The 42,691-nt window shown below is 70.6% G+C and carries 39 protein-coding genes, 1 tRNA gene and 1 pseudogene; 13 read left to right on the top strand and 28 right to left on the bottom strand.

Annotated elements, in window-relative coordinates; all coding sequences use genetic code 11:
* Positions 1–40: 40 nt before the first annotated feature.
* The 8 genes from BKH32_RS10045 to BKH32_RS10005 all read right to left on the bottom strand — a co-directional run bounded on the left by BKH32_RS10045 (position 41) and on the right by BKH32_RS10005 (position 7,925).
* The gene (locus BKH32_RS10045; protein WP_075249901.1) at positions 41–931 is read right to left on the bottom strand and encodes a carbohydrate ABC transporter permease; all 891 of its coding nucleotides are present in this window, start codon (positions 929–931) and stop codon (positions 41–43) included.
* Entirely contained in the window at positions 928–1,773 is an 846-nt protein-coding gene (locus BKH32_RS10040; protein ID WP_075249900.1) for a carbohydrate ABC transporter permease, read from the bottom strand. Before BKH32_RS10040 ends, BKH32_RS10045 begins: the two co-directional genes overlap by 4 nt.
* A gap of 191 nt (positions 1,774–1,964) precedes the next feature.
* Positions 1,965–3,308: an ABC transporter substrate-binding protein gene (locus BKH32_RS10035; protein ID WP_075249899.1), complete on the bottom strand. Its 1,344-nt coding sequence runs from the start codon at positions 3,306–3,308 to the stop codon at positions 1,965–1,967.
* Between the two features lie 410 nt (positions 3,309–3,718).
* Positions 3,719–4,768 (bottom strand): class II fructose-bisphosphate aldolase, encoded by a 1,050-nt coding sequence (gene fbaA / locus BKH32_RS10025; RefSeq protein ID WP_075249897.1) that lies wholly within the window; start codon positions 4,766–4,768, stop codon positions 3,719–3,721.
* Between the two features lie 185 nt (positions 4,769–4,953).
* Positions 4,954–5,652, bottom strand: coding sequence for a TrmH family RNA methyltransferase (locus BKH32_RS10020; RefSeq protein ID WP_075249908.1), 699 nt, complete (start codon positions 5,650–5,652; stop codon positions 4,954–4,956).
* Positions 5,653–5,705: 53 nt separating this feature from the next.
* Positions 5,706–6,275 (bottom strand): orotate phosphoribosyltransferase, encoded by a 570-nt coding sequence (gene pyrE / locus BKH32_RS10015; protein WP_075249896.1) that lies wholly within the window; start codon positions 6,273–6,275, stop codon positions 5,706–5,708.
* Between the two features lie 124 nt (positions 6,276–6,399).
* Positions 6,400–6,897, bottom strand: a complete 498-nt coding sequence (gene tpx / locus BKH32_RS10010; RefSeq protein WP_075249907.1) for a thiol peroxidase — start codon at positions 6,895–6,897, stop codon at positions 6,400–6,402.
* A 254-nt stretch (positions 6,898–7,151) separates the two neighbouring features.
* Positions 7,152–7,925: an SDR family NAD(P)-dependent oxidoreductase gene (locus tag BKH32_RS10005; protein WP_075249895.1), complete on the bottom strand. Its 774-nt coding sequence runs from the start codon at positions 7,923–7,925 to the stop codon at positions 7,152–7,154.
* Positions 7,926–7,989: 64 nt separating this feature from the next.
* Here BKH32_RS10005 and BKH32_RS10000 point away from each other — a divergent pair, with 64 nt between their 5' ends.
* Positions 7,990–8,799 (top strand): exodeoxyribonuclease III, encoded by an 810-nt coding sequence (locus tag BKH32_RS10000; protein ID WP_075249894.1) that lies wholly within the window; start codon positions 7,990–7,992, stop codon positions 8,797–8,799.
* A gap of 58 nt (positions 8,800–8,857) precedes the next feature.
* Here the strand turns inward: BKH32_RS10000 and BKH32_RS09995 are convergent, their stop codons facing one another.
* Positions 8,858–9,709: a serine hydrolase domain-containing protein gene (locus BKH32_RS09995; protein ID WP_075249893.1), complete on the bottom strand. Its 852-nt coding sequence runs from the start codon at positions 9,707–9,709 to the stop codon at positions 8,858–8,860.
* A 214-nt stretch (positions 9,710–9,923) separates the two neighbouring features.
* Between BKH32_RS09995 and BKH32_RS09990 the strand changes: the two genes are divergently transcribed.
* On the top strand, positions 9,924–10,724 hold the full coding sequence (locus tag BKH32_RS09990) for a 3'-5' exonuclease (RefSeq protein WP_075249892.1): 801 nt from the start codon (positions 9,924–9,926) through the stop codon (positions 10,722–10,724).
* A gap of 642 nt (positions 10,725–11,366) precedes the next feature.
* On the opposite strand, the gene BKH32_RS09985 is transcribed toward BKH32_RS09990, so the two are convergent.
* The 3 genes from BKH32_RS09985 to BKH32_RS14485 form a co-directional block, all read right to left on the bottom strand.
* Positions 11,367–12,494: a hypothetical protein gene (locus BKH32_RS09985; RefSeq protein ID WP_075249891.1), complete on the bottom strand. Its 1,128-nt coding sequence runs from the start codon at positions 12,492–12,494 to the stop codon at positions 11,367–11,369.
* Positions 12,491–13,126, bottom strand: a complete 636-nt coding sequence (dcd, locus tag BKH32_RS09980; protein ID WP_075249890.1) for a dCTP deaminase — start codon at positions 13,124–13,126, stop codon at positions 12,491–12,493. The genes BKH32_RS09985 and dcd overlap by 4 nt, the downstream gene beginning before the upstream one ends.
* Positions 13,127–13,203: 77 nt before the next feature.
* The gene (locus tag BKH32_RS14485; RefSeq protein ID WP_256691585.1) at positions 13,204–13,740 is read right to left on the bottom strand and encodes a TM2 domain-containing protein; all 537 of its coding nucleotides are present in this window, start codon (positions 13,738–13,740) and stop codon (positions 13,204–13,206) included.
* A gap of 166 nt (positions 13,741–13,906) precedes the next feature.
* Between BKH32_RS14485 and BKH32_RS09970 the strand changes: the two genes are divergently transcribed.
* Positions 13,907–13,980 (top strand) — tRNA-Gly (locus BKH32_RS09970).
* 159 nt (positions 13,981–14,139) lie between these two features.
* On the opposite strand, the gene BKH32_RS09965 is transcribed toward BKH32_RS09970, so the two are convergent.
* The 14 genes from BKH32_RS09965 to BKH32_RS09900 all read right to left on the bottom strand — a co-directional run bounded on the left by BKH32_RS09965 (position 14,140) and on the right by BKH32_RS09900 (position 28,032).
* Positions 14,140–15,357, bottom strand: coding sequence for a sugar ABC transporter substrate-binding protein (locus BKH32_RS09965; RefSeq protein WP_075249889.1), 1,218 nt, complete (start codon positions 15,355–15,357; stop codon positions 14,140–14,142).
* A gap of 190 nt (positions 15,358–15,547) precedes the next feature.
* Positions 15,548–16,255, bottom strand: a complete 708-nt coding sequence (locus tag BKH32_RS09960; RefSeq protein WP_075249888.1) for a M50 family metallopeptidase — start codon at positions 16,253–16,255, stop codon at positions 15,548–15,550.
* Between the two features lie 54 nt (positions 16,256–16,309).
* Positions 16,310–17,002 carry a TetR/AcrR family transcriptional regulator gene (locus BKH32_RS09955; protein WP_075249887.1) on the bottom strand — a complete coding sequence of 231 codons (693 nt, stop codon included), beginning with the start codon at positions 17,000–17,002 and terminating at the stop codon, positions 16,310–16,312.
* Positions 17,003–17,150: 148 nt separating this feature from the next.
* On the bottom strand, positions 17,151–17,648 hold the full coding sequence (locus BKH32_RS09950) for an NUDIX domain-containing protein (protein ID WP_075249886.1): 498 nt from the start codon (positions 17,646–17,648) through the stop codon (positions 17,151–17,153).
* Complete coding sequence (locus tag BKH32_RS09945; protein ID WP_430383798.1) at positions 17,645–18,631, bottom strand: tetratricopeptide repeat protein; 987 nt, start codon at positions 18,629–18,631, stop codon at positions 17,645–17,647. Before BKH32_RS09945 ends, BKH32_RS09950 begins: the two co-directional genes overlap by 4 nt.
* Positions 18,631–19,734 carry a VWA domain-containing protein gene (locus BKH32_RS09940; RefSeq protein WP_075249884.1) on the bottom strand — a complete coding sequence of 368 codons (1,104 nt, stop codon included), beginning with the start codon at positions 19,732–19,734 and terminating at the stop codon, positions 18,631–18,633. Before BKH32_RS09940 ends, BKH32_RS09945 begins: the two co-directional genes overlap by 1 nt.
* Complete coding sequence (locus BKH32_RS09935) at positions 19,731–20,843, bottom strand: vWA domain-containing protein (protein WP_075249883.1); 1,113 nt, start codon at positions 20,841–20,843, stop codon at positions 19,731–19,733. The genes BKH32_RS09940 and BKH32_RS09935 overlap by 4 nt, the downstream gene beginning before the upstream one ends.
* Positions 20,837–21,358, bottom strand: a complete 522-nt coding sequence (locus BKH32_RS09930; RefSeq protein ID WP_075249882.1) for an alpha-amylase — start codon at positions 21,356–21,358, stop codon at positions 20,837–20,839. The genes BKH32_RS09935 and BKH32_RS09930 overlap by 7 nt, the downstream gene beginning before the upstream one ends.
* 3 nt (positions 21,359–21,361) lie before the next feature.
* Positions 21,362–22,360 (bottom strand): DUF58 domain-containing protein, encoded by a 999-nt coding sequence (locus tag BKH32_RS09925; protein WP_075249881.1) that lies wholly within the window; start codon positions 22,358–22,360, stop codon positions 21,362–21,364.
* A 23-nt stretch (positions 22,361–22,383) separates the two neighbouring features.
* Entirely contained in the window at positions 22,384–23,724 is a 1,341-nt protein-coding gene (locus BKH32_RS09920) for an AAA family ATPase (protein ID WP_430383799.1), read from the bottom strand.
* 219 nt (positions 23,725–23,943) lie between these two features.
* Positions 23,944–24,894 carry an LmeA family phospholipid-binding protein gene (locus BKH32_RS09915; protein ID WP_256691578.1) on the bottom strand — a complete coding sequence of 317 codons (951 nt, stop codon included), beginning with the start codon at positions 24,892–24,894 and terminating at the stop codon, positions 23,944–23,946.
* Between the two features lies 1 nt (position 24,895).
* Positions 24,896–25,729, bottom strand: a complete 834-nt coding sequence (locus BKH32_RS09910) for a hypothetical protein (RefSeq protein WP_075249878.1) — start codon at positions 25,727–25,729, stop codon at positions 24,896–24,898.
* A gap of 102 nt (positions 25,730–25,831) precedes the next feature.
* Positions 25,832–27,169 (bottom strand): hypothetical protein, encoded by a 1,338-nt coding sequence (locus tag BKH32_RS09905; protein ID WP_075249877.1) that lies wholly within the window; start codon positions 27,167–27,169, stop codon positions 25,832–25,834.
* A complete protein-coding gene (locus tag BKH32_RS09900) occupies positions 27,166–28,032 on the bottom strand; it encodes a PP2C family protein-serine/threonine phosphatase (RefSeq protein ID WP_075249876.1) in 867 nt (288 codons plus the stop codon). Before BKH32_RS09900 ends, BKH32_RS09905 begins: the two co-directional genes overlap by 4 nt.
* A 411-nt stretch (positions 28,033–28,443) precedes the next feature.
* On the opposite strand from BKH32_RS09900, the gene BKH32_RS09895 reads away from it, so the two are divergent.
* The 6 genes and pseudogenes from BKH32_RS09895 to BKH32_RS09870 all read left to right on the top strand — a co-directional run bounded on the left by BKH32_RS09895 (position 28,444) and on the right by BKH32_RS09870 (position 34,950).
* Positions 28,444–29,739 (top strand): hypothetical protein, encoded by a 1,296-nt coding sequence (locus BKH32_RS09895; protein WP_075249875.1) that lies wholly within the window; start codon positions 28,444–28,446, stop codon positions 29,737–29,739.
* Between the two features lie 93 nt (positions 29,740–29,832).
* Positions 29,833–31,087, top strand: a pseudogene (locus BKH32_RS09890) (MFS transporter).
* A 60-nt stretch (positions 31,088–31,147) separates the two neighbouring features.
* Entirely contained in the window at positions 31,148–32,506 is a 1,359-nt protein-coding gene (locus BKH32_RS09885) for a glycosyltransferase 87 family protein (protein ID WP_256691575.1), read from the top strand.
* Between the two features lie 152 nt (positions 32,507–32,658).
* Entirely contained in the window at positions 32,659–33,921 is a 1,263-nt protein-coding gene (locus BKH32_RS09880) for an App1 family protein (RefSeq protein WP_075249874.1), read from the top strand.
* A gap of 240 nt (positions 33,922–34,161) precedes the next feature.
* Positions 34,162–34,473, top strand: a complete 312-nt coding sequence (locus BKH32_RS09875; RefSeq protein ID WP_075249873.1) for a hypothetical protein — start codon at positions 34,162–34,164, stop codon at positions 34,471–34,473.
* A 159-nt stretch (positions 34,474–34,632) separates the two neighbouring features.
* Entirely contained in the window at positions 34,633–34,950 is a 318-nt protein-coding gene (locus BKH32_RS09870; protein WP_075249872.1) for a protoporphyrinogen oxidase, read from the top strand.
* 33 nt (positions 34,951–34,983) lie between these two features.
* Here BKH32_RS09870 and BKH32_RS09865 read toward each other — a convergent pair whose 3' ends face one another.
* On the bottom strand, positions 34,984–35,763 hold the full coding sequence (locus BKH32_RS09865; RefSeq protein ID WP_075249904.1) for a trimeric intracellular cation channel family protein: 780 nt from the start codon (positions 35,761–35,763) through the stop codon (positions 34,984–34,986).
* A gap of 227 nt (positions 35,764–35,990) precedes the next feature.
* Here BKH32_RS09865 and BKH32_RS09860 point away from each other — a divergent pair, with 227 nt between their 5' ends.
* From BKH32_RS09860 to BKH32_RS09850, 3 genes are all read left to right on the top strand, one after another.
* The gene (locus BKH32_RS09860) at positions 35,991–36,905 is read left to right on the top strand and encodes a cation diffusion facilitator family transporter (RefSeq protein WP_075249871.1); all 915 of its coding nucleotides are present in this window, start codon (positions 35,991–35,993) and stop codon (positions 36,903–36,905) included.
* Positions 36,906–36,971: 66 nt separating this feature from the next.
* The gene (locus BKH32_RS09855; protein WP_178384611.1) at positions 36,972–37,883 is read left to right on the top strand and encodes a copper homeostasis protein CutC; all 912 of its coding nucleotides are present in this window, start codon (positions 36,972–36,974) and stop codon (positions 37,881–37,883) included.
* 276 nt (positions 37,884–38,159) lie between these two features.
* Positions 38,160–38,981 (top strand): alpha/beta hydrolase family protein, encoded by an 822-nt coding sequence (locus BKH32_RS09850; RefSeq protein WP_075249870.1) that lies wholly within the window; start codon positions 38,160–38,162, stop codon positions 38,979–38,981.
* 73 nt (positions 38,982–39,054) lie between these two features.
* On the opposite strand, the gene BKH32_RS09845 is transcribed toward BKH32_RS09850, so the two are convergent.
* Entirely contained in the window at positions 39,055–40,431 is a 1,377-nt protein-coding gene (locus BKH32_RS09845; protein ID WP_256691571.1) for a hypothetical protein, read from the bottom strand.
* Positions 40,432–40,719: 288 nt separating this feature from the next.
* Between BKH32_RS09845 and BKH32_RS09840 the strand changes: the two genes are divergently transcribed.
* The coding region (locus BKH32_RS09840; protein WP_143222788.1) for a helicase-related protein at positions 40,720–42,691 on the top strand (1,972 nt) is incomplete at its 3' end.

Here is a 42,691-nt window from a genome sequence, read left to right as displayed (position 1 = left end):
CTTGAGAACCGCCCGTATCAGGACTCGTGTGGTGCGGGCATCAGCCCTTGACCGCCCCCGCGGCCACACCCTCGATGATGTGCTTCTGACCGAAGAGGTAGAAGGCGACGATCGGGACGATGGCGAAGACGATCATGGCCATCTGGGCACCGAGGTCCTTGTTCCCGTTGGATCCCGTCAGGGCCTGGATGACGATCGGGACTGTCTTGTAGCGCTCGTCCTGGCCGATCACGAGGTTGGGCAGGAGGAAGTCGTTCCATACCCACATGGCGTTGAGGATCGCCACCGTGACCGCCGTCGGCTTGAGCAGCGGCATGACCACCTTGAAGTAGGTCTGCAGCGGCGAGCAGCCGTCCATGTAGGCGGCCTCCTCGATCTCCATGGGGATCGACTTGATGAAGCCGGCGAACAGGAACACCGACAGCCCCCCGCCGAATCCGAGGTAGAGGACGATCATGCCCCAGGGCGTGGCCAGGCCGAGCATGTCGGCCACCTTGACGGTGGGGAACATGACCATCTGGAAGGGAGCGATCATGGAGAAGGCGAAGGCGTAGTAGATCATGGAGGTCCACCACGTCTTGATGCGGGTGATGTAGTAGGCGGTCATCGCCGTCAGGAACACGATGACGATGACGGAGCCCACGGTGATGAACAGCGACCAGCCCATGGCGCGGGCAAAGTGCGAGAGGGCCAGACCGGTGGCGTAGTTGTCCAGGCCGACCGAGCTCTTCGACGTCGGCAGGCTGAAGGGCTCGGTCGAGATGAAGATGTTTCCCTTGAAAGAGTTGACAAGAACAAAGACGAGGGGAATCACCCACACAAGGACGAAGACAATCAGCAGACCGAACAGGATGTTCTGGCCGACGGTGCGCCGAGGAGCCTCTCGCTCGAGAGCAGTTTCAGATACTTTTGTCTGGACGGCGGCGCTCATGCGTCGACCTCCTTGGAACGAGTGGCGCGCAGCTGGATGAGCGCGATGGCAGCGACAATGAGGAAGAAGATGACGGCCTCGGCCTGGGCAACACCGGCTTGATGGTTCTTCACATACATCGTGTTGACGATATTGAGAGCCGCCATTTCGGTCTGCTTGGCAGGATAACCGTTGGTCAGAGCGAGGTTCTGGTCGTACATCTTGAAGGTGTTGGCCAGAGTGAGGAACAGGCAGATGGTGATCGAGGGCATGATCATCGGCAGCGTCACGTTGCGCAGCGTCTGCCACCTGCTGGCGCCGTCGATCTGCGAGGCCTCGATGAGCTCGGGCGGCACGTTCTGCAGACCGGCGATGTAGATGACCATCATGTAGCCCATGAGCTGCCAGTTGACGAGCATGACCAGGCCGGCGAGTCCCAGTCGCCAGTCATTGACGATCGTCTGACCCCAGTGCTGGAGAATCGCATTGAGCATCACCTGCCAGGTGAAACCCAGGACGATGCCGCCAATGAGGTTGGGCATGAAGAAGACGGCACGGAAGAAGTTGGTGCCGCGCAGCTTGCGGGTCAGAATGTAGGCCAGGGCGAAGGCCCCCAGGTTCACCGTGATGATCGAGATGATCGACACGAGCGCAGTGAATCCCAGCGCAGGAAGGAAATGACTCCTCTCGCTGAACGCCCTGACGTAGTTATCAGTGCCCACGAATCGAACATTGGTGAGGGTACTGAACTTGGTGAAGGAGAGATAGAGCCCCATGAAGAAGGGGACGATGAACGCGATCATGAAGGCCAACAGAGTTGGCCCCGCAAAAACTGGGAAGAACTTTTTCAGTGCCTTGGTCATATCTACCTCGAGGTGCGACCGGCACCCGCCGGACCGGCCGGGTACCAGAGGGCTCCCACCGGGGCGGCAGCGCGCGAGACGAACAGCTCGAACGTGCCGCCCCGAAAGGAGGGGATGGGGAGATGAGTCGTCGTCATGCCGTCGTCGACAGGCTCAGGCGGGCCCGGACCGGCTGAAGCGACTCGACGGCGTCAGCCCTCCTTGGCCTCCTTCTTCTCCGTAGCCCAGTCGGTGACGAAGAAGTCCTTGACCTTCGACCAGTCCTCCTTGCCGGTGGCGTACTGAGCCAGGTGCTGGCCGAGCTGGTTCTTGAAGTCCTGGCTCGGGAAGGTCGGGAAGACCCACTTGACGGGCGTGAGGTCCTTGTTGGTGATGGCCGCGGCGACCTCCTTGCCCAGCGGGTCGGCGGGGGTCAGCTCGCCGAAGGCCTTGTAGGGCGCAATGATGCTGAGCTTCTCGGCGGCGAGCTTGGAGCCCTCAGGATCAGTGAACAGCCAGGTGAGGAAGTCCTTGGTGGCCTTCTGGTCACCCTCTGCGGCCTCGGAGTTGACCGTCAGGTAGTTCTCGGTACCGATGGCGATATTGCTCTTCTCCTCGCCGGAGACACCGACATAGATCGGCAGGAAGTGGATGTCCTCCTTCTTGACGACGTTGCCCGACTCGTTCTCGACCTGCGACCATGCCCAGTTTCCGTTCTGGACCATGGCGGCCTTACCGACGGCGAACTCCGACATGGCGTCCTTGACGCTCTTGGCCCCGGTCTGCTCGGCCGGCACCGTGGAGTTCTTGAGGTAGAGGTCGAAGATCTGCTTGTAGTTGTCCGAGTAGGTCAGCTTGACCTCGTCGAGGTCGTCGACCTTGGCGTCGCGGTACTCGTAGTAGACCGGGTAGTTGGCCAGGTGGGTCTGCCAGCGCCAGTCCTCGCCGGGGGCGAAGGAAGTGGCCGCGAAGACGCCTTCGATACCGAGCTCGGCCTTCTTGGCCTGCATGTCCTCGACGACCTCCTTGAGCTTGGCGAAGCCCTTGATCTGGTCGACGGCGGTGGCCTTGGCGCCCTCCATGGCGAAGTACTTCTTGAGGATGGCGGCGTTGTAGACGATGCCGTAGCCCTCGATGGCCAGCGGCACGCCCACGACCTTGCCCTCATCGCCCTTGAGGGCCAGGGACTCATCCGTCAGCTGCTTGGTGAAATCGGCATCGGACAGGTCGGAGGCGTAGTCCTTCCAGTTGCCGTAACCTACGGGACCGTTGAGGTTGAACAGCGTGGGCGGGTTGGACTTGGCGACCTCGGACTTCAGGGTCTGCTCGTAGGTGCCGGAAGCAGCGGTGACGATCTTGACGTTCACACCGGTCTTCTTGGTGTAGGCGGCTGCGATGTCCTTGAACCCCTGCTCCGACTCGGGCTTGAAGTTGAGGAAGTAGACACCTCCGTCGCCGTCGGATCCGGACGAGCCCTTCGAGCAGGCCGCCAGGGTCGCGGCGACGGCGATCGCAGCAGTTCCACCGAGCACGGAACGGCGGGAGATGAGTCGCATTGGGGTCCTCCTTTGGACGCATGGGACAGGCGCGGACAGAGGCGTCCGCAAGGTGCGACTGCCGTGTCGCCGGCGGCGGACCCGTCGGCTCAACGGCGACGACCTATCATGGCACATTTCCGCCCGCATTGCTGCAAGGTTTGCAATCAGTGGCCCGGGTCTCAGTTCAGCATCTTTCGTGCGGCACACCGTTCGCCCCGGCAGATCGCGCATCCCACCTCTCCTCCAGGAGACGCCGACATCTCCCACCCTCCTTTGCAAGAATGCAACCGATCGATCGGTTCGCCGTCGGGAGCCTCCCCACCGCCTCCACCGCCCCCTGCTCGAACAGGACGTGGCCCCGGCACCGCAGGGGTGCCGGGGCCACGCGCAGCGATCAGTCGCCGCTCAACCCCGTACGGGGTGAGGACTCACTTGCGGGCGGAGCCGACGGAGCCGAGGCGCTCGCAGGCCTCGACGACGCGGGCGGCCATGCCCTTCTCGGCGGCCTTACCCCAGGCGCGCGGGTCGTAGGCCTTCTTGGAGCCGACCTCGCCGTCGATCTTGAGCACGCCGTCGTAGTTCTTGAACATGTGGTCCGCCACCGGGCGCGTGAAGGCGTACTGGGTGTCGGTGTCCACGTTCATCTTGATGACGCCGTTGCGCACCGCCGTGGCGATCTCCTCGGCGGTGGAGCCGGAGCCGCCGTGCATGACCAGGTCGAAGGGGGTCTTCTTGTCCCCGACCTTGGTGGCCAGGCGGTCGCCCAGGCGCTTGGCGACGTCGGCCTGGATCTCGCCCAGGAGCTCGGGGCGGAGCTTAACGTGGCCGGGCTTGTAGGCGCCGTGCACGTTGCCGAAGGTCAGCGCCGTGGTGTAGCGGCCGTTCTCGCCCAGGCCCAGGGCCTCGACGGCGGCCCAGGCGTCATCGGCTGTGGTGTAGAGGCTGGCGTTCTCCTCGCCCTTGATGCCGTCCTCCTCGCCGCCGACGGCGCCGATCTCGATCTCCAGGATGGTGTTGGCCTTCTTGCTCATGGCCAGCAGCTCGACGGCGAGCTTGATGTTGTCGTCGAGGGTCTCGGCGGAGCCGTCCCACATGTGGGACTGGAAGGCGGTGGGCTCGCCGCGCTTGGCCTGCTCGATCTCGATCTCGAGCAGCGGCCTGAGCCAGGTGTCGACCAGCTTGCGCGGGCAGTGGTCCGTGTGCAGCGCGAAGGTGATCGGGTACAGGTCGGCGATCGTGTAGGCGTAGGCGGACATGGCCAGGGAGCCCTTGACCCTGTCGGCGCGGGAGGAGCCGGACCAGTAGGCGGCGCCCCCGTTGGAGACCTGGACGATGCCGTCGGACTCGGCCTCGGTGAAGCCCTGGAGGGCGGCGGAGAGCGTCTGCGATGAGGTGACGTTGATCGCGGGGATGGCATACTTGCCGGCCTTCGCGCGGTCAAGCATGTCGGCGTAGGACTCCGGGGTTGCAATGGCCACTGGGTGCCTCCTGATTGTCTGTGTGAGTCAGTGGTTCGGGGCCGATTGTTCCACGAATTCGAGGCCGAGTGAACCGGATCATGGTCCCAGGTCGGGCAGCGGTCGGGCGCCATGCCCTGTTCAGGGGTGGTTTTCCCGCTGTCCACGAGGCGGGCCGTCGCAGCGGGCCGCGACGGTCCCCGGAATCAGTCCGGCGCCGGCCCCGCATGCTGGAGGATCCAGGTGTGCATAGCCACGGCCGCGGCGGCCGCCACGTTGATGGAGCGGGTGGAGCCGTACTGGCCGACGCGCAGCAGGCGGGAGCAGCCGGCGCTCAGCTCGGCGCTGATGCCCTCACCCTCGGAGCCGAAGACCATGAGGCAGCGCTCGGGCAGATCGGCGGACTCCAAGGGCTGGGCCCCGGGGCCGTTATCGATGCCGACGACCTCGTAGCCCTCGGCCCGCGCCCAGGCGAGCAGCTCGCCGGGCTCGGGGTGGTGGCGCACGTCCAGGTAGCGGTTGGTGACCATGGCGCCGCGCTTGTTCCAGCGGCGTCGACCGATGATGTGGACGCCGGCCACGTTGAAGGCGTTGGCGCTGCGCACGATGGAGCCGATGTTGAGGTCCTGGCTGACGTTCTCAATCGCGATGTGCAGCCGGTGGGCGCGGGCGGCCAGGTCGGCGCGGATCGCCGCGACGGTCCAGTAGCGGTAGCGGTCGACGACATTGCGCCGGTCGCCGGCGGCGAGCAGCCCTCGGTCGTAGTGGGAGTCGGCGGGCCAGGCCTCGGGGCCGCCGGGCCAGGGGCCGACACCGACCTGGCGGACGTCGGCCGGCCGGTCCTCCTCCGGGCTCGGCACAGAATCTGCGGCGGAGGCCGCGGGCAGGTGCTCCCCCTCAGGCAGGTCGGCGGGCGCCTCGGGGGCCGCCCCGCCCGGCTGCGGGCGTCGTCGAGTGCTCACTCCAGGCCGAGGTCGGCCAGGCCGAGCGCCGCGTAGTAGGGCAGGCCGGCGGCCTCGATGCGCTCGCGCGCCCCGGTGGCCCGGTCCACGATGACGGCCACGGCCCGCACGTCGGCGCCCGCCTCGCGCAGGGCCTCGACGGCCTCCAGGGGTGAGCCGCCGGTGGTGGAGGTGTCCTCCAGGACCACCACACAGCGCCCGGCGAGGTCGGGTCCCTCGATGCGGCGGCGCATCCCGTGGTCCTTGGCGGCCTTGCGCACGACGAAGGCGTCCAGGTCCAGGCCGCGCGAGGCCGCGGCGTGCAGCATGGCGGCCGCCACGGGGTCGGCCCCCATGGTCAGGCCACCGACGGCATCGATCTCGTCGGTGCCCAGGCCCGACTCCTCGAGCATGTCGAGCATGACATGGCCGATGAGGGGGGCGGCCTCATGGTGAAGGGTGGCGCGGCGCATGTCCACGTAGAAGTCGGACTCGAGGCCGGAGGCGAGGGTGACCTTGCCGCGGACGACGGACAGCTCGTTGACGAGCTCGGCCAGGCGGGTGATCTGGGAGTCGTTGGTGCTCACGGCTCCGATGGTAGTGGGACTCAGGGGCTGGGCGCCGGGTTGACACCCGCTGCGGACAGGAGCCCGCCCTCGTCCGCGCGGGGCGGAGGGGGCGGGCTCCTGGCAGCTCAGTGGAAGAGGGGAGTCAGGACAGGGCGGCCACGGCGGCGTCGTAGTCGGGCTCCTGACCGACCTCGGAGACCTGCTCGGTGTAGACGACCTTGCCGGACTCGTCGAGGACCACGACAGCGCGCGACAGCAGGCCGGCCAGCGGGCCGTCGGCCAGGGTGACGCCGTAGTCGGCGCCGAAGGTGGAGCGGAAGGTCGAGCCGGTGACCACGTTGGTGAGGCCCTCGGCGCCGCAGAAGCGGGAGCCGGCGAAGGGCAGGTCGGCGGAGACGCAGACCACGGTCGTGTTGTCCAGCTCGGAGGCCAGCTTGTTGAACTGGCGCACGGAGGCGGCGCACACCCCGGTGTCCACCGAGGGGAAGATGTTGAGGACCACGCGGCGGCCGGCCAGGGACTGGCTGGTGACCGGGGCGAGGTCGGCGCCCACAAGGTCGAAGGCGGGCGCGGCCGAGCCCACAGCGGGCAGCTCGCCGACAGTGCTGACAGGGTCTCCGTGGAAGGTAATGGAAGCCATGGTGTGATCGTTGCAGTTCACGGCTCCCCTGACCAGCGGGGGCGCTCAGCCCTGGGCGATTCCGCGGTGAGATCGGGCCGCAAGCCGGTGCGCGTACCCGGATCTGTCACGATTGGCGACTTTTAGGAGGCAGTCCCCACCGATCTTGCCGCATCTGTGCTGGTCAGCGCCTTGGGAAGGTCGGCAGCAATGGTGATCGCCCCCGAATAGTCGCCATCGGTGACACTGTGCGCCGCCGGCGAGCCCCGACGGCCTCAGTCGAGACCCCGGCCGGAGCGCTCGGGCCCGACCACCCGGCGCACGAACCAGCGGGGAGCCAGCCGCAGCACGGCGTTGGCGCTGCGGTAGCGCAGGCTCGGGGTGCAGATGACCTGGCCGCGCCGCACCGCCGCCAGGGCGTCGATGGCCACTCGCTCGGCGTCCAGCCACAGTGGCTCCTTCCACTGGGTCTCGTCGATGCCGGCCGCGGCGTGGAAGCCGGTGTGGACCAGCCCCGGGCACAGCGCCGTGGCGCTCACCCCGGTGCCGGCGAGCTCGGCGGCCAGCCCCTCGGTGAACCGCAGCACCCAGGCCTTGTGCGCCGCATAGGTGCCCATGGCGGTGTGCGCGGTCATGGAGGAGACGTTGAGGATGGCGCCGCGACCGCGCTCCACCATGGCGCCGGCCGCCGCGTGGGAAGCCACCATGACCGCTCGGACCATGACGTCGAGGGCGTGCTCCTCGCGGGTCGGGTCTCCCCCGACGAAGCGCTGCCCCAACCCGAAGCCTGCGTTGTTGACCAGGAGCCCCACGGGTTTGCTCTTCTCCCGCAGGCGCTCGGCGACGCGCTCGAGCTCATCGCGCTCGGACAGGTCGGCCCGCAGGGTCTCCACCTGGACGCCTGCGAACTGGCGCATCTCCTCGGCCACCTCCCGCAGCCGCTCGGGAGTGCGCGCCACGAGGACGAGGTCATGACGGGCCTGGGCGAGCTGCCAGGCGATCTCCAGGCCGAGGCCGCTCGTGGCCCCGGTGACAAGTGCTGTTCCCATGGCGGCAGACTAGGAGCGATTGGTGAGTGCTTGATGGGAGTCGGGCACCGGATAGTCTGCTGCCATGCGCCTGGCCACCTGGAACGTCAACTCCATCCGCACCCGCGTCGACCGCGTCCTGGCCTTCCTGGAGCGCGAGGACATCGACGCCCTGGCGATGCAGGAGATCAAGTGCCGCCCCGACCAGTTCCCGGTCGAGCCCTTCGAGGCCGCCGGCTACGAGCTCGCTGTCCACGGCCTCAACCAGTGGAACGGGGTGGCGATCGCCTCGCGCGTGGGGCTCGACGACGTCACCCCCTCCTTCCCTGGCCAGCCCGCCTGGGCGTCCAAGCCCGAGGCCGAGCCGGTCGTGGAGGCCCGGGCGCTGGGGGCGACGGTGGGGGCGGACTCGGACGCGACGCCGGTGCGCCTGTGGAGCCTGTACGTTCCCAACGGCCGCGAGCTCGCCCACCCGCACTACACGTACAAGCTCGACTGGCTGCGGGTGCTGCGCGAGGACGTCGCCGCCTGGCTCGAGGCCGAGCCCGACCTGCCGCTGGCGCTGGTGGGCGACTGGAACGTGGCGCCGCGGGATGAGGACGTGTGGGACATGAGCGTCTTCGAGGGCGCCACCCACGTCTCGGAGCCGGAGCGCGAGGCCTTCGCCGCCTTCGCGGCGGCGGGCATGAGCGAGGTCACGCGCGAGCGGGTCACCAACTACACGTACTGGGACTATCAGAAGCTGCGCTTCCCAAGGAACGAGGGCATGCGCATCGACTTCGTCTACGCCTCACCAGCCCTGGCGGGCCGCGTCACCGGCGCCGCCATCGACCGCGACGAGCGCAAGGGCAAGGGCGCCTCCGACCACGTCCCCGTCATCGTCGAGGTCGACTGAGGCCGAGGGCCGCGACCCACGGGCGGGCGGACACCGGGCGTCCTTCGTCCGCAGTCCCCTACAAGGCCAGGATCTGGTCGCTGAGCTCGGACCAGGTCCGCCGGTGAACCGCCCCGAAGGGCTTGGCCCCCAGGAAGACGGCCTGGCGCTCGGCGGCCGGATCCACCCAGATGAAGGAGCCTGACTGGCCGAAGTGCCCGAAGGTCTGCTCGCTGTTGCCGGTCCCGGTCCAGTGCGGGGACTTGGCTCCACGCACCTCCACTCCCAGGCCGAAGGGGTTGGGGGTCTGTCGCCCGTAGCCGGGCAGGACGCCGTCGAGGCCGGGCAGGACCGGCGTGCGGGCGCACTGCGCGAGTGCGGGCGAGACGAGCCTGGGCGCGGCCAGCTCGCGGGCGAACAGGGACAGGTCGCGGGCGCTGCCCTCCCCGGAGTGGGCGGGCGAGCCGGGGATGAGGACGCTGGCCATCCCCAGGGGCTCGAGCACCGTCGTCTCCACCCAGGTCTCCAGGGGCGTGCCAGTGGCCTCCTCGAGCCGCTCCCCCAGGATCTCGATGCCGCGGTTGGAGTAGATGCGGCGCGTGCCCGGGGCCGCCAGGCGCTCGTCGGAGTCGACCGCGATCCCCGAGGAGTGGGACAGCAGGTTCTCGATGGTCGCACCGTCGGGAGCGGGCGCACCGGCGGGGGCCTCCAGGTCCAGCAGTCCCCGGTCGACGGCGACCAGGGCCGCCCAGGCGACGATCGGCTTGGTCACCGAGGCGAAGAGGAAGATCTCATCGACGTCCCCGGCCTCGAGGAGCACGCCGTCGCCGTCGGCAGACGTACCGGTCACGACGAGGGCGGTCGGGAAGGGGAAGGCGGCCAGCGCCGGCAGGGCCGGGTCCGGCGCCTGAGGGGTGTCCGGGGTGGTCATCGCTCCTCCTTGCCTGGATCGGCTCTCGACGCGGCCGGCCGAGCGCCCTCGCGACCGTACCTTACGACGCCTCAAGCACCCGGCCTCTTGCTTCCCTCTGCGAGCCGTCTGGCACGGCCGCGAGCGCCGGCCGCCCGGAAGCGCCCGACCGTCTTGAAGCCCCCGGCGCGCCGAGAGTCGGCGAAACCTCCCGGCTCGAGAGAGGATCGGGGCGATGCCCTTCTACCACCGCCCACCCGCCGACCGCGGCCCGTTGCGTCCCCGCTCCCCCATGGCTGCCGGTCAAGCGGCCTGCACCCCCACGGCCGCTGAGCTGGCCGAGGCCGCCGGTGTCGGTTATGCCGTCGTCGACCTGGAAACCACCGGCCTGTCCCCCATGACGGACTCGATCCTGGAGGTCGCGCTCGTCCTCACCGACGCCGCCGGGCGCGTTGACCGCAGCTGGTCCACGCTCATCGACCCCGGCGCCGGTGTGGACGTGGGCCCCACCCATATCCACGGTCTCGTCGCCGAGGAGCTCATCGGGGCGCCCGGCTTCGACGAGGTCGCCGACCTGCTGGTGGCGGACCTGGCCGGGCGGGCGGTGGTGGCTCACAATGCCCGCTTCGACGTCGGTTTCCTCACCCAGGCGCTGGGGGTGCGGGGGATGCTGGACCGCGGTGCGCGGGTGCCGCGGGTTTGCACCATGGAGTGGGCGCGTCATTTCATGACGACGCCGTCGCGTCGGCTGACCACCTGCTGCGAGGTGGCCGGGGTGGAGATCGGCCGCCACCACAACGCGCTCGACGACGCCCTGGCCGCTGCCGGTCTGCTGCGCCACTATCTGGCGGTGGGGGCCCAGCGGGGTGAGGAGCCGGTGGCCTGGGCCCGAGCGCTGGTGGAGGCTCGCCGCTTCACCGGTTGGCACTGGGATGCGGCAAGAGCGCGGGTCGGCGTCGAGCGTCTCACGGTGCGCACCACGCCCGGTGCCGAGCGAGCCCGCCCCGAGCTCGAGTCCGAGGAGCCGCGTCGGTAGGCCTCTGGACTGCGAGTGATGGCTGGTCCACCGGTCCTGTGCGCACCCGGTCTCTCCCGGCCGGGTGCGGCTCGGATGTCGACAGCGGCGCAGATGTCCATATCTGCAGCAAAGACGAGTTCTCAGCCTTGAACGTGGAAACAGAACCGCATGATTCTGCGGATCGTGTGACGGCTCTCCAGGGGCGCCGGCCCCTTTGCTGCAGATTTGGACACCACCGACTGGTTCCGTCCCGGTCCAGCAGCCCGGGACGAGCCATCGAACCACGCCGGCCCACTCGGGACAACGACTACCGGGCCAGATTTCGCCGCAGTGCACCGCCCCTGATCGGGGACTTACTTTTCCCACGATGACTGCGTTCTCCTACAGACGACTGGAGAGCGGCCTCAGTCATCTGCGGGAGAAGTACGTTCTGGACGGAGAACGCAGTTCCCGTTTCAGTCGGCCACGTCCCGGCCGGCTACTCCACGAGCCTCGGGGTGGACTGACCAAGGGTTGTGCGTACTGCACGAGAGCCCGACCCCCGTGGAGTACACCCGACCCTCCCCCAGTAGCGCCCCGCCCTCGTGCAGTACCGGAAGTCTCACGACAACGCCTCATCGGGAGCCGCGCGGCGCCCACGCCGCCCCCTGACGAGACCTCTCAGGCCTCCTGGGCGTCCTCACCCAGGGAGACGAGGAATCCGTCGTCATCCACGGCCACCCCGGAGACGGCGGCCACCAGGACGGTGGCGAGCTCCTCGACCAGGTCCCGGGCGGTCTGGCGCTCGCGGCGCCGGGAGCGGGAGACCACTTCGGTGTAGGCGTCGGCCTGGTCCCGGGGGATCCAGCGCAGGTCGTAGGACAGGACCGCCCCGCGCGCCCACGGCTCGCCGCGCACGGCCAGGGGCAGCCCGTCGGTGGCGCCGGCACGCACCTCAATGCGCCCCCAGCCCTCGTGCTCGGGGTCGACCGGGGTGACGACCGCGTAGCCGTCACGCACCTCCTCAATGACGTTGCCGGTGGCGGCGGCGACGATCTCCTGACGCATCGTGTCCTGGCGGACCTTCTCCGAGCCGCGCCAGGCCTTCTCGAAGACGTCCGGGCCGATGCGCTCGACGAGGCTCTCCAGCTGCTCGGGGTCGATGGCGTCCAGCCCGACGGCGCCGCGGGGCTGGACGGCCTCCAGTGCGGCGCTCACCTCGGGGGCCACCGGCTGCAGGACGGCCACCAGGTCCTCCGGGCCGAGCCACACCGGGGCGTAGACGGTCAGGGAGGCCGAGACCTCCGGGCTGGGCTCGACCAGGACCGGCTCCTCGGTGTCCCCTCCGGGGATGAGCCGCAGGGCCCCGGCCAGGCGCCGGGCGATGGCGCGCAGGCGGGTGAGGGCCACCAGCTCGGCCCCGGTGGGCTGGGCGTGGGGGAAGGCGTCGGAGAGCGGGTCCAGGCCGGCGAGCTCGGCCGGCAGGGCACCGGCACGGATGCGGGGGCAGTCCAGGATCATCAGCTGCGTGGTCCACTCCGGCGCACCCAGGAGGCCGCGCATCTCGGCATCGACCTTCCAGGGCCCCAGCAGGGAGACCCCGGGGAAGAGCTGGAGGCTGGAGACCCCCACCCAGCCGGACTGGATGTCCTGGGACAGGGCCAGGGCCTCGACCTCGTCGGGGGCGACGTCATCGGCCAGGAGCAGGACGTGGTTGGTGTCCAGCAGCCCGACCGGCAGCATGGAGGCGGCGGTGAAGGTGCCGGTGTCGGTGGGCAGGGAGACGGCGAAGTCGGTCGAGTCGCTCATGCGTGCTTCTCCTGGGAGATGGGAGCGGCGCCGTCGGCGGGGGGCGCCGGGGTGTCGGGGATGCGGGTGCGGTGGAAGGACTGGTGGGAGCGGGAGGCCGTCGGTCCGCGCTGGCCCTGGTAGCGCGAGCCGGTGGCGCCCGAGCCGTAGGGGGCCTGGGCGGGGCTGGACAGGCGGAAGAAGCACAGCTGCCCCACCTTCATCCCCGGCCAGAGCTTGATGGGCATGGTGGCCGTGTTGGACAGCTCCAGGGTGACGTGCCCGGTGAAGCCGGGGTCGATGAATCCGGCGGTGGAGTGGGTCAGCAGCCCCAGGCGCCCCAGGCTCGACTTGCCCTCCAGGCGGGCGGCGACGTCATCGGGCAGGGTGATGCGCTCGTAGGTGGCCCCCAGGACGAACTCCCCGGGGTGCAGGACGAAGGGCTCGTCGGCACCGACGTCGACCAGGTGAGTCAGCCCGGTCTGGTCGGCGGCCGGGTCGATGACCGGGTAGCGGTGGTTGTCGAAGAGACGGAACCAGCGGTCCAGGCGCACGTCGATGGAGGCAGGCTGAATCATCTCGGGGTCGTAGGGGTCGAGGACGACCCGCCCGGCGTCGAGCTCGGTGCGGATATCGCGGTCTGAGAGCAGCACGGTCCCGATTGTGCCAGGTCCTCCCGGAGGCGTCACACGGACTCCGGCCGGGGGATCCGGGAGGCCCGGACCGCGCCTCAGCTGCTCAGCGGCATGCCGGAGGCGTCAACACCCCACGGCGCCTCGCCGGGGCGGGCCACCAGAATGAGGATGCCCTCGATGAAGGCCCAGATGGCGATCGGAAGGGCCAGGATCCCGCAGGTCAAGAGCGTGCCCAGGAGCTGGAAGAGCGCCTTGCCCGTGTAGCCCAGGTAGAAGTTGTGGATCCCGAAGCCTCCGAGGAGCAGCGCCAGGATGCCTGCGGCCACCTTGGACTTGCCCGGGTAGGCGGGGGGACCGTAACCGGGGACGGGACCGTAGCCGGGAGGCGCACTGTATCCGGGAGGCGTGCCGTAACCGGGCGGGGGCGCGTAGGCCCACTGCGGGTCATACCCCGGCTGGGCACCGGGATCGTAGGGGCCGCCATAGGGCGGGTACCCGCCTGACGGGTAGTCCGTGGGGGCGGGCCCCGCGGGCAGCGCCGGCACGTCCGGGCGAGGACTCGCAGTGGGCCCAGCGGGCTCAGTGGGCCCAGTGGGCCCAGTGGGCTCGTGAGAGTTGGAGGGATCAGTCATGCGCTCACCACACATATGAAGACGTCAGGGAATCCGTGAGTGAGTGTAGTGGCGAAGGCGTCGCCGGCACGGTCCGTGAGGCCCCTCCGCAGGCCGATTTGCGTAGACGGCCGGAGTCTGGGTTAGACTTCCGCACGCACCCGGGACGCACGTCCACTGGTGCCACGCGGGTGTAGTTCAATGGTAGAACTTCAGCTTCCCAAGCTGACAGCGCGGGTTCGATTCCCGTCACCCGCTCCAGCCCGAGGGCCCGGACCATCACGGTCCGGGCCCTCGTTCGTTGTTCGTTGCTGCACGGCCGGGGGCATTCGACGCCTGCGGGGACAGGAATCCTGTCCCCGCAGGCGCGACATGCCCCGTGGGCAAGGAAGTGTCCCCGGCCGGCGCCGGCGGCCGGGGTCAGGACAGGACGGCCTGCAGGTTCACCTGGGCGCTGTTCAGGATGCTGGCCGGGTCGCCCCCGGCCAGCCCGGACAGCTCGTTGTCGAAGGTGGCGATGATGTCCGAGGTGCCGGTGGCGGAGGGCACGGGCTGGGAGTAGTCGACGCCGGCCAGGAAGGCCGCCTGGTCGGCGTGCTTGCCCTTCCAGGTCTCGCCGGCGGCCTTGCCCGCGGGGACCGTGCCCGCCGCGCCGGCCAGGGCCACCTGCCGCTCGGCGGCGGTGAGGTACTCCACGAGCTTGATGGCGTCGGCCTTGTGCTTGGAGGCCTCGACGACGCCGTAGAAGGTGGGGAACTGCAGGGTTCCCTTACCGCTGCTGCCGGCCGGTAGCTCAACCACCTTGTAGGAGACGCCCGAGTAGGTGTCCGCCAGGGTCCTGACCAGGGCCTCGGTCTCGATCACCATGGCGGCCTGCGCCTGGCCGAAGGCGTCGGCGGCGGATCCGGCGGGCAGGTCGGCGCCCCAGCCGGCCGAGCCGGAGGACAGGAGCGTCTTGACCTGGTTCAGGCCCGCCACCGAGCCCTCGGAGGAGGCCGTGGCCTTCGTGCCGTCGGCGCTGGTCAGTCCCCCGCCGCCCTGGATCATGAAGGCGCCCACGCGCGTGTAGGAGGCGTCGAGGGTCAGACCGACGACCCCACCGGAGGTGAGCTTGGCGGCCACCTGGTCGAGCTGCTCCCAGGTGGTCGGGTAGTCCGAGTCGCTCAGGCCCGCGGCCGACCACAGCGAGATGTTGATGTACAGGGCGAGGGTGGAGACGTCCCTGGGCGCCGCGCTGATCCTCTCCTGCCGGGTGGCGCTGGTCAGCAGCGCGGGGTTCGCGTCCTTGACGGCGGCCGCCCCCTTGTCCCAGGAGTGCAGGGAGCCGGCGTAGCCGGACAGCTGGGCCGGGTTGAGGACGACGACGTCGATGGTCGGCTCGGCCGTGATCCCGCGGGCCAGCTCCTGGGAGACGTCGGAGACGGGCTTGATGTCCACCTCCACCTTGGTCTCCTTGGTGAATGCCTCCACCGCCTTGGACAGCGCCTCCGCGGCGGCCTCGCCCGCGTCGGGGACGATGAGCGCCATCTTGCCCTCCTCGGTGGCCTCGTCCTTCGACTTCGACGAGCAGGCGGCGAGGGTGGCCGAGACGGCCAGCCCCAGAGAGGTCAGGGCGAACGTCCTGCGGGTGAGCATCATGTGTTCTCCTTGAGGGAATCCCGGAGTGTCCGGGAGGGGGGTGAGCCCGGGGCCGCGACGGCGCCTGTGGGCTCGCGGTGAGCGACGTCGGGCGGGGACGGCGGGAGGGCACTGCGGGCCCCGCGTCGCCAGGAGGAAGCGTAGGCCATGTGGGCGGCGGGCTCGGACTCGCTCGGTCCCCGCCCTCTCCTCACAGGAGGTCGCGCAGGGCCAGCACGACGACGCCGGTGGCCGCCGCGTCCACGAGGAACCAGCTGGCCAGCCACACACCGGCGGGAACCCTGGTCAGGTGGGCCAGGGTGCGGTGGTCCTGGCGCGGGTCGCGTGAGACGGCGACGTCGCGCAGCGAGTCCCAGGCCCCGACCAGCAGGGCCAGACCGATCCCGGCGACGACGCCGTCGCGCCACTGCCCGCCCCACCACCACAGGGAGCCGGTCAGGACGGCCACGAGCAGGACCAGCAGGACCGTGCGCACGGAACGGGACATGACCAGCAGGACCGCCAGGAGGACCAGTCCCAGCAGCAGGACCGCGCTCGCCCAGCCGTTGAGGGCCAGGACCACGACGAGGGCGCCCAGGACGGCCGGGGCGGGGTAGCCGGCCCAGGAGGTGGCCACCCGGCCGGGGCCGGTGGGCTTGCCGGCGGTGACGGCGTGCCCGGACAGGTCCCGGCTCACCACGAATCCGAGGAAGCGCCGCCCCACCATGAGGCCGACGGCGGCGTGCCCGGCCTCGTGGACGATCGTCACCAGGGTGCGTCCCCAGCGGCGGGCCGGGGCCCAGGCCAGGACGATGAGGAGGATCGCCAGCGCCGGCCACAGCACGCCGGGATCCAGGCCGACGACGTTCGAGACGCGGGCCAGCAGGTCGTTCCAGGTGTCAGTCCAGCTCAGGTTCACGGGCGGAAGTCTGCCAGGCCCACCCGTGTGCGCGGCAGCCCGTGGCTCACGCTGTCAGCCAACCGCGCTGTGATGAAGCGAACCGGGGGCCTCGGCGCCCTCCAGCGGCTCGGTGGCGTGGGGCTGAGGGATGGTGGGAACCGCGTGGGCGGGCTGACGGGCCCCCACTGCCCGCAGCACGAAGGCGTCCAGGCTCTCCAGGTAGACCCGGCGCTGCTCCGGATCCGTGGGGGTCGGGCGCCCGCCCATGACAGTGGCGTGGATGAGGGGGATGACCTGCTCGGGCTCCTGGGCGGGGATGAGCCCCTGGTCCATGGCGTCGGCGAGGATCGAGGAGAGCATCTGGGCCAGGAGCGCCCCGTGGGCGCGCAGACGGCCGGCGGTTCCGCGCGAGACGGCCCCGGACAGCGGTCCCGAGGTCGGGAAGTGGAAGTGCCGTGCGATGAGGGCCTGCTGGCGCACGTAGATGCGCAGGCGGTCGATCGGGTCCTGGGTGCAGGCCAGCGCCCGGGAGAGCTCCTCGGCGTAGCGGCCGGCCTCGTGCTCCATGAAGGCCAGGAGGAGGTCCTCCTTGTCCGCGAAGTGGTTGTAGACGGCAGTGCGCCCCACACCCGCGTGGTTGGCGACGTCGGACAGGGTGATCTTGTCGAAGCTGCGCCGGCTCATGAGCTCGGAGAGGGCCTGGAACAGGGCCGTGCGCGTGCGCTCTCGATGCTCAGCCAGTGAGGAACCCAGGATCTTCGGCATGAGGTAACCCTAACTTACGAGATGACGCGAACGATAGAAGTGTCAGGAAACTGGGGCGGGCCGGCGCGGTGGGACTGCTGGCATCCTCGAGTCCGTGGCCTTCGGGAGGGCCGCCCGCCGCAGCCCCGCCGTCGTCGCCCCAGAGGCATCAGCGCCCCAGGGCGGTCACGAGTGCGTCGACGATGGGCAGGTCGGCCTCCAGCCACGGCAGCCGGCGCAGCTGCTCCGGCGGGTCCAGGCGCACCCACTCCAGCCGCTGGTGGTCGGCTCCGGCCCGGCCCCGGTCCCCGGGGCGGGCGGGCTCGGCCAGCCACACTCGCATCCTGAATCCGTGCATGGCCGGCCACGCCGGGGTGTCGTCGCCGGGACCGCTGCGCGGCGGTGGCGGAACCGCCAGCTCCCGGGGGGCGACGAGCTCGGGACCCAGGCGGGCGCTCAGGCCGATCTCCTCATCCAGCTCGCGGGCCAGGGCCTGCTCGGGCCGCTCGGCGGGCTCGACCTTGCCGCCGGGGAGCTCGAACTGACCGGCGTGCTCAGGCGGGTAGGAACGGGCAGCGCACAGCAGGGTGGTCGGATGCTCCAGGTCGTCCAGGACCGCGGCCGCCACGACGAGACGGGAGGCCCGCCCCGTGTCGGAGCCGATCACCAGGGCTTCCCGCCACCGTTACTGCCTCCGGGATCCTCGGTGGTTCCAGCGCTGCCGTTGTTGCGGTCCCGCAGGCGCTTGGCCCGGTCATCGACCGGGGTCGGGGTCGGTTTGGCGCTCGGGGTGCTGGAGGAGGTCTCGCCCGGCGAGCTCGACACCGACGAGGAGGGGTTCGCGCTCGGGTCGCTGCTGGGTTGGGAGGAGGGGCTGGAGCTCGGGTCGCTGCTGGGTTGGGAGGAGGGGCTCGAGCTCGGGTCACTGCTGGGCGTGGCCGAGGGGTTCTGGCTCGGGGAGGGGTCCTGCTGGGGCGGGGGCGGAACCTCGCAGGTGTCGGCCGCCTTCTTGGCCGCCTCGATGTGCTCAGTCACCGCCGCGGAGCTTCCGCTCTCCTGGGCCTGGGCCGCCAGCGTGAGGTGGGCGACGTACAGGTTGGTGCGCACCTTGCACTCCGGGGAGCCGGCCTCCTTCGCCTTGGTCTGCGAGTCGACCTTGGCCTTGGGGACCTCACTGAGAGCCTGGTTGAGAGACCTGACCGCGGAGGTCGGGTCCTTCGCGGCGAGCTGACCGGTTCCCAGGTTGAAGTGGACGCGCCACTGCTCCAGCCAGGGATTGATCCTGGCGACCGTGCGATAACGCGACAGGGCCGTGTCGTAGTGGCCGGCTGCCGCGGCACGGTTTCCGGCCAGGGAGATGAGGAAGATCGACCCGAGCCACAGGGAGATGATGGTGGCCAGCGCCGCGGGCACCCCGCCGATCGCCAGGAGCCGACGGCGCCGCTTGAGGCGGGCCTCGCGCCGCCTGGGGTCCTCGGGGGCCGAGGGGTCCGGCGAGGAGGCCCCGTCATTCGGGTCCGCCTCCCGCAGGTAGTCGGGCACCTGCTGCGAGGCGTCGCCGGCCGCGCCCTGGGCTGCGTCGGCGGCGCCGGGCTGCGTCCCGCTGCTCCCCTGCCCGGGGACCTCGCCGGGGGTGTGTCCTATCGTCATCATCTTCCCCTTCCCATGAGAAGACGCAGGCGACGGTCGGCTCGCATGAGGTCGATGATCTCCCACAGCAGCAGACCGAAGGCGATGAGTCCCAGCGGCCAGGTCAGGTACACCCGGGCGTTGGTCTTGGCCCGCCCGTCGGCGGAGACGGCCTCGATATCGAGGTTGGTGAACTTGCTCGTCGGGTCGTCACCCGACCCGCCGGTGCGGTGGTAGTAGGGCAGCCCCATGTCCTTGGCCACGCTCTGGAGCTCATCGGCGTCGATCTTCGACACCCCGGGCTGCCCGCCCTGGCCGTCGGTGATGTAGTCGGACTGGGTGTGCTCGCCGGTGGACGACGAGCCGTCGTAGCTGCGCATCTTGCCGCCCTCGGTGGAGCCGTAGCCCAGCACTGCGCCGCCGTCGACCAGGCCGTTCAGGGACTGCCAGGAGATGCCGGCGTTGTCAGCCACCTGCGCGCCGCGGCCCTCGTCGGTGGCCTCGCCGTCGGAGAAGATGTAGACGAGGCGGATGTCCTTGGGGTCGGACTGGCGGGACTGCGCCAGCGTCTGCCCCAGCAGCGGAAGCGCCACCTCCAGCGAGGAGCCGACGGCGTGGGCCGTGACCTCCTGCTTGAAGGAGCCGATCCAGGCGTCGACGGCGTTGGTGTCGTGAGTCAGCGGCAGCTCCCTGGCCGCGGTGTTGTCCAGGGCGATGATGGAGAAGCGCGAGTCCGGGAAGGCCTGGCGGATGGCGCGCATGTCCGCGCGCACGCCGTCGAGCCTGGTGGAGGCCGACTGGTCGACGCCCTCGGGTCCCTTGCCCTGGTAGTCCTCCGCGGCCATGGACCCGGTGCGGTCCACCACCATGTAGATCTCCACGTTGGAGACGCTGATGGCCTCGCTGCCGCGGACCGCCGGCCCCGCCAGCGCCAGCACGATGACGACGACGATGGCCAGGCGCCGCCACCAGGCCCGGCGGGCGGCCGGCTCGGCATCGTCACGGACCAGCCGTCGTTGGGAGACGATGAGCAGCCCCGTCAGGGCCGCCGCCACGAGCAGGACGAGGATCCACCAGGTGACCGGGATGAACGCGAAGTCCCCGATGATCGGAACCGGCTTCATGCTCGCCTCCAGGTAGTCAGTCCCAGGTAGCCCAGAAGCACCAGTGAGAGAGTGATGACGAGTCGCTGGGGGACGTCGGTGCGACGGGTCTGCTTGCGGCCCCCGAGCGCGGAGACCTCGGTCTTCTCCAGCTCCTTGACGATCTGCCCCCCGGTGCCGGAGTCCTCGACGTCGTAGAAGCGTCCCTTGCCCTGCTCCTCAGTGACGGTCTTGAGCTCCTCGCGGGACTCCTCGGGAGTCTTGTCGAGCAGGTTCTGGTAGGGCTGATCCTCGTCGGCTCCGTAGATGGAGAACAGGCGGATCTTGCGCTCGACCAGAAGGTTGACCGCGTCGGGCAGGGGGTAGATCTGCTCGTCGTCGGGGTCGATGACCTGGTTGTCGGTGGCCAGGATGATGGAGCGGGAGCGGTCCAGGCCCTGGTTGTCGAAGGCCTGGGCGCAGGAGGCGAGCCCGTCACCGGCCAGGGAGGAGCCGTTGATGCTGTTGTTGATCGTGCCGCCGAAGGCCTCCTGGTAGGCGAGCTGCTGCTTGAAGGTGACGTTCTGCGGGTCGATGTCCAGCACTTCGCCCAGCTCGGTGAGCTGGTCGCGCAGCAGCTCGTAGTCGTCCGTCAGCGGGACGATGGTCTGCGCGGTCGAGTTCCAGGCCACGATCCCCACTCGCTCGCCGTCGAAGTCCTCCAGGATCTCGGAGAAGGTCCTCAGGACCGAGGAGTCGATCCTGACCATCGACGTCGACACGTCCAGGCACAGGACGATGTCACGGTTGGCCAGGGCGTCGGAGCGCTCGGTGACGCGGACGGGACGACCGGCGATGGCGGCGGCGCTCAGCAGGGCTGAGACCAGCATGAGCGCCAGGAGCGCGTGCAGCCAGCGCTGAGCCCGGATGCGCTGGCGCACCGCGGGCAGCTGGAACAGGCTCGCCGAGTTGGCCAGGCGGCGGGGCAGCTCGACGACCTGCTCGCTCCCCCGGCGGCTCCAGGGCGGCCGCAGCCGCTTGGGCGCTCTGGTGAAGGAGGCCCCGTTGGAGCGGTGGTCGATGATGAGGACTGCGATGACCGCCGCGGCGGCGATGACGATCAGAATGATGAACAACCAGAGCATCACCATCGGGTGACCACCTCCCTGGCGTGGGTGAGGGCCTCCTGCGCGGCGGCCTGCGGCTCACGGTCGAAGGAGGGCTGCTCCCACACGGCGAGCAGCTCTCCGACGTGCCCCAGCGGGTTGGCGTCCAGGGGACGGCCCGCCGCGCGCACGCTGCGCCGCCGCTCCTCCACCGAGCGCGGTCCGGCAGTGGCGGCCATGTCAAGGATCTCCGAGACCGTGGCGGTGGTGATCTCCTCCCCGCTGCGGGCCTCGGCGAAGCCGCGCAGCAGCGCCGCCAGCTCCAGGTGCAGCTCGCGCAGGTCCAGGTCACCGGCGTCCCAGCGCTGGGAGATCTCGCCGAGACGCTCACCCCACTGGCGGCGCTCACGCGGCGCCATGGGGATGTCTCCGACCTCCTGGGAGATGTCGCGGCGGGTCACCAGGAAGGTTCGCAGCAGCCAGGCGGTCACCAGCAGGAGGCCGACGACCATGACGATGACCATCCATATCGGCATGAGGACCGGGGGCATGATCTGCATGGGTCACCGCCTCCCTCTGGCCACGGCGGCGCGCTCGCGCTGGAGGAGCTCGGCGATGGAGTCGATGAGCGTCTCCTCGGAGGAGACGACGCCGTACTCCAGGTGGCGGGCGTCGAGCACCTGCTCGACGGTGGTGCGCCACTGCTCGCGCACCACGGCCGCCTGAGCGGCCAGGTGGGAGTCCGAGCGCAGGAAGGCGGGGATCTCGAAGGGCAGGTCGATGTCTCGCCCACGGCCGCCGTCCTGACGCAGCGGGTCGTCGTCCTCGATCTGGACGACGATCATCTCGTGCTGGATCGACAGGCGCCGAAGCCAGGTCGCGGCATCGGGGCCGGGGTGGGCGGTGTCGGTGATGAGAATGACCAGGCTGCGTCGGCGGTGCCAGGTGCTCACTCGCTCCATGAGGCGCGGCAGGCTGGAGGGAGGGGCCCCGGGGGCCAGCTCGAAGGCGCCGGGCGCCCCCTCGACGGGAGCGTCGAGATCCTCGAAGGTGCGGGCCAGGAGGGCCAGCAGGGTCTCCACGTGCTTGGCCCCGGAACGGGCCGGGCGCGAGATCGTCCGGCCGGCGTCACCGGCCACGAGCGCCACCGAGTCCCCCCGCATCCGAGCCAGGTAGGCGAAGACCTCCGCCACTCCCAGGGCCAGGTCGCGCTTGTCCTCGCCCGAGGGGGTCGTCGCCGCCATGGTCCGGCCGGTGTCCACGGCCAGCACCATGGGCATCATGGACTCGCGCTGGTAGCGCTTGATGACCGGCTGCCCCAGGCGGGCCGAGGACTTCCAGTCGATGTCGGAGATGTCGTCGCCGGGCCGGTAGAAGGACATGTCGTCGAAGTCCTGCCCGCGCCCGACGAACACCGACTTGTGGCGCCCGTCGAGCAGCCCCGTGGCGCGACGCAGGGTCGGCAGGCTCAGAGCCGCGCGCAGACGCTCGATCCGCGTACCGCGCCGGCCGCCGGAATCGGACTCGGGCGCCTCGGGAGCGCCGTGTACCTGCGTGCTCATCGTTGTGCTGGTCCCCACCGGGCTCAGGGCGTGGGGACGGCCGCGAAGATGGCGTCAATGATCGCCTCGGGCGCGACTCCGTCGGCCAGGGCGTCATAGGTGAGCACCAGCCGGTGGCGCAGCACGCCGTGGCGCAGCAGGCGGACGTCGTCGGGGATGACGTAGGTGCGCCCCTCCTGGAGGGCGACGGCCTGGGCCACCTTCATCAGCGCGATGCCTCCACGGGGGGAGGCCCCCACGCGCACCTGCCGGTCCAGGCCGGGCACGGGCCGCGGCCCCCCGCCGCGGGAGGTGTTGATGAGGGCAACGATGTACTGCTTGATGACGGGATCGACGTAGACCCGCTCGGCGGCCCGCTGAAGCCACTCGACGTCGCCGGTGGAGATGGGCCGACCGGTCACGGGCTGGTCGAAGGTCCCGTTGGAGATGCGGTCCAGGACGTCGGCCTCCTCCGAGGGCCGCGGGTAGGTGAGCACCTCCTTCATGAGGAAGCGGTCCATCTGCGCCTCGGGCAGGACGTAGGTGCCCTCCTCCTCGATGGGGTTCTGGGTGGCCAGGACCATGAAGGGGTGGGGCAGCGGGTAGACGACGCCACCGATGGAGGTCTGACGCTCCTGCATGGCCTCGAGCATGGCCGACTGGGTCTTGGCGCTGGAGCGGTTGATCTCGTCGAGCAGGACGATGTTGGCGTGGACCGGCCCCAGCTGGGTGGTCATCTCGCCGGTGGAGGAGTTGAGGATCTGGGTGCCCACGATGTCGTTGGGCATGAGGTCGGGCGTGCACTGGATGCGCCGGAAGGAGCCGGAGACGGCCGAGGCCAGTGTCTGGGCGGCGGTGGTCTTGGCCAGGCCGGGCACAGACTCCAGCAGGATGTGACCGCTGGACATGAGGGAGGTCACCAGGGCCGTGCGCAGCTGCTCCTGACCGACGACGCGCTGGGAGAAGATGTTGGCCACGGACTTCAGCAGCTCAGCGGCGCGCTCCACGTCGGCGTCCCCCGCGCCTCGGCGGCTGGAGGCGGCCTTGGCCTCGCGGCGCAGCGTCTCACGGGAGGGCAGGGGGCCGGTGTCGACCTTCTCCTCGGCCGGCGCCGCCGGCCCGGAGGGGTAGCCGGGAACCGTCATCCTGGATGAGGCAGCCGGCGCGGTGCCGGCTCCAGAGGGCTGCGGGTTGATCTGAGGCGGGAGCGAGGGCGGCTGCGGCGCCGAGGCCGGAGCACCCTGACCCGCGGAGGAGCCGGCGGGCTGACTGGCCTGTCGGGCTGCCGGCTGCCCGGCCGGCCGGCCGCTGGGCTGACCGTACTGCTGGCCACTGCCCCAGCCACCCGGCTGACTGCCGGGTTGGGCACGGTGCTCGGGCTGCATGCTCATGGTTCTCCTCGCTCAGTTCTGGCTTGATTCCTCACGCCACGGGCTCGCGCCTGGATAGGCAGCGCATTGGCAGGCTATACGAGCCGGGGCCGCCTGGGGCACGAGCGGAGGGGAAGTCCTCCCCACAGCCCCGGCGAACCCCAACTTTTCACCGATTTCGCGCCACTTTGAAGGAAATGTGAGACGAGTCGTCATGGGGTGGTCGCCTCGGGATCAGAGCTGCCCGAGGTTCACCCGGCTCCCGGCCAGGCTCAGCCGGAGCCCGCCATTGGTGACGACGGCGCTGGTCGGGCGCAGTCCCGGTGGCAGGGATGACGCGGGGATCGTGATCTGCGGGGAGTCCAGCCCGACGTAGCTGAGCATGCTGGCATCCCCCGTGTCGACGTCGACGCCGAGCTTCTTCCCAGCCATCCGGGTGGAGGTGATGGTCAGGACCAGGCTGCCGTCGGATCCCAGTGACGGGACGATCTCGGCCTCACCGCCCAGACCGAGCACGGACATCGAGGCCTGGATGGCTCCCGGATCCTGGGCGCTCGTCCCCGTGCGCTTGGCCTGAAGGGTGACGCCCTTGAGCTTCGGGTGCGATGCGGCGGCGAGCTCGGCCACCTGCTGCCAGCTGACGGTGCCCGACGCCGCCACGGCGTCAGTCTGATAGGGCTTGTGCAGGCTGATGTGGCTGAGATCGACGTCGACGTCGCTGAGCGTGACCGAGGCGTTGCTCTGGCCCTTGGAGGTGATCGTCAGGCTCGAGGAGTCCACGCTCAGGCTGTCCAGCGAGCCGCCGACGACCTGACTCAGAACGATTCCCCTGGTGACGATCCGGGCGTCCGGGCTCAGCCCCGGCAGGGCGGAGCGCACGGCGGCGTCGATCTGCCCGCGCACGAGGTACTCCGCCCCGACCGCCCCGGCGCTCAGGATGACGACGAGCACCACCAGGACCGTCACCCACCGTCGCACGCGACGTCGCCTGGCAGTGCGGGGGCGGTCACCGTCCGGGAACTCATCCTCCGGGAAGTCGTCCTCCGAGAAGTCGTCCTGCTCCTCGGGATCGTCCGCCAGGACCTCATCGAGAAGCGCCCTGTTGGGCAGCTCCTCCTCAGCGGCGCCCTCCAGCGCCTGGGGCGAGTCCGCGTCACCCCGGTGACTCATCGCTTCTCGTGTCATGTCATCGCCTCGGCGCCGACGGCGAGCTCTGGGCCACCGGGGCGGTGCTCACCGAGCGCTCGGCCGTCTGGTCGGCGGGGGCCTGGTTGGCGGCCTGCTCCTCGTCAAGCATGTAGAGGTCCTCGGCGGTGACCATGAGGGTGGACACGGCGTGCTCCACCAGTGCGGTACGCCGGTTGGAGGCGGCTCCGGCCACCCGGCCGCCGCGCAGCCCGCGCACCCCCACCCGGTCGAGCTTCTCGCAGACGTTGTCGAGCTTGCGGTTGAACTTGGTCAGCGGCCAGCCCAGGCGCGCCGCGGCCGCCGCGGAGGAGGGGATCTCAGCGGCCCCGGTCCCGGCCCGTTTGAGCACCGGCTCGGACAGCGCCAGGACGAGCAGCAGCTGGGAGCGGGTCATCGGAGTCACCCCGATGGTGGTCTGGCCGGAGGACTCACGCACGCCGTCGATCCCGGAGAAACGGTCCTCCCCGGAGGTGATGAGGTTGATCTCGTAGGTGGTCGGGCCTGCGGAGAAGGTGAGGATGACCCGCGGGAAGACCAGCGGCATGCGGGCCCCCGGGGCCAGCCGGGACTGGACCAGGCCCTCGCCGTCGGTCAGGGTGGCCGACAACCGCGACCCCTCGTTGGCGATCCACCAGAGGTTCTCGGCGTGGGCGAAGACCAGGAAGCGGCGGTGGAGGTAGGGGTTGTCGTCAATGTCGAGGTCTCCGCCTCGGCCGATGACGAAGGTGTCGCCCGGGGCGACCCGGTAGATCTCCCCGGAGAAGTCCAGGACGAGCTCGTCGGGCTGCTCAGGACTGACCTCCGGCATCTCCGTCCACGTCAGGTCACTCATGAATTCTCCTTCCACGGTCCCGGCTCATGATCGGTACCCGGGTCCAGTCTTGCCGAGAACCCGGAGCCGCACCGGCGAAGCACTACCACTCGGACAGTGACCTCAGCCACTACGGAACCTCAGCCATGACGGCGGATCGATACGGAGCGTCACCCCGTCGCCGACATCCATGAGATCCCCCATGAAGACCGGTGTCGGCATTCCCGGCCCCAGCATGACCGGCGTCGCACCGGGGCGAGCCAGGACCGTGCCGTTGGACGAGCCGAGGTCCTGGGCCAGGATGCTCCACCCCGAGGTCGTGAGCATGAGGTGGGAGCGCGAGACCATGTGCTGCGGGCTGGCCACCGGGACCAGGGCCACGATGTGCGGATCGCCCCCGGCCTGAACCTGGGGGGCGCGTCCGATGACGACGTCGCCGGCGACCTCGACGGCGGCACCGGTCGACAGGGTCAGCGTGGCCAGGGCCGGCCGGCGAACGTAGGAGAACACTCCCGTCAGGGGCTGGGAGCACAGCAGGCACTCCCGGAGCTCGGGAGGATTGGCGTGCCCCTGGGGGCAGAGCGAGGCCCGCACGGGGGGCGCGGCGATCAGAGCCGCCTCGGAGGCGGGGACGACCTCCGTGTTGGGCAGGGCCTCCAACGGCTGGGGCTCGCGGACGGGCTGGGGCTGCTTGCTCTTGGAGTTGTCCGGCGCAGTGGGGGTGTTGGCCGTCGGGCTGCCGCCCGAGCTCGCCGAGGGCGCTGTGGGGGCCCGATGGGCACCGCGGCGCCGGCGCCCCGACCCGGGCTCCGGCTCGGGGTAGTCCGGGAACGGGCTCACGTCGCCGGTGTCCAGGCTCTCCGCAGTGGTCTGCGCAGCGGGCTCCGCAGCGGTCTGCGGGTGCTGCTGCGCAGGCTCGTAGGAGTCGTCGGGGTCCTCCCAGACACCCGTCTCCAGCAGCTCGGGAGCCGAGTCCGCGGGACCGTCGGCCCCGGCAGGAGAAGAGACCACGGCAGAAGAAGGCGTCTCCCAGGGCACCGGGGCCGTCTCCTGGGGCGACTGGGAGACCGGGGTGATCGGCTTGAGCAGCGTGGTCTCGTCACTGGGCTCCGCCGGGACGATACCGGCGGGCTCCGGCGTCATGGACCGCAGGTCCGAGCGCCGGAGCGCTGCGACCGGCGAGGCCGCGGCGACCTGCGGGGAGGGCGCGCTCAGAGTCGCCGGGGCCGCCGGGGCCGCCGGCCCCACCCTCGGCAGGTAGGTGCCACCCAGGGCCTGCAGGACCCGCAGCCCCGTCTCAACGGAGACGCCACCGGGCTCGCAGCCGGCAGCCGGGTTGATGACGGCGGTCCCGTCAACGCCGTCGACCCGCAGAGCGCCGCCCGACAGGCGCGTCAGCCCCTCGGGCAGCGGAACGCGCTCACGTGGCAGGGAGAGAGAGGGAACCGGGGAGACCGTCACTGCGCCCCCTGACTGCTCGCGTCACCGGGGCAGGACGTGTGCGCCCCCGGCGGAGGAGTCGGCATCTGGAGGGAGTCGACGACGACGGCGGTGGTGTTGTCGTGCCCTCCGCCCTCCAAGGAGGCGGCCACGAGGAGCTCGGCCGTGCGCTGCGCCGGGTAGCCGGCCGCCAGCACGGTGGCGATGGCCTCGTCGTCGAGCTCGTCACTGAGTCCGTCGGAGCAGATGAGGAACCGGTCTCCGGCGGCCACCGGAACGGTGTAGAGGTCCGGGACGCCGGAGTCGGCGATGCCTCCGCCCAGCGCGCGGGTGACGACGTTGCGTCGGGGGTCGCGGCGCGCCTGCTCGGGGGTGAGCTCACCGGTCTCGATGAGAATCTGGACCCGGGAGTGGTCGCGGGTGACCTGGGAGAGCATGTCGTCGCGCAGCAGGTAGACCCGGGCGTCTCCGACGTTGAAGATGACCCAGGTCGGTCGCGTCACCCCCTGCTCGTCAGCCATCCAGGTCAGGATGACGCCGGCGATCGTCGCACCGGGCAGGTATGCGGCGTGGGACGGGATGGCGATGATCGCCTCCTGGGCGGCCACCACCGCGCGAACCACCGTGTCGACGTCGATGATGGTCGCCCCGGCCAGTGAGTAGAGGGAATCGAGGGCCACCTGCGTGGCCATACGGCCGGCGGCGTGCCCGCCCATCCCGTCGACGACGACGAAGGCCGGAGCGATGGCGAGGTAGCCGTCCTCGTTGATCGTCCGCAGGCGCCCCACGTCGGTGGCCGCACCGACAACGACCTCCGAGGCCCTGACACCGTCTTCACCGCGGATCACGATGGCATCGGCGTCAGCACGAACGTGCTCGGTCATCGGCTCCCTTTCCCTGCGTCGCTTGCACTCCCCTAGTAAACCCCAGCACCCCGTCCGGAACCACCGCACCACCGCCCCGATTCCATCATGTGGGAGTCCGCACCGAGCCGACGGCGAACAGCGCCGGCTCCCGATCCGCCCGCCAACCGGGCCTCCACCACCGCCGTCATCGGCGGCGATCCGCGTCGGCCGACACTGACAGGCTGCGGCCGTGACCCGTCAAGCAGTCGAAATGGCGGTGTCCTCAGGTAGTCTTCCAACGTGGCCGGCTGACCGACCCGCATGCCGCCGAGCCGGTACTGCGTTCCCTGACTCGGTATCGCGGGCGGCCCGACACCCGACCCACGACGGCCCCAGGTGCCGGTCACAACCTGGACCGACGTCGTTTTCCCGACCCTCGAAGGACCCAGCATGTCTCAGGCCAAGGACGAGCTTGTCGCGCGAGCGCAGGATCCCAACGCGGAGTTGGAGACCCTCCACCAGCTGGCGCAGAACTACCCCGGCCTGCGCCCCTACATCGCCGCCAACCCACGCACCTATCCCGCTCTCCTGGAGTGGCTGGGAACCCTGGGAGACCCCGCGGTCGACGCAGCTCTGGCCTCACGCGGCAGCCAGCCCCAGTCAGCGCCGTCGGCGCCGTCGGCGCAGTCATCGCCTCAGCTGGCGGTGGTCTCACCCCCCGGCGCCCAGCCGAGCGCACCGTCGGCCAGGTCCTCCGAGGCCCCCACTCAGGTGACCCTGCCCCGTTCGCTGCAGTCCGGCAGCGCGGTCTCCGGTGCCTCTGCGATCTCCGCCACCAGCTCGAGGAGCGCCGCGAGCGCACCGAGCGCCTTCAACGCGGCCGGCGCGAACACACAGGTTGACGGATTCCAGGCCACGGGCGACCCGACCGTCGCCACGCCCCACCCCGCCCAGGCGATGGCCTCCCAGTCGCCGGCCCGGCCGGTTCAGCCCGCCCTGCAGCAGACCTTCCAGCAGTCCGCGAACGTCTCCCAGGCGCAGAGCCCGGTCATTCCCGCTCCCGTGCAGCACGCCCCGGCAGTAACCGGCGACGACGGCGTCTTCGGCGTCGGCACCGAGGACGACGACTCCCAGCCCCCCTCCTCCTTCCTGACCTCCAACCGCATCCTGCTCATCCTGGCGATCCTGGTGGCCACCGTCCTGGCCTTCCTGGCGACCTGGTACCTCTCCGGCGGCAGCGGCAAGGGCTCGGCCGCCGACTCGGGCACCGAGGCACCGGCCGACTCCAGCCAGGCCGCTGCTCAGGACGGCCCCTCCCTGGCCTCCCAGTCCGCCTCCCCCAAGGCCTCGGCCACCCCGAGCGCCTCGGCGACCCCCACGCTCAAGGCGCCCGCGCCCCCCAACGCTCAGGAGCTGTCCGGCTTCGACGCCCCCAGCGGCAACATCAGCTGCACCCTGAACGATAAGGACGTCACCTGCGTCATCAACGAGCACGCCTCGACCGCCTCCTGCCCGTCCTCGAAGCCGCTGACGGTCACGATCGGCGCTGACGGGAAGTCCAGCCAGAGCTGCGGGTCGACCTTCACCCCCAAGGGCGTCAGCCTCAGCTACGGCTCCGCCGCCAAGAACTCCACTTTCGCCTGCGAGTCAGCCGACTCCGGCATGCAGTGCTGGAACCAGGTCAATGGCCAGGGCTTCACTCTCAGCCGCGAGAAGGTCGTCTCCACCACCCACGGCGGCAACTGATCAGTCTCACCCGAGGTCGGAGCCCCGCCCGCCGGGGCTCCGACCTGTCCTCTCCCTCTCAGCCTCACCTTCCAGCAGCGCACGACGTCCGACATGGCCACCTCCTACCGAACGATCCTCATTCACCCCGGTGCCCGCTCCTTCACGAGTGCCGGGCTCATTGCCCGTTTCCCCATGTCCATGGTGGGGATCTCCACGATCCTGGCGGTCGAGGAGCTCTACGGCTCCTACACGGCCGCGGGCCTGGTCAGTGCCGCGAACTTCGTGGCCATGGCCATCGGGGCGCCGATCCTTGCCCGCTGCGTCGACCGCTACGGCCAGTCGCGGGTCATGCTCCCCGCGGTCCTCGTGTCGTCCTTGAGCCTGGTGGGGCTGGCCGTCGCCGCCGCCATGCACGCGCACCTGGGGCTCCTGGCCGTGATGTCGGCCCTGGCCGGGGGCCTGGCCGGGTTCCATGGGCTCACTGGTGCGGGCGCGCTGGACGGCGATGCTCACCCGCCCCGAGGAGGTTCACGCGGCCTTCTCCCTGGAGGCGGCCCTGGATGAGGTGGCTTTCATTCTCGGGCCGGTGCTGGCCACGGCCCTGTGCACGACGCCGCTCCTGCCGGTGACCTCGGGCTGGGTGTGCTGTGTGGTGATGCAGCTGTTCGGGGGGCTGTGGTTCCTCAGCCAGCGCGCCACCGAGCCCGCGCCGCACCCGACTCGGCCGCGGCGCACCGCTGAGGCCGCCGAGCAGTCAGATCAGGGCACGGCGCATCCTCCGGTGATGCGCTACGGGGCCATGGTGTCCATCGCCATCGTCTTCCTCATCCTGGGGGCCATGTTCGGGGCCAACGACGTCGCCGCGGTGGCCTTCGCCACCGAGGCCGGGCACAAGTCCGCCTCGGGGCTCGTCCTGGCGGTCTGGGGCGTGGGCTCCTTCGTCGCGGCCCTCCTCTACGGCTCGCGCACGTGGGGGTGGCCGTTGTGGAAGCAGCTCATGGCCGGGCTGGTGGGGCTCGCGGTGGGGGCCTCGACCTTCGGTTTCGCGCCGAGCCTGGTGGTGCTGTCCGTCCTGGCGCTCCTGACGGGGCTCGCCATCGCCCCCACCCTGACCAGCGGTAACAACATCGTGCAGGTGACGGTGGCCCCCTCCCAGCTGACCGAGGGCCTGGCTTGGGTGAGCACGGCGCTCAACATCGGGGTCTCGATCGGTTCTCTGCTGGCGGGGCAGGCCACGGACGCCGGCGGCTCGCGTGCCGGGTACCTGGCGGTGGCGGCCTTCGGCTGGGGCGCCGTCGTGGTTGGCGTTCTGGGGCTGCGCGCGCTCAGGCGAGCACGAACCACCCGTTCTCTGGGCGGTCACTGAGCGACGTCGGCGGGAGGCTCGATTCCCAGCGTTCTTGGTGCCTCTTCTACACTCAGCACGATGCCGATCGCAGGAAATCCACAACACGCCTCCCGTCCCTCCCAGTCGGGCACCGGCCCCACGGACCGCCCGGCCCCCGGGAGCGGGACGCCTGCCGCCCGGCCCCCGCGGCTGGTCACGGCCGCGCGCGCCGTCGCCTCAGCGCCCGTCGTCGCCGTTCTGGGATGGCTGGCTCTGCTGGTGCCCGCCTACTGGTCCCTGGTGGATGACACCGGCCAGTGGCTGTTCAAGCTGGACTCCTTCGTCTACTACGAGGCCGTCCACCAGTGGCTCGACGGCGGGGACCTCTACAGCTGGTACGCCAACCCGGCCCAGCACCTGTGGCCCTTCACCTACACGCCTCTGGCGGCCTGGGTGATCGCACCACTGACTTGGATGTCGTACCAGTCGGCCACTGTGCTGCTGATCGTGGCCACGCCGCTGTGCGCCGCCGTGACCACCTACGCGGTTCTCAGACGGCTGGCTCTCGCGCCCCGGATGGCGCACACCGTAGCGCCGTGGCTGGCGCTCATCGGGGTCATCGCCCTGGAGCCCTTCCCCAAGACCATGGAGTACGCGCAGGTCAACGCCATTCTCATGGCGCTGGTGGCCGTTGACCTGTTCCTGGTTCCCGAGCGCTCGCGCTGGCGCGGGGTCCTCAGCGGTCTGGCCGCGGCGATCAAGCTGACGCCGGCGGTCGCGATCCTGGTGCTCCTGGCGCGCCGGGAGTGGCGGGCGGCGGCCACCATGGCGGGCAGCGCCGTCGGGCTGACGCTCCTGGCCGCCCTGGCGGCCCCCGCCGAGTCCTGGGAGTTCTTCACCTCGGCCATGTGGGATCCGGGACGCGCCGGTTTCGCCGACTACTCGGGCAACCAGAACCTCAAGGGGGCGATCGCCCGGGGCCTGCCGGAGTCAGCCTGGAACCTCACCTGGGCGCTCTGCTCCCTGCTCGCCGTGGTGGCGGTCTGGTCCCTGTGCCGCAGGCTGGATCGACTGCGGGGTGCCGGCGGCGAGGCCGGAGGTCCCGGGCAGGACGACGGCCTGGTCCTGTCCCTTCAGATCAGCGTGGTCATGGTGCTCGGCCTGCTCATCTCCCCCATCTCCTGGTCGCACCACTGGGTGTGGTGCCTGCCCGCGCTCATGTCGGTGGCGGCGGCGACCTGGCGCTGGCGCTCAACCGCGCTCGGCGTGGCCGGCGCCGCCGGGTTCCTCGTCTTCGTCCTGGCGATGCAGTGGTGGTTCCCCGAGCAGAACCATGTGGAGCAGAACTGGCCCACCTGGGCCAAGGCCGTCGGCTCGAGCTACACCTGGTGGGCGCTGGCCTGCGGAGCCGTCCTGTGGTGGGCGAGCGGCCGGCGCCTGAGGGCCCTGCGCCGCTGAGGGGCGCTGAGAGGCGCGAGAGGCGCTCGCGTTCGTACCTTATGGCGCGCGGTCGAGGGTTAAGGGTACGACCGCGCGACCTACCCTACGAACGCGCGACCTACCCTACGACCGCACAAGATCGGAACCACTGAGTCGTCTAGGATCCAGGGGTGCCCCTCTCCGACATCGCCCGCGCCGTCGAGGACCAGTTCCATCGCGACACCGTCCCCGTCCTCAAGCGCCAGGGCTGGCGCCCCCGCGTCATTCCCTACGACGGCTACGGCACCAGCTCCCCGGCTCAGCCGCGCCCGACGGCGCAGCACCAGGAGCAGTACCAGGACACGGCGGCCCAGCGCAGCGGGGCCGGAGCCCACCGGCCCTCCGCCTCAGCGTCACGCGGCGCCTCCTCCGGCTCCTCCCAGCCCACCCGGTCCGCCCCCATGGCCCGGGTCCTGGCCCGCATGGTGATGCGCCCCCAGGACGCCCCCGCCGAGGGGCCGCTGTTCCGTTCCCTGCCCGCTGCTCTTCCCGTCAGCGCCGCCCAGGCCCGCAGCTTCGCCATGACCGGGCTGAGCGATGCCCAGCGCGGCTGGCGCCTGTTCATTGAGGTGCCGGTGGCCTTCCTGCCCGTGACGGTCCGCGTGGGCCGCGCCAGTGTGCGCACCCGGGCCGACCGCAGCGGCTACATCGACGTCGTCGTGCGCGATCACGGCCTGGAGCCGGGCTGGCACGAGGCCCGGATCGAGGCGATGGGGGCGCACGCGGTGGCCGCCAAGGTCCTCATCATCCCCGAGGGGCCGCGCCTGGGCATCATCTCCGACATCGACGACACCGCCATGGTCACGCACGTCCCCCGCGTGCTCGTGGCCGCCTGGAACCAGCTCGTCAAGTACTCCTCGGCGCGCGAGCCCGTCCCCGGGATGGCCGAGCTCTACTCGCGCATCCAGGCCGCCCACCCCGGCACCCCGATGATGTACCTGTCCACCGGCGCCTGGAACGTGGTCCCCACCCTGCGCTCCTTCTTCTCCCGCCACGGATTCCCCTCGGGGCCCGCGCTCATGACCGACTGGGGGCCGACCAACACCGGCTGGTTCCGCTCGGGCATCGAGCACAAGCGCACCGAGCTGCGCCGGCTCATGATCGACCTGCCCCAGATCACCTGGCTCCTCTTCGGCGACGACGGCCAGCACGACCCGTACATCTACGGCGAGGCCGCCCGCCACCACGCTGACCGGATCGCCGCCGTCGCCATCCGCCGCCTGACTCCCACCCAGCAGGTGCTCGCCGGAGGTCTGACCGCCCACCCCATGGGCATCGGGCCCGAGGCCCGGACCCTGGCCGAGGCCGACGTGCCCGTCGTCGTGGGCGCCGACGGCTACGAGCTGGCCCGGCTCCTGCCCCGCGAGCTGCTGGAGGCCGCGCCGCGCCGCTGACGGCCTCACGGCGACCACCGCCGAGGGCGGGGCGATTCTCAGCCGCCCCTCCATGCGGCATGTCTCACGCAGGCCCCTCCACCGGCGTCGATCCCCGCCAGCATGCGGATCGGCCCATGGCCCACCCGGTTCACAGGGACAGCACAGGCCCGCCTTACCAGGCCAACAGTCCCCAGCAGTTACCTGGGTTCACCGGGGCGAACGCCCCCGTTCCCATCCCCATCGAACAGGAGGTAGCACATGTCCCCCTTCTCCACAGACTCCGCCTGCCCGACAGAGCCGACCGGCCGGACCGGCTCCACCGCGTCGACGGCGGCGTCGCTGCGCCGCCACGCGATCCTGGCCGACCTCAACGTGCTGCAGGTGGCCACCCTCCTGGGCACCGGGCTGCTGGTGACGCTCGGCGTCATCCTGGGCGGACGCTCCTACATCACCACCGTCACGCCGGACGGCCTGATCGTCTCCCAGCCGAGCACCCACGGCACCAGCGCCCAGGACCCTGCGGCGGGCTCGGCTCCCTCCACCGGCGACTCCTCGGAGAAAACCGTGTGATTCCGGGGGTGAGGACCGTCGTAGACCCGCAGTGGCCCCGCGCGTGACGCTGAGGGCGATCACGCGGCCCCCGAGCCCCCTTCACGTCAGTCGCCCCGGCCCACGGCCGGTATGGTGATGGCGCACCAAGCAGTGCTTCCGTCAAGCTCAGGAGACGATATGGCCGGCAAGATCCCCTTCATCCTCGGACTCGGCGCGGGATACGTGCTCGGGACCCGCGCGGGGCGCGCCCAGTACGAGCGCATCAAGACCGCGGCCTCCAAGGTCGCCGAGCAGCCCTTCGTGCGCACCCGGGTCGACGCCGCCTCCAGCCACGTCAAGCAGGCCGTGCGCGCCCAGGGCGAGGCCGTCACCGAGAAGGTCGCCGACGCCGTCAAGGAGCGGCTCTTCGGGGCGCCCTCGAACAAGGGCGGCACCCAGTCCCAGCCCGTCGACGCCGGGCAGGCCAGTGTGCGCCCGGTCGGCGAGAGTTCCTGAAGTCGGCTTGAGGCCGGCTGAGCCCGGCAGCTCCTAGCCCTGCTCGGGCTGCTGGGAGGGTGCGCCCTCCTGCGTGGTCCGCCCGCCGCGGCCGCGCCAGGAGGGGGCCTTGAGCGGCCCCATCATGAGCGAGCGGCGCCAGCCCACCAGCGCGCCGCTCGCCTCGCGCCGCCCGGCCCGGCGCCGCTCCCTGTCGGAGATGACCGGCAGCTGCCAGGAGCGCCAGTAGGCGAGCACGCACAGGCCCGAACCGACCACGGTGGACACGAGCATGGCGTGCGCGTCAGCCACCCCCGCCTTGACGGCCACGACCTGGGTGCCGGCGGCGATGAGCGCCGGGATCGCGTAGAGCTTGTTGCCGCCGAAGACGGCCGGGGTCTCCCCCACCGCGACGTCGCGGATCATGGAGCCGCCGATCGCCGTGAGGCAGCCCAGCAGCAGCGCCGGCATGACTCCGAGCCCGTGGGTGAGGGCCTTCGAGGCCCCGGTGGCGGCCCAGCAGCCTAGGATGACGGCGTCGGCCACCACGAGCAGGCGCCGGGTGGGCCGCGAGGTCAGCGGCACGAACCAGGCCACCGTCGCCCCCAGGCAGGCCGTGTAGAGGTAGTAGGGGTCGGTCAGGGCGAAGGGCGGGCCGGCCTGGATCATGACGTCGCGCAGGATGCCGCCGGCGGTGGCCGTGAGCATGGCCAGGACGACGAAGCCCACCAGGTCGAAGTTCTTGCGCCGGGCGATGAGCCCGCCCAGGATCCCGTTGAGCAGGACCCCGCACAGGTCCAGCAGCCGGAAGGTGTCGGTGAGGGAGGCCGGCATGTGAAGCGTGAGGGAAGAGACGTCCAGCACCCCGGTTGCCCGCCTTTCGCTCCTGTCATGGTGGCGTCCCGCCGTCGACCCCGGTGCCGGCCCGGCAGCCCGCCGCTACCCGGCACCTTAACCCACGACGCAGCGCGGGGCGGGCACCCGGCCGTCGCGGATCGCGCGTTGCGGCGATACGAAACCTCAGGTGGTCAGGGCATGCCGGCCCACGCCATGATCGGGGCGTGTCCTCCCGCTACTCGCCCCCCAAGGACCTGAGCCGCTACGCCTGGCTGTCCATCGGTGCCGCACTGGCCACGATCGCGCTCAAGGGGACCGCGGCCTGGATGACCGGCTCAGTGGGTCTGCTCTCCGACGCCGCCGAGTCCGTGGTCAACCTCGTCGCCGCCGTCGTCGCCCTCATCGTGCTGAAGATCGCGGCCAAGCCCGCCGACGCCGACCACCAGTTCGGGCACTCCAAGGCCGAGTACTTCTCGGCCGTCGTCGAGGGCGTCATGATCTTCGTGGCCGCCGCCTTCATCATCATCTCCGCCATCGAGCGCCTCATCACCCCCCAGATGCCCGAGCAGCTGGGGGTGGGCCTGGTGGTCTCGGTCATCGCCTCCCTCCTCAACGGCGCAGTGGCGTGGGCGCTCTACCGGGCCGGGCGCCGCGAGCGCTCCATGACCCTGGTGGCCGATGCCAAGCACCTGGCCACCGACGTCGTCACCTCCGCCGCGGTCCTGGTCGGGGTGGCGCTGGTGGCCGTCTTCGGCTCGGCCGTGCTCGACGCCGTCGTCGCCCTGGGAGCCGGGCTCAACATCATGTGGGCCGGCTTCACGCTCATCCGCGACTCGGTGGGCGGCCTCATGGACATCGCCCCGTCCACCGAGGTGCTCCAGGGCGTGGAGGAGGTTCTGGCGCGCCACCGCCAGGCGGGCATGATCGACTTCCACGCGGTGCGGGTGCGCGAGGCCGGCAACCGGCGCTTCATGGAGCTGCACGTGCTGGTTCCGGCGGCCTGGAGCGTCAAGAAGGGGCACGACTTCACCGAGCAGCTCATCGACGAGCTCATCGCGGCCGACACCAGCCTGCGCATCTCGGCGCACCTGGAGCCCATCGAGGACCCCAAGTCCTATGAGGACCTGGAGGACATCTGAGGACATCTGACGTCAACTCGGTTTTCATCAACGTGATGACATGTCAGACTCAGCCCCATGAATGCAATGAGGCTCACCGGCTCAGCACCGTCGCTGCGCCAGCACACGATCACCGCTCCCGTCCCCGCCTGGCGCCACCCCTCCCACGTCGTCCTGGAGACCTGCGTCGAGGACGTCGAGGGCGTGAGGATCTCGGCACGGGCCGGGGCCGACCGGGCAGAGCTGGGCGCGAACCTCACCGCCGCCGGCACCACCCCCTCGATCGGCACCATTGAGGCGGCCGTCTTCGCCGCCGCCGAGCAGGTCGAGCAGCGCCGCGCCCAGGCCGGCGCCCACTGGGCGGACAAGCCCGAGGCCGCCGCCCCCTTCGGCCTGCGGATCCTCATCCGTCCCCGGGGCGGGTCCTTCGTCTACGACGCCGATGAGGGCCGGGCCATGATCGCCGACGTGCGGCGCATCGCCACCCTGGCCCTGGAGATGGCCGAGTTCACCCGCCCCCAGGCCACGGGCGGGGGGCGCACCACGCTGCCGCCGGCCGTGGACCTGGGCTTCGTCGTCGGCGCCCTGACCGAGGACGGCACCATTGACCGCGGCCTCGTGCGCCTGCTGGTCGACATGGCCAACGGCGCCCCGCTCACCTTCCACCGGGCCTTCGACCAGTGCCGCGACACCGTCGAGGCCTACGGGGACCTGGAGGGACTCGGCGTGCGCTACGTCCTGACCAGCGGGGCGGCCCAGACCGCGGCCGACGGCGCCTCGGTGATCGCCGGGCTGGTGGCCAGTGGCGGGCCGACCGTGGTCGCGGCCGGGGCCGTGCGCCCCGACGGCCTGGTCGACCTGGTGGAGTCCACCGGCGTGCGCGAGGTCCACATGCGCTGCCCCCGCGAGGGGCTGGCCCCCGACGAGCCTCAGCGCACCGATGAGGCCCTGGTGCGCCGCGCCGTCGAGACGGTCCGTGCGGTGCCGCTTCCCGAGTAGCTCGACAGCGCCGCCAGTCCCTACCCGCCCGACGGCGACTGAGGCCGGGTGGGTGCCCCGTGCGACTCGGGGTGCCCGCCCGGCCTCGCATCCTCCTCGGTCCTTGGTCCCCGGTCCGGGTTCCACCGTTGCCGGAGGATCCTCACGGTTCGTTGTTATCCACAGTACTGGCGGCCACCAGCGGTTTCGACGCCCCCGTCACGCTGGAAGCGCAATTGGGAGAACTACCGATGCATCCCCCATGCCCATCCCTATTTTCTGCCTTAGGTTGACCCCATGAACGACGTCCGCATCGATACCCCACGCGGGATCACCCTGGCCGGTACCCTCCGGCTGCCCGCCGGTTCCGCCCCCATCGATCTGGAGGTTTCTACGACGTCGGAGGAGGCCACGCGCCCGCAGACGCGGCCTGAGGGCGTGGTCCTGCTGGCGCACGACTTCCTCACCGACCGTCACGGTCAGGGCGGGCGCCTGGACTGGATCGGCGCCCGCTACCGCGAGGCGGGCCTGGCCACGCTCAACCTGGACTTCTCCGGTCTGGGTGAGTCCGACGACGACGTCATCACGCTGGCGGGTGAGGCCGAGGACCTGCGGGCGGCCTCCAGCTGGCTGGCCGGCCTGGGCTTCACCCGGCAGATGATCCACGCCAACGGTTTCGGGGCGACGGCGGCGCTCCTGGCCCGGCCCGAGCAGGTGCGCACGGCGGTGCTCGTGGGCGCCATCGTGGGGCCGCAGTCGATCCTGTGGGAGGAGATCTTCTCCCCCGAGCAGCTCGATGAGCTCGCCCAGCACGGGCTGACGCGCCTGGTGGACGACAACCCCAACTCGCGTGAGTGGAACGTGCTGTCCAAGGAGACGCTGGCCGACTTCTCCATGCAGGATCCGCAGCGCACCCTGGCGGACCTGCCCTGGCCGGTGCTCATGGTGCACGGGGTGCTGTCCAACGAGCTGCCCGACACCGCCGAGGCCACCGCCGAGGGCTTCCCGCTGCTGCCCGACTCCAGTCAGATGGTCCATGTCCACGCCGAGACCCTGGAGCAGGCGCAGGAGGAGGTCGCCCGCCTGAGCCTGGAGTGGGCGCAGCGCCGCCTGCGCTGAGCGGCCACCCGGCCCCTTGCGCCGGTTGGCGACGGCACCGCCGTCGGCGCCCGTGAAGGTGGGCCGGGGCGGATCAGGACGGGCGGTAGGCCTTGACGGCGCCGTTGTCCTCGTAGGTGATGAGGAAGTCGCCCTCGGGGCTGTAGCCGCCCCAGTTCCCCAGGGAGATCGGTTCGGGGCTCTTCCCGGTGGACATGTCGACGAGGTGCAGAACCGTCTCATCGTCGCCCTTGCGCTCAGAGAAGACGCCGATGTCCCCGTCTCCGGCGTGGTAGACGCCCTGGATGGGCACACCGAAACATCCACTCGGAAGCTTCAAGGACAGCGAGTTGTTCTCGCCGAGCTCGATTCTCTGGCCTGCGACCGTGATGGACCGGCACTCCTCGTCATCCTTGTTGACCGAGTATGTCGACGGCGCCCAGGAGGTGTCACCGTTCTTGAGCCAGGCGCGCGCCTGGTCGAGGGTGAAGTCCTGGGGCGACCACGGGTAGTCGGTGAAGTCGTCGGGAACGCCTACCTCGAAGGTCTCCTTGACCGAGCCATCGGGGTTGATGAGGGTCACGGTATCGGGCCGGCCCGAGGATGAGGGCTGAGAGTCGAAGAGCATCCAGCCGTCCTGCAAGGCAGTGGGTGAGGCGTCCATTGAGGCGCCTTCAATCGGGGACGTCTGACCGGTGTTGAGGTCGATATGCAGGTACTGCGTCTCCCTCCTACTCCTATGAAAGATGCTAGCGATCGCGTCATGGCCGAAGCCGGGCGAGATGGTGGCGTCCTCGGAGCCGGGATCGTCGAAGGGGAGCTTCTTCTGCCACACGCGCTGCTTCGAGGAGGACCACATGGTGCACGTCGCGCCTTCGCAGGAGATCGCCTTGTCTCCGTTGACGGAGATCGTGGCCCCCGCCTCCCAGGGAGCGTCCTCGTGCTTCTGGGAGCCGAGGTCGACGAGCTCGCCGTCCTCAATGAGCTTGCCCTGCCACACATCGATGAAGTAGTACTCGGTCTTGAAGTCGAAGTCCTCCTCCCACAGGAGCTTGGGGGTCTTGCTCGTCAGAGAGAACACCTCGACATGCGCCTGGCTGTCGTCGGAGACCGCCCGGATGAAATAGTCGCCGATGTGCTTGATCGAGATACGTCCCTTGGGGCCGGGCTCATTCTTGGGGGCGTCGAGGGCCCAGACCTCCTTGTAGCCGTTGGCCCAGGCCTTGGTCCAGCCCGATGTCGGCTTCGTCAGGTCAGCCGGAGCCCCGCCTCGGCCACGCAGCCACCAGTAGGCCGCGCCCCCTCCGGCAACAGCGAGGACCAGCACGACCACGACCGCCACGATGACGGCGGTGCGCCGTCCGGGCTTGGGCGTCCCCGCACCGGGGGCGGCCGGGTAGACCGGGCCGCCCTGGTAGGGCACGGGCGCCCCCGCCGGGAGGTACGGAGGCTGGGCAGGTTGCTGCTGCATGACCGGCTGAGTGGGGAATCCACCCGCCCCAGGGGGATTCTGCCAACCCACTGCATCCTGGGGACCATAGGGCACTGGCATGGCCTGAGAATCCTGTGGACCGTAGGGAGGCTGAGGTCCGGCAGCGCCTTGAGAGAAGGGCCCCGAAGCGTGACCTGACCAGTGGGAAGAATCCGTCATATCGGCGAGTATTTCACGCAGGGCACCCACCGGCGCGGCTTTCCGCCGGCGGGTCCGTGCACGGGCTGATCGGGCGATGGCGCGCGTATAGGGGACAATGGGCCACCTATGGAACAGGGCGAGCACCTCAAGCAGAACCAGGGCGACGATCACGCCGGTGGGCACCACGGCCAGCAGGACGGCGTCCTCGGCGAGCGCAGCACCGAGAGCGCGCAGGCGTCCCCTGGCGGGCCGGCCGGGCACGCCGCCGGTCCCGCACGGGGCGGTGCACCGGGCAAGCAGAGGAGGCGCGCCCCGCGCGGCGATGCTGGCAGGCGCCGGGGCCGGCGCCCGGGCCGGTCCGGGGGGCGGCGTCGCAGCGTCTGGAAGGGCTACTCCGCCGAGCAGCTCGCCGCCCGCGCCGCCGCCGTCCCGGCGATCGTCTACCCCGAGGAGCTGCCGGTCTCCGCCCGCCGCGAGGAGATCGCGGCCGCCATCGGCGAGCACCAGGTCGTCATCGTCGCCGGTGAGACCGGCAGCGGCAAGACCACCCAGCTGCCCAAGATCTGCCTGGAGCTGGGCCGGGGCGTGACCGGGATGATCGGCCACACCCAGCCGCGGCGCATTGCCGCGCGCAGCGTGGCCGAGCGCATCGCCTCCGAGCTGGGCACCTCGATCGGGCCGGGCGGCGTCGTCGGCTACCAGGTGCGTTTCACCGAGGAGGTCGGCGAGAACACCCTGGTCAAGCTCATGACCGACGGCATCCTGCTGGCGGAGATCCAGTCCGACCCTCAGCTGCGCCGCTACGACACGATCATCGTGGACGAGGCCCATGAGCGCAGCCTCAACATCGACTTCATCCTGGGCTACCTGGCGCGCCTGCTGCCCCAGCGCCCCGACCTCAAGGTCATCATCACCTCGGCGACCATCGACTCCGAGCGCTTCGCCGAGCACTTCGGCCGCGAGCAGGTCGGCGACCGCGGGCAGCCCTTCACCGTTCCCGCCCCGGTCATCGAGGTCTCCGGGCGCACCTACCCCGTTGAGGTGCGCTACCGCCCGCTGGCTCCCGACGACGCCCCGCCCGCCTCCGAGGGCGCCGGCAACTCACCGACCAGCGGCACGGACGCCGGTCCTCGGCCCGGCCCGGCGGGACCCGGTGAGCTGAGCGAGGCCGAGCTGGAGGCTCTGACCTCCCCCGACCCGGCGGTGCGTGCCGCCGCCCGGGCCCGCCGCGAGGCCATCCGCTCCGGCGTCGGCCCCACCGCGCTCACGCCCCGCAACCAGGGGGCTCGTGGCAAGGGCCGGGGCCGGGCCGCCTCCGTGGCCGCCGAGTCCGGGGAGCCCAAGGACCAGGTGACCGGGATCCTCGACGCCGTCGACGAGCTCCTGGGTGAGCCCAGCGGTGACATCCTCATCTTCCTGGCCGGTGAGCGCGATATCCGCGACACCGAGGCGGCCCTCATCGACCACCTGGGGGCGCGATACACGCCCGACGGCCGCTCGCGCACGCCGGGGGCCATTGAGGTCGTCCCCCTGTACTCGCGCCTGAGCGCCTCCGAGCAGCACCGGGTCTTCGAGGCCCACCAGGTGCGCCGCATCATTCTGGCCACGAACGTGGCCGAGACCTCACTGACCGTTCCCGGGATCCGTTACGTCATCGACCCGGGGCTGGCGCGCATCTCCCGCTACTCCAACCGCACCAAGGTCCAGCGCCTGCCGATCGAGCCGGTCAGCCGGGCCAGCGCCAACCAGCGGGCGGGCCGCTGCGGGCGCGTGGCCGACGGCATCGCCATCCGCCTGTACTCGCAAGCCGACTTCGAGGCGCGCCCGGAGTACACCGAGCCGGAGATCCTGCGCACCTCGCTGGCCAGCGTCATCCTGCAGATGGCGGCCCTGGGGCTGGGGGCGGTGGAGGACTTCCCCTTCCTGGACGCCCCGGACTCCCGCCAGGTCCGCTCCGGCCTGCAGCTGCTCACGGAGATCGGCGCCATCGAGCCGGCCGGGGCCGCCTCGGCCCGGTCCGACGACGCCCCCGACCGGGGCCGCAGGGGGCCGCGCCTGACGGAGATCGGGCGGCGCCTGGCGCGCCTGCCGATCGACC

This window comes from Actinomyces oris, assembly GCF_001929375.1.
Classification (GTDB): Bacteria; Actinomycetota; Actinomycetes; order Actinomycetales; family Actinomycetaceae; genus Actinomyces; species Actinomyces oris_B.
The sequence above is the reverse complement of the archived record's forward strand: the minus strand, read 5'-3'. Positions and strand labels throughout refer to the sequence as shown.

Coding starts and splice junctions, on each gene's coding strand:
- BKH32_RS10045 (WP_075249901.1), bottom strand. CDS start 931: ATGAGCGCCGCCGTCCAGACAAAAGTATCTGAAACTGCTCTCGAGCGA.
- BKH32_RS10040 (WP_075249900.1), bottom strand. CDS start 1,773: ATGACCAAGGCACTGAAAAAGTTCTTCCCAGTTTTTGCGGGGCCAACT.
- BKH32_RS10035 (WP_075249899.1), bottom strand. CDS start 3,308: ATGCGACTCATCTCCCGCCGTTCCGTGCTCGGTGGAACTGCTGCGATC.
- tpx (WP_075249907.1), bottom strand. CDS start 6,897: ATGGCTTCCATTACCTTCCACGGAGACCCTGTCAGCACTGTCGGCGAG.
- BKH32_RS10005 (WP_075249895.1), bottom strand. CDS start 7,925: ATGGGAACAGCACTTGTCACCGGGGCCACGAGCGGCCTCGGCCTGGAG.
- BKH32_RS10000 (WP_075249894.1), top strand. CDS start 7,990: ATGCGCCTGGCCACCTGGAACGTCAACTCCATCCGCACCCGCGTCGAC.
- BKH32_RS09995 (WP_075249893.1), bottom strand. CDS start 9,709: ATGACCACCCCGGACACCCCTCAGGCGCCGGACCCGGCCCTGCCGGCG.
- BKH32_RS09990 (WP_075249892.1), top strand. CDS start 9,924: ATGCCCTTCTACCACCGCCCACCCGCCGACCGCGGCCCGTTGCGTCCC.
- BKH32_RS09985 (WP_075249891.1), bottom strand. CDS start 12,494: ATGAGCGACTCGACCGACTTCGCCGTCTCCCTGCCCACCGACACCGGC.
- BKH32_RS14485 (WP_256691585.1), bottom strand. CDS start 13,740: ATGACTGATCCCTCCAACTCTCACGAGCCCACTGGGCCCACTGGGCCC.
- BKH32_RS09965 (WP_075249889.1), bottom strand. CDS start 15,357: ATGATGCTCACCCGCAGGACGTTCGCCCTGACCTCTCTGGGGCTGGCC.
- BKH32_RS09955 (WP_075249887.1), bottom strand. CDS start 17,002: ATGCCGAAGATCCTGGGTTCCTCACTGGCTGAGCATCGAGAGCGCACG.
- BKH32_RS09945 (WP_430383798.1), bottom strand. CDS start 18,631: ATGACGATAGGACACACCCCCGGCGAGGTCCCCGGGCAGGGGAGCAGC.
- BKH32_RS09940 (WP_075249884.1), bottom strand. CDS start 19,734: ATGAAGCCGGTTCCGATCATCGGGGACTTCGCGTTCATCCCGGTCACC.
- BKH32_RS09935 (WP_075249883.1), bottom strand. CDS start 20,843: ATGGTGATGCTCTGGTTGTTCATCATTCTGATCGTCATCGCCGCCGCG.
- BKH32_RS09930 (WP_075249882.1), bottom strand. CDS start 21,358: ATGCAGATCATGCCCCCGGTCCTCATGCCGATATGGATGGTCATCGTC.
- BKH32_RS09925 (WP_075249881.1), bottom strand. CDS start 22,360: ATGAGCACGCAGGTACACGGCGCTCCCGAGGCGCCCGAGTCCGATTCC.
- BKH32_RS09920 (WP_430383799.1), bottom strand. CDS start 23,724: ATGCAGCCCGAGCACCGTGCCCAACCCGGCAGTCAGCCGGGTGGCTGG.
- BKH32_RS09915 (WP_256691578.1), bottom strand. CDS start 24,894: ATGACACGAGAAGCGATGAGTCACCGGGGTGACGCGGACTCGCCCCAG.
- BKH32_RS09910 (WP_075249878.1), bottom strand. CDS start 25,729: ATGAGTGACCTGACGTGGACGGAGATGCCGGAGGTCAGTCCTGAGCAG.
- BKH32_RS09900 (WP_075249876.1), bottom strand. CDS start 28,032: ATGACCGAGCACGTTCGTGCTGACGCCGATGCCATCGTGATCCGCGGT.
- BKH32_RS09895 (WP_075249875.1), top strand. CDS start 28,444: ATGTCTCAGGCCAAGGACGAGCTTGTCGCGCGAGCGCAGGATCCCAAC.
- BKH32_RS09885 (WP_256691575.1), top strand. CDS start 31,148: ATGCCGATCGCAGGAAATCCACAACACGCCTCCCGTCCCTCCCAGTCG.
- BKH32_RS09875 (WP_075249873.1), top strand. CDS start 34,162: ATGTCCCCCTTCTCCACAGACTCCGCCTGCCCGACAGAGCCGACCGGC.
- BKH32_RS09870 (WP_075249872.1), top strand. CDS start 34,633: ATGGCCGGCAAGATCCCCTTCATCCTCGGACTCGGCGCGGGATACGTG.
- BKH32_RS09865 (WP_075249904.1), bottom strand. CDS start 35,763: ATGCCGGCCTCCCTCACCGACACCTTCCGGCTGCTGGACCTGTGCGGG.
- BKH32_RS09855 (WP_178384611.1), top strand. CDS start 36,972: ATGAGGCTCACCGGCTCAGCACCGTCGCTGCGCCAGCACACGATCACC.
- BKH32_RS09850 (WP_075249870.1), top strand. CDS start 38,160: ATGAACGACGTCCGCATCGATACCCCACGCGGGATCACCCTGGCCGGT.
- BKH32_RS09845 (WP_256691571.1), bottom strand. CDS start 40,431: ATGCAGCAGCAACCTGCCCAGCCTCCGTACCTCCCGGCGGGGGCGCCC.